The 54,854-nt window shown below is 62.9% G+C and carries 65 protein-coding genes (1 of these 65 cut by a window edge); 54 read left to right on the top strand and 11 right to left on the bottom strand.

Features of this window, described 5'->3' with window-relative positions; translation table 11 throughout:
* Nucleotides 1-35, bottom strand: partial view of a hypothetical protein gene (locus ASF32_RS04620; RefSeq protein ID WP_056424111.1) — the start only. Its footprint begins 232 nt before the window's first position; 35 of the gene's 267 nt are visible here — the first part of the coding sequence; the start codon lies at nt 33-35; its stop codon lies beyond the left edge, outside the window.
* A gap of 74 nt (nt 36-109) precedes the next feature.
* Here ASF32_RS04620 and ASF32_RS04615 point away from each other — a divergent pair, with 74 nt between their 5' ends.
* The 7 genes from ASF32_RS04615 (at nt 110) to ASF32_RS04585 (ending at nt 5,036) form a co-directional block, all read left to right on the top strand.
* Complete coding sequence (locus ASF32_RS04615; RefSeq protein ID WP_056424110.1) at nt 110-334, top strand: hypothetical protein; 225 nt, start codon at nt 110-112, stop codon at nt 332-334.
* Between the two features lie 157 nt (nt 335-491).
* Nucleotides 492-920 (top strand): hypothetical protein, encoded by a 429-nt coding sequence (locus ASF32_RS04610; protein WP_056424108.1) that lies wholly within the window; start codon nt 492-494, stop codon nt 918-920.
* 116 nt (nt 921-1,036) lie between these two features.
* Nucleotides 1,037-1,309, top strand: coding sequence for a hypothetical protein (locus tag ASF32_RS04605; protein WP_056424106.1), 273 nt, complete (start codon nt 1,037-1,039; stop codon nt 1,307-1,309).
* Nucleotides 1,306-1,761: a hypothetical protein gene (locus ASF32_RS04600; RefSeq protein WP_056424104.1), complete on the top strand. Its 456-nt coding sequence runs from the start codon at nt 1,306-1,308 to the stop codon at nt 1,759-1,761. Before ASF32_RS04605 ends, ASF32_RS04600 begins: the two co-directional genes overlap by 4 nt.
* A complete protein-coding gene (locus tag ASF32_RS04595; RefSeq protein WP_056424101.1) occupies nt 1,758-2,534 on the top strand; it encodes a hypothetical protein in 777 nt (258 codons plus the stop codon). The genes ASF32_RS04600 and ASF32_RS04595 overlap by 4 nt, the downstream gene beginning before the upstream one ends.
* 207 nt (nt 2,535-2,741) lie before the next feature.
* Entirely contained in the window at nt 2,742-4,283 is a 1,542-nt protein-coding gene (locus ASF32_RS04590; protein WP_056424099.1) for a DnaB-like helicase C-terminal domain-containing protein, read from the top strand.
* A 39-nt stretch (nt 4,284-4,322) separates the two neighbouring features.
* Nucleotides 4,323-5,036 carry a transcription termination/antitermination NusG family protein gene (locus tag ASF32_RS04585; RefSeq protein WP_156467693.1) on the top strand — a complete coding sequence of 238 codons (714 nt, stop codon included), beginning with the start codon at nt 4,323-4,325 and terminating at the stop codon, nt 5,034-5,036.
* Between the two features lie 244 nt (nt 5,037-5,280).
* Here the strand turns inward: ASF32_RS04585 and ASF32_RS25160 are convergent, their stop codons facing one another.
* From ASF32_RS25160 to ASF32_RS04575, 3 genes are all read right to left on the bottom strand, one after another.
* Entirely contained in the window at nt 5,281-5,427 is a 147-nt protein-coding gene (locus ASF32_RS25160) for a hypothetical protein (protein WP_156467692.1), read from the bottom strand.
* 131 nt (nt 5,428-5,558) lie between these two features.
* A complete protein-coding gene (locus tag ASF32_RS04580; RefSeq protein WP_056424094.1) occupies nt 5,559-6,149 on the bottom strand; it encodes a PIN domain-containing protein in 591 nt (196 codons plus the stop codon).
* Nucleotides 6,150-6,152: 3 nt separating this feature from the next.
* Nucleotides 6,153-6,608, bottom strand: a complete 456-nt coding sequence (locus tag ASF32_RS04575; RefSeq protein WP_056424092.1) for a helix-turn-helix domain-containing protein — start codon at nt 6,606-6,608, stop codon at nt 6,153-6,155.
* A gap of 128 nt (nt 6,609-6,736) precedes the next feature.
* Here ASF32_RS04575 and ASF32_RS25155 point away from each other — a divergent pair, with 128 nt between their 5' ends.
* The 3 genes from ASF32_RS25155 (at nt 6,737) to ASF32_RS04565 (ending at nt 7,864) form a co-directional block, all read left to right on the top strand.
* Entirely contained in the window at nt 6,737-6,988 is a 252-nt protein-coding gene (locus ASF32_RS25155) for a hypothetical protein (RefSeq protein ID WP_156467691.1), read from the top strand.
* Nucleotides 6,989-7,386: 398 nt separating this feature from the next.
* Entirely contained in the window at nt 7,387-7,509 is a 123-nt protein-coding gene (locus ASF32_RS26805) for a hypothetical protein (protein WP_280136536.1), read from the top strand.
* Between the two features lie 109 nt (nt 7,510-7,618).
* Nucleotides 7,619-7,864 carry a hypothetical protein gene (locus tag ASF32_RS04565; RefSeq protein WP_056424088.1) on the top strand — a complete coding sequence of 82 codons (246 nt, stop codon included), beginning with the start codon at nt 7,619-7,621 and terminating at the stop codon, nt 7,862-7,864.
* 110 nt (nt 7,865-7,974) lie between these two features.
* Here ASF32_RS04565 and ASF32_RS04560 read toward each other — a convergent pair whose 3' ends face one another.
* On the bottom strand, nt 7,975-8,181 hold the full coding sequence (locus tag ASF32_RS04560; RefSeq protein ID WP_056424086.1) for a hypothetical protein: 207 nt from the start codon (nt 8,179-8,181) through the stop codon (nt 7,975-7,977).
* 257 nt (nt 8,182-8,438) lie between these two features.
* Here ASF32_RS04560 and ASF32_RS24345 point away from each other — a divergent pair, with 257 nt between their 5' ends.
* The 41 genes from ASF32_RS24345 to ASF32_RS04350 all read left to right on the top strand — a co-directional run bounded on the left by ASF32_RS24345 (nt 8,439) and on the right by ASF32_RS04350 (nt 47,284).
* Nucleotides 8,439-9,035, top strand: coding sequence for a hypothetical protein (locus tag ASF32_RS24345; protein WP_082490368.1), 597 nt, complete (start codon nt 8,439-8,441; stop codon nt 9,033-9,035).
* A complete protein-coding gene (locus ASF32_RS04550) occupies nt 8,983-11,058 on the top strand; it encodes a terminase gpA endonuclease subunit (protein WP_056424083.1) in 2,076 nt (691 codons plus the stop codon). The genes ASF32_RS24345 and ASF32_RS04550 overlap by 53 nt, the downstream gene beginning before the upstream one ends.
* Before the next feature lie 5 nt (nt 11,059-11,063).
* Nucleotides 11,064-11,282, top strand: a complete 219-nt coding sequence (locus ASF32_RS04545) for a hypothetical protein (RefSeq protein WP_056424081.1) — start codon at nt 11,064-11,066, stop codon at nt 11,280-11,282.
* 2 nt (nt 11,283-11,284) lie between these two features.
* Nucleotides 11,285-12,883, top strand: a complete 1,599-nt coding sequence (locus ASF32_RS04540) for a phage portal protein (protein ID WP_156467690.1) — start codon at nt 11,285-11,287, stop codon at nt 12,881-12,883.
* 38 nt (nt 12,884-12,921) lie between these two features.
* Nucleotides 12,922-14,115, top strand: coding sequence for a head maturation protease, ClpP-related (locus ASF32_RS04535; RefSeq protein WP_056424077.1), 1,194 nt, complete (start codon nt 12,922-12,924; stop codon nt 14,113-14,115).
* A gap of 2 nt (nt 14,116-14,117) precedes the next feature.
* Entirely contained in the window at nt 14,118-14,501 is a 384-nt protein-coding gene (locus ASF32_RS04530; RefSeq protein ID WP_056424075.1) for a head decoration protein, read from the top strand.
* A gap of 3 nt (nt 14,502-14,504) precedes the next feature.
* Nucleotides 14,505-15,569 (top strand): major capsid protein, encoded by a 1,065-nt coding sequence (locus ASF32_RS04525; protein WP_056424073.1) that lies wholly within the window; start codon nt 14,505-14,507, stop codon nt 15,567-15,569.
* Between the two features lie 85 nt (nt 15,570-15,654).
* A complete protein-coding gene (locus ASF32_RS04520; protein WP_056424071.1) occupies nt 15,655-15,876 on the top strand; it encodes a hypothetical protein in 222 nt (73 codons plus the stop codon).
* 3 nt (nt 15,877-15,879) lie between these two features.
* On the top strand, nt 15,880-16,233 hold the full coding sequence (locus ASF32_RS04515; protein ID WP_056424070.1) for a hypothetical protein: 354 nt from the start codon (nt 15,880-15,882) through the stop codon (nt 16,231-16,233).
* Nucleotides 16,234-16,239: 6 nt separating this feature from the next.
* A complete protein-coding gene (locus tag ASF32_RS04510) occupies nt 16,240-16,905 on the top strand; it encodes a DUF6441 family protein (protein WP_056424068.1) in 666 nt (221 codons plus the stop codon).
* A gap of 28 nt (nt 16,906-16,933) precedes the next feature.
* Nucleotides 16,934-17,428 (top strand): hypothetical protein, encoded by a 495-nt coding sequence (locus tag ASF32_RS04505; protein ID WP_156467689.1) that lies wholly within the window; start codon nt 16,934-16,936, stop codon nt 17,426-17,428.
* A gap of 227 nt (nt 17,429-17,655) precedes the next feature.
* A complete protein-coding gene (locus ASF32_RS26320) occupies nt 17,656-17,802 on the top strand; it encodes a hypothetical protein (protein WP_244483593.1) in 147 nt (48 codons plus the stop codon).
* 15 nt (nt 17,803-17,817) lie between these two features.
* The gene (locus ASF32_RS26315; protein ID WP_056424064.1) at nt 17,818-18,003 is read left to right on the top strand and encodes a hypothetical protein; all 186 of its coding nucleotides are present in this window, start codon (nt 17,818-17,820) and stop codon (nt 18,001-18,003) included.
* 134 nt (nt 18,004-18,137) lie between these two features.
* On the top strand, nt 18,138-18,278 hold the full coding sequence (locus ASF32_RS26310) for a hypothetical protein (RefSeq protein ID WP_244483592.1): 141 nt from the start codon (nt 18,138-18,140) through the stop codon (nt 18,276-18,278).
* On the top strand, nt 18,278-18,625 hold the full coding sequence (locus ASF32_RS04495; protein ID WP_056424062.1) for a hypothetical protein: 348 nt from the start codon (nt 18,278-18,280) through the stop codon (nt 18,623-18,625). Before ASF32_RS26310 ends, ASF32_RS04495 begins: the two co-directional genes overlap by 1 nt.
* A gap of 47 nt (nt 18,626-18,672) precedes the next feature.
* Complete coding sequence (locus ASF32_RS04490) at nt 18,673-19,068, top strand: hypothetical protein (RefSeq protein WP_156467688.1); 396 nt, start codon at nt 18,673-18,675, stop codon at nt 19,066-19,068.
* Between the two features lie 90 nt (nt 19,069-19,158).
* The gene (locus tag ASF32_RS25150) at nt 19,159-20,571 is read left to right on the top strand and encodes a hypothetical protein (protein WP_156467687.1); all 1,413 of its coding nucleotides are present in this window, start codon (nt 19,159-19,161) and stop codon (nt 20,569-20,571) included.
* Nucleotides 20,571-20,846 carry a hypothetical protein gene (locus ASF32_RS04480; protein WP_056424057.1) on the top strand — a complete coding sequence of 92 codons (276 nt, stop codon included), beginning with the start codon at nt 20,571-20,573 and terminating at the stop codon, nt 20,844-20,846. The genes ASF32_RS25150 and ASF32_RS04480 overlap by 1 nt, the downstream gene beginning before the upstream one ends.
* A gap of 1,827 nt (nt 20,847-22,673) precedes the next feature.
* The coding region (locus tag ASF32_RS26305) for a hypothetical protein (protein WP_244483591.1) at nt 22,674-22,901 on the top strand (228 nt) is incomplete at its 5' end.
* A 210-nt stretch (nt 22,902-23,111) separates the two neighbouring features.
* Nucleotides 23,112-23,546, top strand: a complete 435-nt coding sequence (locus ASF32_RS04460) for a hypothetical protein (RefSeq protein ID WP_056424049.1) — start codon at nt 23,112-23,114, stop codon at nt 23,544-23,546.
* 20 nt (nt 23,547-23,566) lie between these two features.
* Nucleotides 23,567-24,514 (top strand): phage tail tube protein, encoded by a 948-nt coding sequence (locus ASF32_RS04455; protein ID WP_056424047.1) that lies wholly within the window; start codon nt 23,567-23,569, stop codon nt 24,512-24,514.
* Between the two features lie 43 nt (nt 24,515-24,557).
* On the top strand, nt 24,558-24,947 hold the full coding sequence (locus tag ASF32_RS04450) for a hypothetical protein (protein ID WP_056424045.1): 390 nt from the start codon (nt 24,558-24,560) through the stop codon (nt 24,945-24,947).
* Nucleotides 24,948-25,599: 652 nt separating this feature from the next.
* Nucleotides 25,600-29,412 (top strand): phage tail length tape measure family protein, encoded by a 3,813-nt coding sequence (locus tag ASF32_RS04440; protein WP_056424043.1) that lies wholly within the window; start codon nt 25,600-25,602, stop codon nt 29,410-29,412.
* Nucleotides 29,409-29,849 carry a hypothetical protein gene (locus ASF32_RS04435; protein WP_056424041.1) on the top strand — a complete coding sequence of 147 codons (441 nt, stop codon included), beginning with the start codon at nt 29,409-29,411 and terminating at the stop codon, nt 29,847-29,849. The genes ASF32_RS04440 and ASF32_RS04435 overlap by 4 nt, the downstream gene beginning before the upstream one ends.
* On the top strand, nt 29,837-30,343 hold the full coding sequence (locus tag ASF32_RS04430; protein ID WP_056424039.1) for a hypothetical protein: 507 nt from the start codon (nt 29,837-29,839) through the stop codon (nt 30,341-30,343). The genes ASF32_RS04435 and ASF32_RS04430 overlap by 13 nt, the downstream gene beginning before the upstream one ends.
* A 7-nt stretch (nt 30,344-30,350) precedes the next feature.
* On the top strand, nt 30,351-30,908 hold the full coding sequence (locus ASF32_RS04425) for an NlpC/P60 family protein (protein WP_056424037.1): 558 nt from the start codon (nt 30,351-30,353) through the stop codon (nt 30,906-30,908).
* Complete coding sequence (locus ASF32_RS04420) at nt 30,905-34,708, top strand: host specificity factor TipJ family phage tail protein (protein WP_056424035.1); 3,804 nt, start codon at nt 30,905-30,907, stop codon at nt 34,706-34,708. The genes ASF32_RS04425 and ASF32_RS04420 overlap by 4 nt, the downstream gene beginning before the upstream one ends.
* A gap of 180 nt (nt 34,709-34,888) precedes the next feature.
* Nucleotides 34,889-36,769 (top strand): hypothetical protein, encoded by a 1,881-nt coding sequence (locus tag ASF32_RS04415; RefSeq protein ID WP_210166856.1) that lies wholly within the window; start codon nt 34,889-34,891, stop codon nt 36,767-36,769.
* A gap of 3 nt (nt 36,770-36,772) precedes the next feature.
* Nucleotides 36,773-38,356, top strand: coding sequence for an FAD-dependent oxidoreductase (locus tag ASF32_RS04410; protein ID WP_056424032.1), 1,584 nt, complete (start codon nt 36,773-36,775; stop codon nt 38,354-38,356).
* Between the two features lie 9 nt (nt 38,357-38,365).
* Nucleotides 38,366-38,914: a hypothetical protein gene (locus tag ASF32_RS04405; protein WP_056424030.1), complete on the top strand. Its 549-nt coding sequence runs from the start codon at nt 38,366-38,368 to the stop codon at nt 38,912-38,914.
* Between the two features lie 5 nt (nt 38,915-38,919).
* The gene (locus ASF32_RS04400; protein WP_056424027.1) at nt 38,920-39,117 is read left to right on the top strand and encodes a hypothetical protein; all 198 of its coding nucleotides are present in this window, start codon (nt 38,920-38,922) and stop codon (nt 39,115-39,117) included.
* Nucleotides 39,118-39,214: 97 nt separating this feature from the next.
* Entirely contained in the window at nt 39,215-41,254 is a 2,040-nt protein-coding gene (locus ASF32_RS04395; protein ID WP_056424026.1) for a hypothetical protein, read from the top strand.
* Nucleotides 41,169-41,999: a hypothetical protein gene (locus tag ASF32_RS04390; protein ID WP_056424024.1), complete on the top strand. Its 831-nt coding sequence runs from the start codon at nt 41,169-41,171 to the stop codon at nt 41,997-41,999. Before ASF32_RS04395 ends, ASF32_RS04390 begins: the two co-directional genes overlap by 86 nt.
* Nucleotides 42,000-42,062: 63 nt before the next feature.
* Nucleotides 42,063-42,434: a PadR family transcriptional regulator gene (locus ASF32_RS04385; RefSeq protein WP_056424022.1), complete on the top strand. Its 372-nt coding sequence runs from the start codon at nt 42,063-42,065 to the stop codon at nt 42,432-42,434.
* A 1,199-nt stretch (nt 42,435-43,633) separates the two neighbouring features.
* Nucleotides 43,634-44,332, top strand: coding sequence for a TIGR02594 family protein (locus ASF32_RS04375; RefSeq protein ID WP_056424018.1), 699 nt, complete (start codon nt 43,634-43,636; stop codon nt 44,330-44,332).
* Nucleotides 44,332-44,475: a hypothetical protein gene (locus ASF32_RS25145; RefSeq protein ID WP_156467686.1), complete on the top strand. Its 144-nt coding sequence runs from the start codon at nt 44,332-44,334 to the stop codon at nt 44,473-44,475. The genes ASF32_RS04375 and ASF32_RS25145 overlap by 1 nt, the downstream gene beginning before the upstream one ends.
* 353 nt (nt 44,476-44,828) lie before the next feature.
* Nucleotides 44,829-45,335, top strand: a complete 507-nt coding sequence (locus tag ASF32_RS04370) for a hypothetical protein (protein WP_056424016.1) — start codon at nt 44,829-44,831, stop codon at nt 45,333-45,335.
* A gap of 41 nt (nt 45,336-45,376) precedes the next feature.
* The gene (locus ASF32_RS25140; protein ID WP_056424014.1) at nt 45,377-45,844 is read left to right on the top strand and encodes a hypothetical protein; all 468 of its coding nucleotides are present in this window, start codon (nt 45,377-45,379) and stop codon (nt 45,842-45,844) included.
* Nucleotides 45,844-46,302, top strand: coding sequence for a hypothetical protein (locus ASF32_RS04360; protein ID WP_056424013.1), 459 nt, complete (start codon nt 45,844-45,846; stop codon nt 46,300-46,302). Before ASF32_RS25140 ends, ASF32_RS04360 begins: the two co-directional genes overlap by 1 nt.
* A gap of 218 nt (nt 46,303-46,520) precedes the next feature.
* Entirely contained in the window at nt 46,521-46,934 is a 414-nt protein-coding gene (locus ASF32_RS04355; RefSeq protein ID WP_162239886.1) for a type II toxin-antitoxin system antitoxin SocA domain-containing protein, read from the top strand.
* Entirely contained in the window at nt 46,931-47,284 is a 354-nt protein-coding gene (locus ASF32_RS04350; RefSeq protein WP_056424009.1) for a hypothetical protein, read from the top strand. Before ASF32_RS04355 ends, ASF32_RS04350 begins: the two co-directional genes overlap by 4 nt.
* Before the next feature lie 236 nt (nt 47,285-47,520).
* On the opposite strand, the gene ASF32_RS25135 is transcribed toward ASF32_RS04350, so the two are convergent.
* A complete protein-coding gene (locus tag ASF32_RS25135) occupies nt 47,521-47,667 on the bottom strand; it encodes a hypothetical protein (RefSeq protein WP_156467685.1) in 147 nt (48 codons plus the stop codon).
* Between the two features lie 169 nt (nt 47,668-47,836).
* On the opposite strand from ASF32_RS25135, the gene ASF32_RS25130 reads away from it, so the two are divergent.
* Nucleotides 47,837-49,216, top strand: coding sequence for a calcium-binding protein (locus ASF32_RS25130; RefSeq protein WP_156467684.1), 1,380 nt, complete (start codon nt 47,837-47,839; stop codon nt 49,214-49,216).
* Nucleotides 49,217-49,619: 403 nt separating this feature from the next.
* Nucleotides 49,620-49,850 (top strand): hypothetical protein, encoded by a 231-nt coding sequence (locus ASF32_RS25125; protein ID WP_156467683.1) that lies wholly within the window; start codon nt 49,620-49,622, stop codon nt 49,848-49,850.
* A gap of 17 nt (nt 49,851-49,867) precedes the next feature.
* On the opposite strand, the gene ASF32_RS25120 is transcribed toward ASF32_RS25125, so the two are convergent.
* Nucleotides 49,868-50,416, bottom strand: coding sequence for a hypothetical protein (locus tag ASF32_RS25120; RefSeq protein WP_156467682.1), 549 nt, complete (start codon nt 50,414-50,416; stop codon nt 49,868-49,870).
* A gap of 171 nt (nt 50,417-50,587) precedes the next feature.
* Complete coding sequence (locus ASF32_RS25115) at nt 50,588-50,851, bottom strand: hypothetical protein (RefSeq protein ID WP_156467681.1); 264 nt, start codon at nt 50,849-50,851, stop codon at nt 50,588-50,590.
* 547 nt (nt 50,852-51,398) lie between these two features.
* On the opposite strand from ASF32_RS25115, the gene ASF32_RS25110 reads away from it, so the two are divergent.
* Nucleotides 51,399-53,366, top strand: a complete 1,968-nt coding sequence (locus ASF32_RS25110; protein WP_162239885.1) for a calcium-binding protein — start codon at nt 51,399-51,401, stop codon at nt 53,364-53,366.
* A 70-nt stretch (nt 53,367-53,436) separates the two neighbouring features.
* On the opposite strand, the gene ASF32_RS25105 is transcribed toward ASF32_RS25110, so the two are convergent.
* The 3 genes from ASF32_RS25105 to ASF32_RS04315 all read right to left on the bottom strand — a co-directional run bounded on the left by ASF32_RS25105 (nt 53,437) and on the right by ASF32_RS04315 (nt 54,538).
* A complete protein-coding gene (locus ASF32_RS25105; protein WP_156467679.1) occupies nt 53,437-53,589 on the bottom strand; it encodes a hypothetical protein in 153 nt (50 codons plus the stop codon).
* 25 nt (nt 53,590-53,614) lie between these two features.
* Entirely contained in the window at nt 53,615-53,836 is a 222-nt protein-coding gene (locus ASF32_RS04320) for a hypothetical protein (RefSeq protein WP_056423996.1), read from the bottom strand.
* Between the two features lie 477 nt (nt 53,837-54,313).
* Nucleotides 54,314-54,538 (bottom strand): hypothetical protein, encoded by a 225-nt coding sequence (locus tag ASF32_RS04315; RefSeq protein ID WP_156467678.1) that lies wholly within the window; start codon nt 54,536-54,538, stop codon nt 54,314-54,316.
* Between the last annotated feature and the right edge of the window lie 316 nt (nt 54,539-54,854).

Genomic DNA, 54,854 nt, shown 5'->3' with positions numbered 1-54,854 from the left:
TGGATATCGAACATCTCTTCTTCCGGCGTGCCCATTGGGGCCTTCCTTCCTCGTCACGTGGACGTCTGTTTCGATTGCCCTCTCCCCCTGCAGGGAGGCTCGCTGCCTGATGCTGCTCAAGGACTTCATGCGGTCCGAGGACCTGTCCGACTCGGAGATGGCCGAGAAGATCGGCGACATCTCCGAGTACGGCGTAAGAAAGCTGCGCTTCCGGACCCGTGGCCCCTCGGTGCGGGTTGCCGCCCGTATCGAGGAGGTCACCGGCGGCAGGGTCAGATCCGCTGATCTGCAGCCGCTGACGAACCGCCGCGCTCCCGCGGAGGCCGTGTCGTGATCGTTTCCGCTCGTCCCATCCTGTTCCTGCCGTCCGCGCTCTCCCGCCAAGGCGCCGCGTCCGTCAGTCTGTCCTTCGTTCCGACCCCCAACGTCGCTTCTCATCCTCTGGTCTCCCGTCGTGGTCGAACACCACAAGACCAGAGGAGCCACCCGAGATGTTGGGCAAGTCACCCGAGAACGCGGGTAAATCACCCAAGGCCCACGAGGCTGTCGCCATGAGCTCTCAGGCTGAAGCCCGCTATTTGGTGGAGTTGATCGCCGGCCCCATGCGGCTCGGCGAGAACGTGAAAGCTGCGCTATCCCGTGTGGCCCGCACCACGGGACTGAACGACCGCCGGGTGCGGGGCATCTGGCACAACGAAGCCCGCTCGATCCGCTCCGAAGAGATGGATCGCCTCAGAGAAGCAGCGCGAGACGCTCGTGCAACGGAGCAGGCGCGCAATGAGCACAGGTCCGTCCTTTCCCTCCTCGCCACCGCCGACGCGGCCCTGGGCCTTCCGGGCCCGGACGTGGATCGCTCGGATGATCCTGCGCTGGGCTTCGGGCCTAGCGATCATGATCGCCCCCTGGATCAGGGACACTGAGCGGTGATCCCATTGACCCACGCCCAGCCGCCGCCGGCCTGACCCGGTCGTAGCGCTTCGCCGTCCTCATCCCTCACGCCCGAACACGGCGCTCCCGAACCTCGGAGCTTTGGCCGATGCCCCTTGCTGTCTCGTCACCCCCCATCCCCGAGCGCGTGAAAGCGTATCGGAGTGCCCTTTTCGATCGTTGGGTCGACGCCAAGCGGCGTGCCCATCAGAGCGAGGACATCGCCGACCATCGCGCGGCGGTCGACGCCTACACCGCGTTCATGCGGGCGCATCTGGCGTCCGACGAACGAAAGCAGCTCGACCTCGAAGACGAGATCGCCCGGCTCAGCGCCGAGAACATCCGGCTCCGTGGACGCGTGCGTGGGGGAGGACCGGCATGAGCATCGGATCCACACCCGACGCCGGCATCACGCGGGAACGGCGGCCCACTCACGTCTATCTCATCGCGCGCCGTGTCGGCGTCGCCATGCATGCTCCCGTCCGAATCGGGGTCACCGACGATATCTCGGGCGAAATGGCGACCATCCAGGCCTGCTGTCCGTTCGAGGCCACGCTGATCCATGCCGTTCGGTTTCCCGACGGTCTCGTCGTCGCCAATCTGCTCCAGGGCAAGTTCGCGGACCATCACCTCTTAAGGGCGCTGGGCAGGGGCTGGTACGACATGGCCCCGGCCGAGGCTCTGACAGGCCTGCTGGCCCAGCTGGACGCCATCCTGGCCCTTAATGGCGTGTCCGACGAAGAACGTCTGACGGTGCTGAATTTCCTCGACGCGGGAAGCGATGCGCAGGAAGCGCTCCGATTCCTCACCAGCTACGTGGGAGCGGATCGATGAGCGCCCCCTGGATCAAATTCTATCCGTCGGACTGGCTCTCGAAGCCCGCGCTCCGGCTCTGCCCGATGGCTGCCCGCGGGCTCTGGATGGAGATGCTGTGCATCATGCACAACGCCGAACCATACGGCCATCTCGTCGTAATGGGCCGCCCTTTGACCGATTCCGACCTCGCCCGGATGGTCGGCATGAGCCTCAAAGAATGCCGGAAGTCTCTCGCAACTCTGGCGCTGCACGGCATCTACTCGGTTACGGCAGACGGAACGATCTACAGCCGCAGAATGGTTCGGGACAATGCCAAGGCATTGAAAGATAAGGAGAATGGCAAGAGAGGGGGTAACCCCGACCTTAACCAGGGGGTTAACCCCCCGGATAAGGGGGAGGATAAAGCCCAGAATCCAGAAGCCAGAATCCAGATAGAAGAGGAGGGTGGTACTACTGTTCAGCTTCTTCCTGAAAAACCTGAGCCTGACACTCGCGCCGCCGCTTCGCGATCGTCGCCGGGGGCGAACCGATATTTTTTCGAGAGTGGCGTCATCCGGCTCAACGAGCCCGATTTCCGAAAATGGGATGCCGCGTTCCCCAGCATCAACCTTCGAGCCGAGCTGACGGGCCTGACCGGATGGGCCGGCGACCAGACGAGCTGGTTCTTCGCCGTGCCAGGGGCACTGGCCAAGCGAGATCGGGAGGCGCGGCTCGCGGTCGAGCGCTTCAGGGCCGATGCCGAGGCCAAGGCGAACGCGCCCAAGCCGAGGCCCTGCGGCTACGTGCCGTGAAATCGGTCGATGAGATCCTTCGCGAATTCGGGATCGTCCTGCGGTCGACATCCCCCGGCCGGCACTACGCGATCTGCCCTCGATGCTCGGTCACCGCCAAGCACGCCGCCAACCGCCGACGCCGTTCCTTGGGCGTCACGATCGACGCCGGTGGCGTCGGGTTTCGATGCCTCAACTGCGATCTGAGCGGCGGGAAGTATTTCAGCGATGACCCTCAACCCAACGGCAATCGCCTGGCTCGAAAGCCGGGCCCTCGACAGCGAGACCGCCTCACGTTTGGGGATCTACAGCGCCAAGCGCGCTCAGGGTGGCGATCCGGTTCCTGACGCCGCCGGCAACATTCTGGTCTTCCCGTACCTCGACGGCGGTGAGGAGGTGAACGCCAAGTACCGGGGGCGGGACACTGCTGGCAAGAAACGGTTCTGGCAGCGTGCCGGTGCTCGAAAGACGTTCTTCAACGTCGCCGTACTCGACGACCCGGCCGTTCAGAACGGTCAGGCACCGGTGGTCATCACCGAGGGCGAATTGGACACGGTCGCCGCCGTTCAGTCTGGTCACCCTTTCAGCGTCTCCGTGCCCGACGGCGCCCCTCCAGCACGGGACGAGCAGGGCAACCTCGTCGAGGTGCCAGACAATGCTGACGACGTGGTGCCCGAACACGACGACAAATACCGTTACGTCTTCAACAACTGGGACCGCCTGAAGCGGGTGAAGCGGTTCGTCCTTGCCGTCGACAACGATGAGCCGGGCCGCCGCCTCGGACAGGAACTGGCCCGCCGGCTCGGCCGATCCCGTTGCTGCCTCGTCAGCTATCCAGCCGAGCCCTGCGTGGCGGATGCAGACGGCGTGCTCCGGCCAGTGAAGGATCTGAACGAGGTGCTCCAGCACTTCGGGGCCGACGCCGTCATGGCCTGCATCGAACAGGCGAAGCCCTTCCCGGTGAAAGGCCTCTACAAGCTCTCCGACTTTCCGGAGCGTCCTCCCCTCCTTGCCCTGACCACCGGATTCCGCGAACTCGACCATCACATGCGGCTCTACCGCGGAGCCTTCGTGGTGGTCAGTGGACTGCCCGGTGGCGGCAAGACTGCCCTGATGACCCAAATCGCGATGAACATGGCGACGGGGCATAACTGGCGGATCGCCATCGCCTCCTTCGAGATGCATGTCCGGCCGATCCTGGAGAACATGCTGCTTGGCTTCATGCTGCAGAAGCCGCGCAACCTCTGGACCAAGCCTGAATGTGATGGCTGCCGCCGCTTCATCGATGAGCACTTCGTCTTCATCGCCCTTGCTCCGGACGATGAGGACACCGAGGCCGACGTTCAGTGGGTAATCGATAGGGCTGCGGACGCTGTGGTCCGCGAGGGCATCTCCATGCTCCTCCTCGATCCCTGGAACGAGGTCGAGCACAAGCGCCGGCCCGGCGAGAACGTCGCCGATTACACCAACAGAGCCATCCGGCTGCTGAAGCGGTTCGCGCATAGCTACGACGTTTGCACCGTCGTGGTGGCTCACCCGACCAAGTCTGCCGGCCTCTCGGTCCGGAGCGGAGAACCGATGTCTCTCTACGACATCGCTGACGGTGCGACCTGGGCGAACAAGGCCGAGATCGGTGTGGTGATCCACCGTGCCTCGCCGCACGACCGCATCGCCAATGTCGGCATCCGCAAGGTCAAGTTTCACGAGACCGGCAAGATCGGCGACGTGTCCCTGATGTTTGACGACGAGCTCCGCCAGTTCGTGGCCTGAGCCACAAACGCACCCCATCCGATTCCAAGGGAGAACTCCATGTCTCGCACCAAGGGAAAGCGGCAGCGTGAGAGGCAGCGCCGGCAGCTTCGACAGGAACGGAGAGCTGAACGCCGTGCGTCAGCTGGAACCGGAGCAGGCCTGGGCATGGGATCTTCCGCAGCCAGCGCACGCAGCGCGGCCGATCCGATCTGCGGTGTGGCTTCGCCGACGATCGACCCCACCCTGTGCTGGTACATCGCCAAGACCACGCCACGCATGGGCGTACGCGCGTTGGAGGCGCTACAGGCGGCCGAGGTGGTGACCTACCAGCCACGCGCCTCCGAGGTCGTCGTACGCCGCGGCCGGCGTGTCGTCCGGCGCACGCCTATGCTGATCCGGACGGTGTTCATTGGGGTGAAGGATGAACCTCATCTCGCGGTCGCCAAGGACCGGCCAGGCGTCGCCGAGATCGTCTGCTATCCGGTCGAGGACAAGTCGCTGGAGGGCAACATCTCTGGGCCAGTTCTGAAGCCTGCTCGGCTCAATGCGGAAGGGCTGCAGCGGTTCGTAGACAGGATCGCCAAGGGTGAGATCGTCGAGCCCGTCGGGATTAAGATCGGACAGGGCGTGATGGTGACCGACGGGCCGTTCGCCTCGTTCCCCGCAACTGTGGAGCGGATTCTGCCGGATGACCGAATAGCAGTGTCAGTTTCTCTGTTTGGGCGGGCCTCGCTCATCGAATTGAACATTGCGCAAGTCCAGCTGTTGTAGTAATTCAAGATGCTGAACAGTCGCCGCTGTACTCTCCCGCTATGGGATCGATGTTAGGCCGCGACGGAGACGGGTGAGACCGCTTCTCCACTTTGGAGGCTGGTTCCACATCTCTGACCCCATTGGGGTACTACTCGAATTCGAACAAGGTTCGAGCGCGACAACCATCATTCCGGTACGCACTGCGCCCGCAGGGGCGCCGCTCTGGCAATCGTCAGAGTTCGATACGGGAAGGCCAGCCGCCTCAGATGTAATGGCGGAAAACGACCTCACCCACGGTCTCTTCGATAGCGTTTGTTTCTGAATCATCGGCTGCGTTTTGATTGTTCACCATCGTTGGCGACATCATCAGGGCGATTAGGGCCAGCAGCCATCGGAAGGGATGGGCCATCGTTCGCATCTCATGCATCCAATCAGGAGTGAGTTCGCGTCTTCGATAGCCGCTAAGCATTGCTTAAATATGTCGAGGCCGGTTCCACCCCTTCTCCCCAGACCCAAGGCCGAGGGAGATGGAAGAGCCGCCTATAGTGACGCTTCGTAGGCTTGCAGGACATCTGCTGTTTCAGTCAGCCCTGAGGCTTCCATATCCAGCAACAGGACGGATGGTGATTTCTCCGGCCTTTTGAGGCGCAGGCGCATTTTCTGGATTGCCGCGACAGCCTTGCCGGGGTTGAGCGTGATGGCGTCAGCAATGAACTCGTCGCTGGAACGGGCGTCTAGCCCCAACGGCTCCAGGATATCGGCAGGGAAGTCCTTTAGGTTGTCGGTCACAATCACGTCCGCGCGGGTCGCCAGGGCCGCGGCGAGCACGTGGGCATCATTCGGATCTGGGAGGCCATCGCAGGCAGGAAGAAAGGGTCGGAAGTCCCCAACGTTGGCTTCCTCAAAGGCTCTTTCCATTGCTGCCCGCGCTCTGCGGGCTGCGCTATCCGCCCCCTCTATGCCTCTGCGACCGAGTATTTCAGCGATAGCTCGTTCGGTTTCATCCATGATCGGCTCGGACCAGCGGAGGCGAAAGAATTCCGCTTCCGCAAGCGACAGGATCAAGTTTCGTTTCAACGCGCCGGCAAGCGTGCACGCATCAACAAGGGCGGTGAAGCGGTTAGCGAACAAGGCTCAGATCAACTCCGCGTCGATTTCAGCTAGTTCTTCAAGTGCGGAGCTTCTGGTTGCGGCCCTACTGTTCTTGTAAGCGAACAAATCATCGGCTTTCACCCGCCTGTGGCGGCCAACGAGCGTGTGGGGGATTTCACCCTTATCAATCAGCCCTACGAGAAAAGGGCGCGACACGTTTAGGATGTCCGCAGCTTGCTTTGTCGTAAGCATCTGATTGACCGGGAGAATGGTCACCGCATCTCCGCTGCCAATATGGCGAAGAAGCTCCATCAGGATATCTGAAAGCCCTGGTGTAAGGGTGACGCCTACGGGCTTCCCACCGTCGGTGACAACGCTGATCTCGACCTCTCCAGAAGCCTGCTTCGCAATCACCTGACGAAGTTGATTGGCTGCTGCCTTCTCCTGCGCGGACGGAAGGCGCTTGCCGATCCGGACGGCTGAAGATGGTAGGGTCATGTACGCGACTCCTTGAATGACACGGCCTGCATATTCGCAATAAACGAAACGAACGCAATACGTGAACCGACATTTCGGTTACGCGGTTCCCGGCCTTATGCCCGGCCACACCAGCGAGACCCCTTACGATGGCAAGATACTTTGTCCGCGTGATGGAAACGCGTGAACGCGTTCTGAGCTATTCCGACATCGATAGCATTGAGGAATTACGAGATCGGGTCGACGAGGAAGTCGATCCCAACGCTTATGAATGCGTATCGGCGAACTCGTGGGCTGCGGCCGAACGCAAGCGTGAATGGCAGCCGCTTGTTGACCCAGAGCTTGTCTGGATTTGTGGCCTGGGGTTGAGGAACGGCGGCGACGGAAGTCCGCTTCACTAGCCCGCATCGTCCCGCTCCTCCTCCAATTCGCCGCTGAGGCGGGAGCTCACCTTCCTCCGCTGATTGGATTGCGTCTCGGCGGGCCGGAATTGATCCCGCGTTTGTAGATCCTGTCTTCGGGCGAACCCATCCCGGCAGACACCAGCCTTGGGTGCGTATCAAGAATAGTCCTGATTTCGCGCCGATCTGGTGCGACGCCTAGATGCTGAGCTACTCCCGCGATGACCTCGCTTAGCTCTATCTCCGTGCTGCGTCGTAACAGGAAGTCCGCTTGGCGATGGACAAGTTCTCTTAGCTCGTCGTTTGTTTCCGCGCTCATGTATGCGCCCTTCGCCGGTTGCTTCTTTGCGGATGAGCCTACGTCGTCATTTGCCCGCCAGTCTACTCACGAGGCCCGCATGTTCGGCATGTTCACCCGACGCAGCGAGGACGAACAGAAGCGCAAGCGTGAAGCCGAGGATCACGCTCGACGCGCCCGCTTCGAGGAGTGCATGCGATCGGAGCCGAGAAGGCAGGTCTGACAGTGTCTCCCGTGCCCTAAGGGCTGGCGGCTATCGGAGGTGCAACGGTTCAGCCCAAGTCAGAGTTCTTAGCTTCGACCCTCAGCATCTGGGGTCGAGGGAGCAGAACATGATCGGACGTTTTGGGTTGAGCCTCATACTCGCGACCTCTGCGGCCAGTGCCGCGATGGCCGCACCAATGTCCGCTGAGGACAAGGCCGCTTTACAGATGCAATGCGCTGGCGACTTCACGACCTTCTGCGCCGGCATGCCCCCCGAGGATGGTCCGGAGACGCAGGCCTGCTTCCAAAAGAACATGTCGAAGCTGTCGCCGGGATGCCAGAACGCGATCCAGGCCTACAAGAAGAAGGGCTGATCTGGCCGGCAGGCGAACCTACGCTTCCTCTATCCGTTTTTGGAAGCAGGCATCGTTTGGTCGCCCGTTGACGTCATCCAGGAAGGGCACTGAGCTCCGTGGTTCCGCTACTAGGCACGCTTCCTACTCATGCCACCGGACATGCCCTCGCAGCAGCAGCTGCCCTTCTTGGCCTTCATCCCGCTATGGCCCATCGCCATCGAGCCTTTGCCGCACATCGGCGCCTTACCTTTGGCTCCGCCGCAGCAATCCATTGCCAGCGCTGGGGCCGAGCCCATCACGACCATGGCAGCGGCCATCAGAATGAGCTTCTTCATGGAACTCTCCTCCTCGTTAATCCCTAGCTTACCAGCCCATGCAGCGTTGGCGGAAGTGGCCCATCGCTCCGCAGGTACCGATCACGGCAGAGATCTCGTTCGGCATCAACATCGGATGTGATGCGGGCCAAGCGCACGAGAACCATCCATCCCATCAGACCATGAGCCGCCGGGGACCCTGGGGGGTCCGGATCTATACGGGTGGTCGGGGCCCCAGTTGTCTCTAGCGCCAGGGTCGAATTTCTAGGTACGCACCCATGGCAGATGGCGTCTCGCAAAGGCAGTTGGCCAAGATCCTCGGTGTCTCCGAGGGGGCAGTAAGGAAAGCTGTTTCTTCAAATCGTATCAGTCGCTTACCCAACGGGAACATCGATCCGGTTGCGGCTCGCGAGGCCTGGGGCAGCACTACCGACCCCGTGCGTACCAGAGTGCGTACCAATGAGAAGGTACGCACTGGCGGTACGCACCAGTCAGCTGAGGTGCGTACCGCCGCAGATGCTCGTGAGGCTGTCACGCTTATCGCCCGCGTACTTGCCGAAGAGGGCATGCGTGACGATGGCAAGGGGATCGACTTTGGCAAAACGCGCACCGCCGAGCTGATCCTCAAAGCTCGGCAGCGTGACCTGGATCAATCGGAGCAGTCGGGGCGCCTTGTTGATCGTGAAGCTGCTGAAAAGCTCTTCTTCGACACCGCCCGTGATTTTCGTGACGCTTGGCTTGCCTGGCCAGCGCGGGTCGCGGTGGAGATGGCGGACGAACTGAAGATCGACCCTCGCGCGCTGACGACGATCCTGAACGCGCATGTCAAACAGCATCTCCAGGAGATCGGTGAACCTCCCGCCCGCTTCGAGTGACCTCGGAAGCCTCGCGGCGGCCTGGATCAAAGGCAAAACCCCAACGCCTGATCTGAACGTGGTCGAGTGGGCGGAGCGTCATCGCCGACTGAGCAAGGAATCATCGAACGGCGGTCGCTTCATCGTCTCCCGGGTCGAGGTGGCCCGTGGTCCGATGCTCGCGGCGACCGAGCCGGGCGTCAGCGTCATCACCCTGATGGCATGTACGCAGCTCCTCAAGACGACCGTGATCGAGAACATTCTCGGACGGTTCATGCACATCGACCCGTGCCCGATCCTGGTGGTCCAGCCGAAGGACGACGCAGCCGAGACCTTTTCGAAGGATCGGCTGGCGCCCATGATCCGGGACACTGAGGTCCTGAGGGAGATATTTGGGGACGCTAAGGCCAAGGATTCCGGGGCGACGCTGACGCACAAGCAGTTCCCCGGCGGGCACATCACCCTCGTTGGCTCGAACAGCCCAACCAACCTCGCGATGCGCCCCATCCGGCTGCTGACCTGCGATGAGATCGACAAGTACCCGCTCTCGGCCGGCGGCGAGGGATCGCCCATTGACCTCGCGGAAGAACGGCAGGCGGAGTTTAAGGCGAACAGCTTGTCGGTTCGGGCTTGCTCCCCGACTGTTGCTGGTCGCAGTGCGATCGAGGCCTCGTATGAGGAGAGCGATCAGCGCAGGGCGTTCGTAAAATGCCCGCACTGCCCGACTTGGCAGAGCCTGGAATGGGAGAGGGTCCGGTTCGAGAAGGATGAGGGCGGCAAGATCAACGCCTCTTCGGCCCGCATCGAATGCGTGAACTGCGAGAAGCCTTGGACCGAGTCGCAGCGCCTTGTGGCATTGCGCAAAATCGAGTGGCGGCAGACCCGGTCGTTCACCTGCTGTGGCGAAAATCAGTCTCCTGAGCGCTGGGCGCCCGAGGCCCACGGAGTCCGAAGGGCTTTGTGCATCCATTGCGGCACCGAGGCGGTGCCGAACGACCATGCTGGGTTCCAGGCCTCCAAGCTCTACGCGCCGAAGCAGACCATTCGCGAGACGGTGGCGAAATTCGCTCGGGCGCTACGGCGGGGACCGGAGGCGTTGCGGACATTCTTCAACACGCAGCTCGCGAGGACCTGGAAAGAAGGCGCTGATGCACCGGAATGGCAAGACGTTTACGGCCGACGTGACGGCGACCTGTCCGGGACGGTCTCTATTGCTGCTCTGGTTCTCTTCGCGGGGGTCGACGTCCAGAAAGACAGGCTTGAGGTAGGCGTCTGGGGGTTTGGCCGAAATCGGGAGCGCTGGCTGGTCGAGCATCGGGTCCTTCCCGGCGACACCAACCGCGCTGAGGTCTGGAACGACCTTGCTGCCATGTTTTCGGAGACCTGGGATCACGCAAGCGGCGCGGAGATCTCGGTTCGAGACTGGGGCATCGATTCCAGCGGCTTCACATCAGAGGTTTACGCCTTCGTCCGGTCCCAGGCCGGCCGGGGGAACGTCCACGCGGTCGACGGACAAGACAGCTACGCTGGCGCGTTCCTCGGCGTTGGCGCGAAGGATTCAACGCCCGCTGGAAAGAAGCTGCGCCGCGGGTTGAAGACGGTCAGGGTCGGCGTCTCGTTCGCAAAGCAAGAGCTGATGGGGTGCCTAGCACTTCAGCGGCCGGCCAAGGATCAGCCATTTCCGGCCGGCTTCGTGCACCTCCCGCAGGACGTCACTGAGGATCAGGTCAAGCAGCTGACGTCCGAAGAGCTGATCACTCACGTCTCCCGGGGAAGAACCCGGCGCGAATGGGTGCCGATCGGCGGTCGGCGCAACGAGGTGCTCGACTGCGCGAACTATGCTCGCGGCCTCGCAGCCATGCGCGGCTGGGACCGGTGGCGCGAGAGCCATTGGCGCGATCTCGAGGGGGTCCTCGGCATCGAGCGGGACCGAGCGGTCGCCATCGGCGATGGCGCCATCCCTTCCGAAGCTGCCGCCGCCATCTTGGCTGGCCAGCATAAGCGCGGGCGGCGCAGCGTCGTCCGCAGCCGGTTCATGAGGTAGCCAGCATGGCCGGATACACACAGAAGCAGATCGACAGCCTCAAGCAGGCCATTGGCTCGGGCGCTCTCACCGTCGATTATCCAGAGCGGGGCCGCATCACCTACCGCTCCCTGAGTGAGATGCGGCAGATCCTCGTCGACATGGAGAGGGACGTCGCATCGGCGACCCGCCCGGGCCGCACGAGAACCCGTCGCATCGTCATGACGTCCTCGGGCGGGTACTGAACGTGCGCGGAACCGCTCGGGTGAAAGGTCGCGGAAAGGCGACGCGGGTTTCGGCTCCAGCCACTGCCTCTGTGGACTTGTCCGGGGCGGTCGTGGGCTCGGAGGTCGGCCGAGAGGCCGCGCCGTATGATGCGGCGGGCGGCTTCGGACGCCGTTCGCGCGCGTGGCGAGTGGGGGGCTACGGTCCGAACACGGCGCTTGCCTATACGCTGGACGAGTTGCGCCGGAAGTCCCGCGATCAGGCCAGGAAAAATCCATACGCTCGGGCCGCCATTGATCGGCTGGTCACGAACATCGTCGGCACCGGGATCAAGCCGCAGAGCACGGCGGCGATCTCGACCGTCGGGATGACCAAGACCCAGACGAAGGCGGCGAACAAGGCCAGCGAGGAATTTCGCCAGGCTGTCACGCGCCTGTGGTGGGATTGGACGGATCAGGCCGATTCCATCGGTGCCCACGATTTCTATGGCCTCCAGGCCATCGCCGTCCGCGGAATGATTGAGGGCGGCGAGAGCTTTGTCCGGATGCGGCCCCGCCGGATTTCGGACGGGCTGGCCGTGCCGCTACAACTGCAGGTTCTTGAGGGCGACCACTGCGACGTCTTCAAGAACAATCCTGCCAATAACGTCCGGCAGGGAATCCAGTACAATGCGATCGGCGCGCGGACCGGCTATTACCTGTACCGGGAACACCCGGGCGACGGCATTCTCGGAAACTCGTCCGCCCTCAACCAGACGCTCGTCCAAGCGGCCGATATCTGCCACCTCTACCGGGCCATGCGGCCGGGCCAGGACCGCGGCGAGCCCTGGCTCGCCCCCGCGCTCCAGACGCTCTACGACCTCAACGGATACCTCAACGCCGAACTCGTTCGTAAGAAGAACTCGGCGATGTTCGTCGGATTCATCAAGCGTGTTGCCGACAGTGAATCGCCCCTCGGCGCGGACGATGCGGACGCCTCCGGCTCGGCAAGCCTAGCGTTCGAGCCTGGCACGCTGCAGGTGCTCGACGACGACGAAGACGTCACCTTCAGCGACCCGAAGGATGTTGGGCCCAACTTCGAGGCATTCGTCCGGCAGTCCCTGCGCGGCATCGCGACAGCAGCGGGCACGCTCTACGAGCTGTTGAGCGGCGACTACAGCCAGCTGAATGACCGCACGCTGCGTGCGGCGCTGAACGATTTTCGTCGAGCGGTCGAGGGCTGGCAGCACCATCACGTCGTCTTCCAGGTCTGCCGCCCGGTCTGGATCCGGTGGATCGACCTCGCGCTTCTGTCAGGGGCGCTCGTGCTCCCCGCAGGCATGCGGCGCCAGGATGCCTATGCGGTGAAATGGACCCCGCAGGCCTGGCCGTACATCCACCCGGTCCAGGACGTCGAGAGCAAGCAGATGGAGATCCGCGCCGGCTTCTCGACGCGGTCTCAGAAGGTCTCCGAGGGCGGCTACGACTCCGAGGCGATCGACGCCGAGAACGCCCAAGACAATGCCCGCGCCGATGCGCTTGGGCTGACCTACGCCAGCGACGGACGCCAGAAGGCCGGATCGGCCGGCGTCGCGGCCAGCGCGGGCGATCCTCCGGCAGCCGGAACCGCTCCGTCGGACTGAGCGCGGCCGCGAGCCACAAGACAACCGAAAGACTTGCCATGGATTATTGCTACGGCCCTGGCCGCAACCTCGTAGTCAATGGGGCGCTACTGCTTCACGGCATGGTGGGCGGCTCCTTCTGGGATGAGGGCTTCACCGCCTCCGACGTGGTGCACTCGCTGGCATCGCTCGGTCCGAACGCCGACGTGACGGTGCGGATCAATTCCAGCGGAGGCGTCGCTCACGAAGGGCTCGCCATCCACGCCGTTCTCACCGCGCACAAGGGCAAGGTCACCACGGTGGTTGAGGGCCTCGCGGCCTCCGCCGCCTCCATCATCGTTCAGGCGGGCGCAGAGCGTGTCATGGCGGCCGGGTCCATGATGATGGTCCACGACGCCTCGGTCGCCACGCATGGCGATGCGGCCGAGCACGACAAGAGCAAGGCTTACCTCGAAGTCGTGTGCGCGAGCATGGCTACGATCTACACCGCCGCGACCGGACGCCCGATCGAGGATATCCGCGCTGAGATGTCGGCGGAGACCTGGCTGACCGCCGAGGATGCCGTGTCCGAAGGCTACGCCGATCGCGTCGGCGCGGCCAACACCAACGAACCCGCCCCCTTTCCGTTTCGCGCCTACGCCCATGCTCCGCAGCGCCTTGTGGCGATGGCGGACGCGAAGGGGTGGTCGAAGCGCCCCCTTCCCGCTGCAGCGGCAACCGCAGCTGCCCTTTCCCCCCGCCACCAGGAGCATTTCATGGCGACACCTCCGGCGGGCAACGGTCCCGCCATCCCCCCGAACCCGAGCGCGGCTCTGGCCGCTACCGTCGACGGCGCCAAGCCTGCCGCGAACTCCACGAGCATGTCTCGCGCCGACGCTTCCGAAATCGTGACCCTCTGCGTGGCAGGCGGGGTCCCGGCCATGGCGGCAAACCTCATCGCCGAAGGCGCGACCGTGGCACAGGCCAAGGACCGCATCGACGCTGCCGGGGAGATCAAGAACCGCGTCGCGCTCGCGCGCCGTGTCAATCCGGACATCCCTGAGGGGATTACGGCCGAACTCATTGGGGGCGGAAAGACCATCGAACAGGCGGTCGCCGCTCTCTTTGACAAGCTCGTCGCAAGGGATGAGGCGACCGCCGTCTCGTCCCATCACACTGCGGAGAAGCCCCCGGCAGTCGCCGGACCAGAAGCCGCCAAGTCCAACATGCGCGCTCAGCTTGAGCGCTCTGGCCTCGTGAAGAAGGGAGCCTGATCATGGCTACGACTCTGAACAGCCCCGTCTACGTGAGCGACTGGCTCAAGTACGAGGCGGGATCCTACTACTCGCGCGGCACCGGCATTGTCGCCGCCGGTTCGGGCATCCTCGCCTCCGGCACCGTGCTCGCCAAGGTGACCGCCACCGGCAAGTACGTTCCGGCCGCTGCCGCCGGATCGGACGGTTCGCAGACCGCAACGGCGATCCTCGTGGCGCCGGTCGATGCCACGTCCGCCGACGCGCCGTGCGTCGTCGTCGAAAGCCATGCCCTGGTCAGCCATGCAGGCCTGACCTGGGGATCCACCATCAATGATGCGACGAAGCGCGCGGCGGCCATCGGCCAGCTGCGCACCGTGGGCATCAAGGTTCGTGAAGGAGCCTGAGACATGCCCGATATCATCCTCGACATCATCAACAACGCTGCGTTCTCGGCGAGCTCGCTGACGGACAGCGTCAACGTCGTCCCGAACAGCTACGGGCGTCTGAACGAACTCGGCCTGTTCAACGATGAGCCGATCGCCACCACGTCGGTGACCATCGACATCCGCAACGGCGTGCTCAACCTTCTGCCGACGCGGCAGCGCGGCGCGCCGGCCACTCTCGGCACGCCCGAGCGCGCCCGGCTGAAGGCGTTCCTCGTTCCGCACATCCCGCACGACGACAGTGTGCTGGCGCTCGACGTGCAGAACATGCTGATGCGGGCGGGAGGCGGTGGCGTCGCTTCGGCGGCGGGCCTGGAAACGGTGCTCGGCATGGTCAACCGCAAGCTGATCACCATGCGGCGCAAGCACGCGATCACCCTGGAGAGCCTGCGCGTCAGTGCCATCGCGGGCGTGATCCGGGACTACGACGGCTCGCCGCTGATCAACCTCTTCACCGAGTTCGGCATCACCCAGAAGGCCGTTGACTTCGCTCTCGGCACGGCGGGCACCGACGTCGGCAGCAAGTGCCGCGAGGTCTCGGGGTACATTGAGGACAATCTGCTCGGCGATACCATGACCAGCGTTCATGCGCTGGCCTCGCCGTCCTGGTTCGACCGCTTCGTCACGCACGCCAGCGTGAAGGAAGCGTACAAGTACTTTGTCGCCACCCAGAACCCGCTGCGCAACGACCTGCGCAAGGGCTTCACCTTCCAGAACATCACGTTCGAGGAGTACCGGGGTCAGGCGACCAAGCTCAACGAGGACGGCTCCACGACCGTCCAGCGTTTCATCCCGGACGGCGACGTGCGGTTCTTCCCGATCGGCACCGGCGACACCTTCACGAACTACTGGGCGCCCCCGGACCACATCGACGAGACCAACATCGCTCCCAACCTCGACGATCAGGTCTTCGTTGCCCCTCTCGAGCGAGCGAAGTTCGGCAAGGGGATCGACATCCACACGGAATCGAACCCGCTCCCGCTCGTGAAGCGCCCCGCAACCCTGGTCCGCGGCTTCTCCAGCAACTGAGGCGCGGCCTCGCGACCATGAAGATACAAGCGGGCGCGCTCAATGTGCCCGCTTGGTCCTGTTTCACCATTCAGAGGAGGCGGACATGCGTCTGCGCGAGAAGGGCAAGAAGGACGGCGAGGTGATCAATCTCGGCTGGGATGAGGCGCAGGCCGCGCTTCTCGCCGGCACCCACGTCTCCGCCGAGGGGGAAGGTGGAGACGGCGATCGCGGTCCGGACGTGACTGCCGCTCAATCGCCCAAGCCCGGCTCCGAGCCGGCTGAGGAAGAGGATCCGGACGCGAAACGTTCCGGACGTCGGTCATAGCCGGTGGGCGCATTCGATCTGGTCGTCAACGGCATCTTCGACGACCCCAACTTCGCAAGTGATGTGATCTGGCGCTGGCAGGGAGAGATCCCCGGCGTGCCGGCGCGCGTCATTCGGAAGGTCCCCGAGGCCATCGTCGGCCTTGGGGACAACCGGTATGATCTGCCGGCACTCCTCATTGATGTGCGACTGTCCGAGGTCGCCGATCCGCAGCCGGGGGATCTGATCCAGTTCGTCGATGAGGATAACCGCGTCGCGGAGATCACAAACCTCGGCAAAATCGACAGCCAAGGACTCGTCCGCACCTGCGAGGCTCGGTACGACGAGGATGACCGCTTCCCGTCATCCGGGGGCTGACCCGGCATGAGATACAAGGCCACGGTCCCCGACATTCGGCAGGCACTGTCAGGTGCGGAGGTCCAGATCGCCAAGTCGGTCACGGCCGGCATGAAGCAGGTAACCGAGGGCCTGAAGCAGGATCTGCGCGACGACGTCACGTCGTCCGGCCTCGGCCAGCGCCTCGCGAATACCTGGAGGGGTCAGACCTTCCCGAAGACCGGCGAGAGCGTCGATGCCGCCGCCTATGTCAGCACGAACGCCCCGAAGCTGATCGACGCGTTCGACCGCGGCGCGACCATCGTCGCCAGCGGCCGGAAATACCTCGCCATTCCGACGCCCGAAGCCGGCGTGCGCCAGATCTCGAAGCGCCGCACCAAGGGCTCGACCGACAACACCCTGAGCCCGGCATCCTGGGAGCGGGAGACGGGCGTCAAGCTGCGCTTCATCCCGACCCGCACCGGTGGCGTGCTCGTCGCCGACGCCTTCTACCGGCGCCAGGCGAGACGCTACCAGGGCCGTAAGTCCTTTCGTGCGATTAAGGAGAGCGGCCCCGAGAAGGGGCGTCAGTTCGTCGTGATCTTCGTGCTCGTGAAGCAGGTGAAGCTTCGGAAGCGCTTCGACATCGACGCCACCGCCAAGCGCTGGGCCGACCGGATCCCGAGCGCCATCGCCAGCAACTGGCAGGCCTGAAGCCAGCCTATCCATGGAGGGGAGCGCGATGATGCGACGTGTCGCTCTGTCGATCCTTGCCCTGGCCGTCCTGTTCGGCGGCGCTTCAGCCGAGGCTCCGCCGCCGATCGCGCCCGGCGTTCCCGTGAGCGTCACGCTCCAGCCTGTCGCGATCTACGACAAGGATGGGAAGCTGGCCGGTTCGCCGGAGGCGCCGACCTCGACCATCCAGACGCCGTTCGTCCGCTCCGGCACGGGCGATCCAATCATCTTCAGCGGTATCACGACCACGGCGAAGCAGTTCGCCATCGCGAAGCCGGCCGACGCCACCTCCTATCGCTTCGTGAACCCGTGCAACGTCGATGTCCGGATCCGGAAGGTGTCGAGCCTGTCGGAGAGCGTGACGCTGACAACCGGCACACGGTTCCTGGCGCGCTCCTCGGAGACGCTGGGCACGAGCCAACCGACGTTCGTCTCCATCATCGCGACCGCCGCGCCGACCGGTGAATGCGCCCCTGAACTCCAGTATGGGCGAGGCGGCTGATGTTGACTCAAACCCAGATTACGAGCCGGCTGGCCCCCGTTTTCGTGCTCGTGATTGTGCTGGGTTATGGCGCCGCTCGCCTGGGCCACCCCAACGCCCATTGGTTCTACTGCGGCATGCTGAGGGCTTGCTGATGCGTATCCTCTGGCTTCTCGCCTGCCTCTCCACCAGCCTGATCTCACCGGCCGAGAGTAATCTGCGCTCTGCCAGCCCAATGATGGGCGACGGTGTACAGCGTACCGGTCCTGCTGGCCCTCCCGGCCTTCAGGGTGAACCCGGCGCTGTTGGGCCGCAGGGCAATCCTGGCCCGTCAGGCGTTGCAGGTCCAAAGGGCGAAACTGGCGCTACGGGAAGCGCAGGCCCCCAAGGACTGACAGGGGCGAAAGGCGATGCGGGAGCGGTTGGTCGTCCTGGTGATAGTGGTAGTGCCGGTCCTGTCGGCCCTGCAGGAGCTACTGGCGCAACGGGGAGTGTCGGCCCCGCTGGTCCTGCCGGTCCAACTGGTGCTGTTGGCCCTAGCGGCAGCGCTGGCCCTCAAGGTCCGACCGGACTTCAAGGACTACAAGGACCGGTAGGCCCCGCCGGCACCCCGAAGCGCATCGAGCGATATACCGTCCAGAGCAACACCAGCGCTGTCGCCACCTTCACGTGGCCGGCATGCGGCTCAACGCCCGACGTCGACATCATCCCCACGTGGTCAGGCGATCAGATGATCGTCGGCGGCGTGACGGCGCAAACCCTTTCGGGCGCCACGGTTGCGGCGAAGCGGTCTCGGATCACGGTTCTCGCGGGGCTGCCCTTCGAGCCTGCGCCCTCCACCGCCGTCACCGTCCGCGTGATCTGCAACTGATGGCCGACGTTTTCAACTTCGACGTCTTTCGCGGATCAAACCTCCCCGTTGTCACGTGGGAGCTCTACGACGAGGAGGACGCGCCGATGCTGCTTGCGGGTCAGCAGTTCGTTCTCAGCGTCCGGTGGCAGGATGGTGGCCTTCAGAAGCGCAGCGCCGATGCGGATGGGCTTAACGTCAATATCGAGCAATCGCAGGTCACGTGGACGCCAAGTCTCGCCGAAAGTCGCATGATCCCTCTCGGACGCAGGTCTCGCTACGAACTCGAGTGCCGCACCGGGGACCTGCAGTTCGTCGTCGTTACCGGGTCCATCGTGGGGATCGGCGGCCTCAATAGCGACGACTGACGACTTAGCGGCGGTCGCCCTCTACCCTCAAATCAAGGAGATGAACCGTGGCGGGATTTTCCGATTACGTCGAGAACGCTGCATTGAATTGGCTGAGAGGCACCGCAATGCCGACTGCCCCGGCCGGCATGTTCGTCGGGCTATTCTCGTCAGACCCGACCGATGCGAATACTGGCGGAACAGAGGTCACCACCACTATCCGCGCGGCCGGCCGCCCCAGCGCTACCTTCGGCGCTCCGAACGCCGCCGGCACGATCGCCAACACCGCCCTCATCGACTTCAGCAACGCGGCGGCGGCGGCGACCGTCAGTCACTACGCTGTGTTCGACGCGGCGAGCGGCGGCAACAAGCTTTTCTCCGGCGCGCTGACCGCCTCGAAGTCGGTCTCGACCGGCGACCCGGTCAGCTTCGCCATCGGCGCACTGACCCTGACTTCGGACTGATCTTTTCCGATGGCTGCCCTCTCCACGCATCGCGTACAGGTCCGGCTAGGCCCTGTCGTTCGACGGGTGCGAGTGCCGGCCATCCCTCGGGTGGCGATCGGGCAACTGGCCGCAGCAGCGCTGAGCCTTAGCCTCTCCGCCGGCGCGCTTTCGGTCGTGTCGCAAATTGCGGGCGCGGGCGCGGCTTACTCTCAAGGAAGCGGGGCTCTTTCCATAGGCCGGCCGCTCTCGTCAGCCGGGAACGCATCTGCATCGTCGTCTGGCGATCTTTTCGTCGTTCGAGGCCTCTCTGCCTTCACCACCGCACCGGTTCAGACCGTCGCCACTCTTCAGGTCGCCGGAGGGCTTAGCGGCGCATCGGCGGCAACCTCGCAGGCGAGCGGCGCGCTGACTATTCAGCGTAATTTTATCGCCACAGAGAACGCTACGAGCGCGTCGGCAGGTGCCATCTCGGTAACTGCCAGCATCACCGCTTCGTCGGCAGCACAATCCCTCTCAGCGGGCTTGCTTACGGTTCAGAAGCAGGTCGCGGCTTCGACCTCAGCCCCGTCTGAGGCAGGAGCAACTCTTACCGTCTCGAAGGGCTTCGACGCAGCGGGTGTATCGGCCTCGGCTACGACTGGAGCGCTCTCTGTCGGCAACGCCCTGTCGGCAACGACTTTGGCGCTTTCGGTCCCAGCCGGTGCGTTGAACGTTGTGCGCGGGCTCGCAGCGGCGTCGAGCGCCCCAAGCACCGCCACAGCGGTCCTGAGTGCCGGCGGTGGCGAGGACGCGGACGCAGCGGCCTACCTCAACGCACAGACCACGCCGCCCAGCAGCACTGAGCGGTCCCTGGTCAACACGCTCGTGAAGGGCCTTAAGACTGACGGGATCTGGATCAAGCTCGACCGTCTCTCGCTGCTTGCGGCGGAAACAGCGCAGGCGGCTCGGCTCTGCTTGCGGAACCCGACGAAATCGGTGGTGGCGACAAACCTGCCGGCATTCACAGCGAACCGCGGCTATATGGGCGACGCGACGTCGGCCTTCCTCGACCTCGGCGAGCCTTTCGCCTTCGCGGGCGCCAACTTCGTGCTCGACAGCGCCTCCATCTTTTACGTGTGCAACCTCGGATCGGCGACCGTCGGCCTACAGGGGCACATTGGCAGCACGGGCGCGCTGCGCGCCGGTATCTCAGCCAGAAACAACGCGGGCAACAACACCTTCGCCATCGGCGACAGCACGGCGTCGGCCTATGCAGGGACAGGCGCCCGAACCGGCTTCCGCTGCGCCAGTCGCGTCGAGAGCACCACGAAGCGCATCTACAACGCGGACGGTTTGGTCACGTCGCTGGCGGTCACCTCAACGTCCGTCTCAGCGACCAACGGATGCGCGCTGCGCTCCACGGCTTCGTACTCGGACGACCGCCTGGCCGTCCTCGGTTCGGGCGGCGGCCTGACGGCGGCAGAGATCGCCAACCTGAACACCCGCCTCAACACCTACCTCACCGCTAAGGGAGCTGCCTGATGGCCGATCTGATGCCGTTCTACGTGATGAATGAGTTGCAGGCTGCTCGCTTCCGCGAACTGACCGCGAGCGACGAGAACCGCCTAGACCCGCGCAGGGTCGAGGCCGGCCAGTATGCCGGGAAGTACGTGCTGCCGAAGCGTATCCGACAGGCCACTGAGTTTGAGGCGCATTGGGACGCCCTCGACATGCTGGCTGAGGTCGCGATTGACCGCGAAGTGGCATGGCCTCCGACCGAAGAAGAGATGGCCGCGCGCCGGGCGGCCAACGCGTAGATTGCTTCGCCGCGCAATATGTTATGTGTGCCGAGTTGCAGAACTCGGCGAGGCAGAATGGCGCACCAAAACCGAATGCCGGCGATTGACGGCCTGCGGGGGCTCGCTGCTCTGGCGGTGGTCCTCTATCACTATGAGGGCGTAGCGTTTGGAACACCCCGTCATGACCGAGTCTTCAAGCTAGGTGAACTGGGTGTCGAGCTGTTCTTCATCATTAGCGGGTTCGTTATTCTCCTCTCGCTGGATAAAGGGCAGTCTGTTCGGCAGTTCGCCTTTAGCCGTTTTATGCGACTGTACCCCGCATATTGGTTTTCTTTGATACCTGCTGCGGCTGCACTTCTAGCCCTAGGAAAATTCAAACTTACCGCTTTTGTCGTCAACGTGACGATGTTTCAGAGCTTCGTAGGCGTCCGTGATGCGGTCGAGCCGTATTGGACGCTTGGCTACGAATTGTGGTTCTATGTCGCGATAGGTTTCGTCGTATTGCTCGGTCGCCTTGAGTACATTTCCCGAATTGCTCTGGCTTGGTTATCTGCGTGCGTGATGTTGCGCGTCGGGCATGATTTTATTGAGTGGGGGACTATCGTTCGGTACTGGGACCCGATCGTGAAACTCTTTCGGCCGGACTATGTGCAGTTNCGTGATGTTGCGCGTCGGGCATGATTTTATTGAGTGGGGGACTATCGTTCGGTACTGGGACCCGATCGTGAAACTCTTTCGGCCGGACTATGTGCAGTTTTTCATAGCCGGGATTTCCATTTGTCAAATTGTGAGGGGCCGGGACGTCGCCGTCTCTTGGGTAACGCTGACGATTGCGACCCTCTACACGGCATTCGGACATGTCGGTGGAACCCCGCCCGCAATCTACCTTGGAATTACCGCTGTATTCGTCGCAGCGGTTCTGCTCGCAGCTACGGGTCGCGCACCCTGGCTCGAAAGCCGCTCTTTCGTGGCGCTCGGCGCGTGGTCGTATTCGATCTACCTGCTCCATCTGCCGCTCGCGCGCCTCCTCGCATTAGCGGCAGAGATAGTCGGGCTTAGACCCATCGTGGGGGTCGTCCTCGCCGTTCCGGTTTGTATCGCGATGGCGGCTGTCGCCTCACGGTGGATTGAGCGACCCGCTCTCGCATGGGGCCGAAACGTAAGGCAGCAGAGATTTGCGGCCGTTCAACCGTGATTCGTCTCGCTCGGGGTCGATGGTTCCTGATCACGGGCACGGCGATAGCCGTGGCAGGCATCACATGGGCAATTGGGCCGGAGCTGCTTGATAGAGGCCGCCCGATCATCATGCTTGGTGACTCGCTCACCGAGCAAGGCAACTGGGCACGTCGGTTCTTCCCACTCGATGTGCGCAATCGCGGCGTGGGTGGTGAAGGTGCCGGAGATTTATTGCGTCGCCTGGATCACGTCATTGAGGAGCGCCCAGCTGCCGTTTTCCTCATGGTAGGAGTGAACGACTTGAAGTCAGGGGCATCGCCAGAGGCCACGATGCAGGCCATCAGCGCGATATCTTCCCGACTGCGTGACGCAGGAATCCCAGTGGTCTTCCAAAGTACGGTTTCTGTNGGGGCATCGCCAGAGGCCACGATGCAGGCCATCAGCGCGATATCTTCCCGACTGCGTGACGCAGGAATCCCAGTGGTCTTCCAAAGTACGGTTTCTGTTAACCCGGCGCGTCGCCCCGACATCAATGCGATGATCTTCGACCTTAACTCGCGCATCCAGGTGTTAGCGCAACAGGGTCAGGCACCCTTCTATGACTTGAACCGAGAGCTTGCACCTAAAGGCCAACTCGCGGACGAGATGACGAGGGACGGCCTGCATCTNGACGACGATCTTGCCTACTCGCGCATCCAGGTGTTAGCGCAACAGGGTCAGGCACCCTTCTATGACTTGAACCGAGAGCTTGCACCTAAAGGCCAACTCGCGGACGAGATGACGAGGGACGGCCTGCATCTAACAAGCGCAGGCTATGCGATCTGGGCACACGCAATTGATTCCTGCATCAGAGAAATTTCGTCGGGTCGGTCGATCCAGTCTTGTGGGGACTTTTAAGCAAGTAGAGCAGCTTGAACGCGCCCTCGGCGAACTAGTTCTGGAAGCGATTTTCCTGGCCGAATGTGGCTTGGTTCGGCGGTGTTATCCCCTGCCACCCTTCGTTTCCCTGGTGAGCGAGACCCCGGCGCCGGACCAGTGCGGCGCCGCCGTGACGACCATCCAATCATGACCCGTCAAATGCGCATCAATGAGTTCGGGTGACCTAAAATGCCGAGCAAGCGCGAGCAGGTGATCCAAGCAGTCGCAGCGCTGCTGAAGGCCGCCATTCCTGCGGCAAATCAATATCGGAATGAGGTCAAGCAGCGTCCGATTTCATCCGGCGGCTACGTCAACGTCGATGACGGCGACCCGGGCGAGCCTGACGTTACGCTCAACCCGACCACCTGGATCTACGAGCACGAGATCCCGCTCGAGTTCGCGGCCAATGCGACCGCCACCGTCTCCGCCGAGGTCCGCCTCGACCGGATGCTGCAGGCTGTCGGCGCCGCCGTGGCTGCAGACCGGACGCTCGGCGGCCTCTGCGATTACGTGATGGTCCAGGCGGCCGTTACCGAGCCCCTTACCGCAGACGGCGCTCCCGTCTCCCGGTCCGCCCTCGTCGGCCTCGTCGCCGTCTACGGCACCACCGATCCCCTGAACTGATCCGACCCGAGGAGACGACCATGGCTAGAGCCCGCGGCGCGAACGCCATCATGACGGCTGCGTTCGAGACCACCTACGGAACCCCGCCGACCACGGGCTACCGCAAGCTGCCCTTCGTCTCGTCGAACCTCGGCGAGGAGCAGGGCCTGATCCCGGACGACCTTCTCGGCTACGGTCGCGAATCCCTGCCGCCGACGCGCGACGTCATCAACAACGACGGCGACGTCGTGGTGCCGGTCGACCTGCGCAATTTCGGCAACTGGCTCCGGCTGATGATGGGCGAGCCCGTCACCACGGCCGCCGGTGCGGTCAACACGCACGTGTTCTCATCCGGCAAGCGCGACCTGCCGTCGGCCACGATCGAGGTCGGCCTTCCCGAGGTCCCGAGCTACGGCCAGAACTTCGGCGTCCGCGGCAACACCATGCGCGTCCAGATGCAGCGCTCTGGCCTGCTCACGGCAACGCTCGGCCTCATCGCGCAGGGCGAGAAGAAGCTTGGCTCCTCCGGATCCGGCACGCCGCTCGAAGCCTCGGTCGAGCGCTTCTCACCGTTCCAGGGCAGCATCACCCGCGACGGCGTCGCGCTCGCCTCCGTCGTCTCTGCCGAGTTCACCTACTCGAACAACCTCGACAAGGTGGAGGTCATTCGGAACGACGGCCGCATCGAGGACGCCGACCCCGGCATGGTCACCATGACCGGCTCCATCGTGACCCGGTTCGCGAACACCCTCCTCCTCGACCAAGCCACTTCCGGTGAGCCGGTGGAGCTGACCTTCGGCTGGGTCACGGACGCCGCTCGCTCGCTCATCATCAAGGCGCACGCCGTTTACCTGCCGCGCGCCAAGACGCCCGTCACCGGTCCCGCTGGTGTCCAGGCCACTTTCGCCTTCCAGGCGGCCAAGGACATGACGCTCGGCAAGTCCGTCACCGCGACGCTGGTGAACAACGTCACTGCCTACACCGGCTGACGTCGCCTCGCCCGATTCCTCTCGCACCTCTGGTCAGTCCCACATGCTGAAGCTGAAACCCGCCGCCACCGACCTCGCGTGGCTCGATCTCCTCCCCGGCGTGCGTGTCCGCGTGAAGCCGATCAGCGTCGCGATGGTGCTGATCGGCCGCGACGAAGCGGGCAAGGTGTTCGCGGATAACCGAGTGGCGTCAGAAGCGGATGCCGAGGCCGGCAACCCGAATGTCGGGACGCATGCCGGTATCGCCCTCGTTCGGTCCCTGGCCCATGCCGGGATCGTCGAGTGGGAGGGTGTTGGCGACGCCGACGGCAACCTCGCCCCGGTCACACCGGAGAACGTCGATCTCCTCCTCGACGAATGGCGGGCCTACGACGCCCTCGACCGCCTTTATGTCGGCCCCGCTCTGGATCGAGGGGCGGAAAAAAACGCCTGAAGGCCCTCGCCGAGTGGCATTTTGCCGACGAGGGTCAGGAATACTGCGCCGCCTGCGGCGTCCAATGCGAGGCGTGCCCCTACACCGAGAACGCGCCCCAGACTGCTGACGGAATCAGTGCCTGGGCGGTCATTAGAGCCTGCGGCGCCCAGGTCCGGTACGGCAAAAATGCGCCGTACGGCCTCGACTATGGGTCCGTCCTCATGATGGCGGATGCCATGGGCGCGAAGTCTGCCCTACTAGCCGAGGCGCTGCCGGCCATTGAGGCAATCATGATGGGCGCATATCGAGACAGGGCAGAGCGGGAAGACTAGCGGCGCTTTACGCATTCATATGCCTCCTCCCAATTGACCATTCCCTGTATAATGTAATTCATCTCAATACATCTATTAATCGCCTCTTTATATTCGGGATCATCCGATCCGGAAGACAATACTTGCAGGCCAACCATCCCGACCACGCTGTCTTTCTTGCATTCTGAAAAATTTTCAGGAGAACCCTTTGATTGCAGGCGGCAAAACTTATCAATATTGCGGTCTGCTTCGGTAACTCCTCGCTTGTCTGCAAGAGCGACAGAACAAGTTGCAACGAAAAAAAAGTCCGATAGCCAAATGCGTGCGTTTCATTCTGATCTCTTCGAGCGGGAGGCGTGATGACCCAATCTGTCGCAATCCGCCTCGGTGTCGAGGGTGGCGCTGAAGTCAAGCGCGAGTTTGGCGACGTGGGCGCCGCTGGAAAGCAGGCGTTCGACGGCGTGGTCGTGTCGATGGACAGAGCCGGCACCGCCTCAGATCGACAGGTTCAGCGGTTCCAGCGCCTCGCGCAAGCCGCCAAGGAAGCAGAGGCTGCCGGAAGGGCGCAGAGCAGCATCAATTCGCTTCTCGGCGTTGAGGCCGGGCCCAGCACGTCGGCGCGTAGTTCGGCTGGCGTGTTCGAGCAGCAACTTCGGGCCGCTGAGGAAGCGGAGCGCCGCAACGCGGCCATCGCCGAGGCTCGCGCCGCCCAGTTCGCGACGACGACCCAGGCGAACCTCTCGTCGATCTACGGCATCGGCGCCACGCCATCGAAATCCGCTCGTGCGTCGGCCGATGTGTTCGAGGAAGCCGCGCGCGCTGCCGACGAAGAGGAGCGCCGCGCCGCCGCCCTTTGGGATGCTCGTGCCGCTCAGATGGCTGCTACCAATCAGGCGAACGTCTCGGCCGCCTATGGCGTGAACGCCGCTCCGGTGAAGTCTGCCCGCGCATCGGCCGAGGTGTTCGAGGAGGCAGCACGCGCGCAGGAAGACCTGGAGAAGCGGGCCAGCGCTCTTCGTGAGGTCATCGACCCTCTCGGTGCCGCGCAGCTTCGCATGAACGCAGCGGTCGCCAATGCGGACGAATTGCTGGCGAAGGGGTCGATCCGGGTCAACGAGCATACCGCCGCTGTGGCGAAGGCTCGGACGACCTACGACGAGCTCGCCAAAAGCGCTGATCGTCAGCGCGCCGGCGGCCTGCGGGCGGATCAGCTGCAGAACGTAACCTATCAGGTCTCGGACGTGGTCGCCTCCGCCGCCAGCGGGGCGTCACCGCTGACCATCCTTATGCAGCAGGGCCCGCAGCTGGCCCAGATCCTTGGCCCCGGTCAGGGCGTCGGTGGCATGATCGCCGGCATCGGCGAGGCGATCGGAAAGCTCGTCACGCCGCTCACTGCGACGGCCGGCGTCATTGCTACCATCGGCGGCACGCTCGCCTACGCCTACAGCACCTATTCGGCGGGACAGCGGGAGGCTCAGGTCTCGCTGAACGGTATAGGTCGTCTCAGCGGTGCCACTGTCGCGCAGATGAACGCCACGGCTGAGGCGTCGGCGCGTCAGGGCGAGGTGTCGATCGCATCTGCCCGCGAGATGGCCGGCGTCTACGCCTCCACCGGTCGCATCGCGCCGCAGTTCTTCGGCGACCTGATCAAGATCCAGCGCGATTACGCCGCCACGACGAAACAGGAAATCCCCGACGCAACCCGCGAACTGGCCGGCGCTCTTGCGAACGTCGCCACCGGTGTCGACACACTGGAGGCGAAGCTCGGTCCGCTCGGCGGCGGCGCGGGCGATATGGCGAAGAAGCTGGCCGCGGCGGGCGACCAGACCGGAGCCGTCAAGGTCGTTCTCGACGCGCTGCCGGCGACGCTGACCAAGGCTTCGACCCAGATGGGCGACCTCTCGCGCGAGTGGGAGCGGACGAAGCAGGGCTTCTCCGACAACATCAACTTCATCGGCAAGGCCTTGTTCGGCGAGGGCACCGATACGTTCGAGAAGCGGATCGCGGACGCGCAGGCCCGACTGAACGAGCTCGAAGCCTCGCGCTCGAAGTACGGCAATCGCTCAAACTCCTACCTCTACGAGGCCGAGGCGACCCGGCAGCGCAAAGTGGTTTCCGATCTGCAGACCCAGGCGGACACCGCCCGCAATGCTCCGGCGCGCGCCCAGGCCGACGAGATTGCGAACCAGACCAGCCGCGCCACGAAGCTCGTCAACCCCGAGCTTGCCAGCATCGAGGCGCTCGAAGCGGTCCGGGATCGGATCGGTAAAGGCCTGTCCACGGTTCTGCTCAGCCCAGACCCCAAGGTCAACGCTGGCGCGCAGGAGGCGCTCGAAACCTACAAGGCCCTCGATGCCCAGGTCGTCGAACTGCGCGCAAACCTGGCGAAGGGTGGCGACGCAGCTGCGTCCGCGCTGAAGCAGGCCGATTTCGCGAAGTCGACGGCCGACCTACAGGGCTATTCCCTCGCCGTCGCGCAGGTGAACCATCAGTACGATCAGCTCGTCGATCAGGCTCGGAAGGCGGGCGATGCCGGCCGGCGCACGGTGTCGATCGAGACGCTCAACGAGGCGCGCACCTCTGCGTTGGCTGCCCTCGCCGCACAGAACCGCCAGGCGGTCCTTCGCTCGACGGCCATTCCGAATGATGCCGTCGCGACCACCATCATGGCCGAGAGCAGGGGCAACAATAACGCGAAGAACCCAGACTCGTCGGCGCTCGGAGCGGGCCAGTTCATCAAGAGTACGTTCGTCAATCTCTATCGGCAGTACGATTCCGAGGCAGCCGCCGAGATCGATGCATCCAGCGCGAACCGAAAGGAGGCAGACGAGCGGATCGCACGGCTGAGGACCGACAAGGCGATCAATGAGAAGTACGTCGCAATCTACCTTCAGGAGATCACCAATTCACTGCTGAAGTCGGGCATCGAGGCTTCTCAGCGTAACGTGCAGCTCGGCTACTTCCTCGGCCCGGAAGGCGCCAAGCGCATGCTCCGCGCGGACCCCTCGGCCAATGCCGCCTCTATCGATCCCGCAGCCGCGGCGTCGAACCAGCGCGTCTTCAAGAACGGGAACGCCACGGTCCAGGACATCCTGGACTATGGCCAGTCCCGCGTGACAGGAAACAACGCTCCCGCCCGGGCATCGAACGAGCGTGTCATCGCCATGCGCGCTGAAACCGCTGCCTACGACCAGAGCGCGTCCCGCCAGGAGTACCTTCGGGCGGTCCAAGAGCAGTTGAACGCCGCTCGTGAGAATGGCGAAGAGATCGGAATAAGGTTCAAGACCGCTGAGGAATTACTGGCAGCCAAGTCTAAGGATCTGACGGCGGAACTGCTGGCTCAGCGCTCGGCATATCAATCCGTCGCGGACGCTCGTCAGACCGCGGCCTCCTCCGCCCTCTCGTCGCGGTTCGAGCGCGATACCGCGAACGCCTATAGCGCGCTCGGTCGGACCCCCGAAGAGCAGTCCGCCTACATGGGCGCGCGCAGCTACGCCGAGGAAGGCACCAAGGAGTTCGAGACCTATCGCGACCGCCTGCGGGACATCCAGCGTTTGTCGGAGACCAAGAGCGCGACGGGCGGGTTCCTGAAGGATCTCAAGAACGATCTTTCGCAGGGCGCATCCCTGACCACCGCCATGTCGAACGCCCTAGGCCGTCTGGCCTCGCGCTTGTCCGACAAGGTGCTTGATAGCGCGGTCTCGATGATGTTCGCCGGGTCGAGCAAGGACGGCGGCTCAATCGGCACCTTCCTGTCGAGCATCCTGCCCAAGTACGCCACCGGCATGACGCCGGCCGGCGTGGTCTACGGGCCCGGCGCCGGCACATCCGACAGCATCCTGGCGATGATCTCGAACGGCGAGTCGATCGTCAACGCGGATGCGACCCGGCGCTTCGGCCCGGTCATCAAGGCGATGAACGAGAACCGCCTGCCGCGGTTTGCCGCCGGCTACGTGCCGAAGTTCGATGGCCCGGCCAACTCGAACGCGCCGCAGCCTCTCGACGTGCGGATCGTCAACCAGTTCGAGGACGCCCGGGTCGAGAAGCGCCAGGTGCCCGACGGGCGTGGTGGCCAGCGGGATGAGATCGTCATCCGTGAGGCATTCGTTCGGGGCGCGAGCACCCGTCAAGGGCAGCAAGCCATGAACCAGCCGAGGGTCGCTACTCGATGATCCCCGTCTGGCCCGCATCGCTTCCTCAGCGCGTTCTCGCCGAGGGGTTCAACGAGGGACTCCGCGAAGGCCGGTTGCAGACCGCGCCCGAGCGGGGCGTCCCGAAGCTGCGCCGCGGCTCGTCGGCCGTCGGCAAGCCGATCCTGCAGTCGATCAAGATCGACGCCGAGCAGTTCACCACTCTCGAGCGCTTCTGGGACGTCGATACCGGTGGTGGTGTCCGCCCGTTCTGGTTTCCTGACCAGACCCGTGGCGGCATCCCGATCCTGACGACGGCCGGCGAGCCGATCCTGACGGCAAACGGCGCGGCCTTGCTGAACTCCAAGTGGTGGCTGGTTCAGTTCGGCGGCACCGCTCCCAGCGCCGGCACCCGCTCGCGCGGCATGTCCTTCGTCGTCCCGGTCCCTATGACGGTGCTGTACTCATGGGCCGCCTGATCTCGCTGAACGCCCGCCAGGCGATGAACGCCTCGGCGACCGACGACGGGCCGGTGATGCTGATCAAGATCACGCACGCCACCCTGCCGGCGCCGGTCTACCTGTCGAGCGATCCGACGATGATGTTCTCGATGGACCCGCTCCGCTACGGAACCCGCCACCAGGGGCAGGACTACGACTTCGTCATCATGGGCGCGATCATGCCCGACGACGAGAAGGATACGCCTCCGAAGACCACCCTGGCCTTCGAGAACGTCGCCCCGGACATGGCCGCGCCGTTGCGCGCAATCTCCTCGCCGGCACGCGTCGACCTGACGGTAGTCATGGCCCTAACGCCGGACGTCGTCGAGGCCCGCTACGCCAACCTGCGCGGCGTGAAGGCGTCCTACGATGCCGATGCCGTGTCGCTCGACATCTCGCGCGAGCCCTACACCTCCGAGCCGTGGCCGTCCGGGCGCTTCTCGCCGGCTCGGTTCCCTGGCCTCTTTCCGTAGGCTCTTCATGCATTGGTCTGCCGACTACATCGGCCTGCCCTGGCAGGTCGGCGGTCTCACGCGCGATGGTATCGCGTGCTGGGGGCTCGCGCGCCTCGTCTACGCCGAGCAACTCGGTATCGCAGTCCCGGATTATGCGGCTGCCGTGCCTTCACTTGAGGAGCGCACGGAGATCGCTGGGGTGTTTGCCGAGGCGACTTCGGCCGCTGGTCCTTGGGTCGAGGTCGCCCCCAATGGCTTGTCGCTCGATGTCATCCAGGAGTTCGACATCCTCGTGTTTCAGCGCACTGGGCTAGCGCATCACGTCGGCATCGCGGCCGGCAGCGGTCGCATGCTCCACATCGACCGGGATCAGGATAGCTGCCTCGTCGACTACTCCACCGGCAAGTGGGCGCCGCGCCTGGTGGGCGTCTACCGGCACAAGGAACGGATCGTGGCGAGTTTGAGCGCCATACCGCCGGAGCTCCTAGTGGTCATCGCTGCCACGACTAGCATTCTTGCACCTGTGCTGGCTCAGGGCATCTCAATCGCGGATATCCTGAAGCGTCAGGCCGCCCCCGTATGAACGCACCGGTCCGCGTTCTCGCACAGCCGCACCTGCTCGACCCGACCCGCGACCGGGTCGAGTTCACGGTCGCCCCCGACCAGACCATCGCTCAGATGGTCGCCGAGGCCATGCCGGCAGGGCGCAGGCTGGGCGGCGCGTACTTCCGGGTCACCCTGAACGGTCATCCGATCGCGGATGCGCTCTGGCACGCGGTGAAGCCGAAGCCGGGCACGCAGGTGCTGATCCGGGTCGTGCCGCAGGGCGACATCCTAAAGAACGTACTGACCATCGCCCTGACGGTGGCAGCTGTGGCCGCCGGTCAGTTCTACGGCCCGATGCTGGCCGGTGAGTTGCTGTTCGGTGGTCTGGGCGGTGTCGGTACCGGCGCTCTCGGAACCGTGCTGTCCGGCGCCATCACAGCGACGACGCTGCTTGCCGGCACGCTGCTCATCAACGCGCTGATCCCGATCCGCAGCGACAAGAAGGACGCGGCCACCTACGGCATCCAGGGCCTGCGCAACCAGGCGCAGCCCGACGGTATCGTGCCCGGCCTCCTCGGCTTCCACCGCTCCACGCCGCCCTATGGGATGCTGCCCTACACGGAATCGGTCGGGGACGACCGCTTCGTCACCGCGAACTTCATCCACGGCTACGGCCCGATCGCCACGCGCAACCATCGCATCGGTGAGACGCCGATCGAGAAGTACCAGGAAGTCACGGCCGAGCACCGTGAGGGGCGGGTGGGCGACGCGCCGCTGACGCTGACCCCGCGTCAGGTCGTCGAGCGCGCGCTGTCGATCGAACTGCTCAACGCTGGCCCCGGCGCAGGCCCGCAAACCCGGTTCACGAAGGCGGACATCTCCTCGTTCTCGATCGATATCGGCTTCCCCGGTGGTCTCGGCGGTCTCGACAAGGATGGCAAGAAGGTCGGTGTCGAGGCGACGTTCACCCTGCGCTACCGCAAGGTCGGCACAGAGACGTGGACCACGCGGCCGATCTCGGTCTACGCCAAGCTCTCCGGTAAGCCGTTCACGCGGACCTTCGCCTACGACGTGACCGATCGCGGCCTCTACGAGGTCGAGATCACCCGCACCAGCGGCGACTTCGACCGGCCGGACCAGGATTTCTCCAAGAAAGAGATCCAGCGCACCGGCCGTTCGCAATGGTCGGCCCTGCGCTCGTTCCGCCCCGAATACCCGATCAACTTCGACGCGCCGCTGGCGGTCTCGGCCATCCGCATCCGCGCGACGGGTCAGCTGAACGGCACACTCGACGAATACAATTGCGACGCCTTCTGCATCTGCCCGGATTGGGATGCGGCCTCTGGCACGTGGATCGAGCGCGAGACGCAGAACCCGGCCTCGCTGTTCCGGCACGTCCTGACGGGCCCGGCCGGCGCCTATCCGCTCACGGTCGACGAGGTCGACGCGCTGGGCGATTGGCACGCCTACTGTGTCGCGAACGGCCTGACCTACAACCGGATCCACGATTACGAGGCGTCTGTCCTGGACGTGCTGTCCGATATCGCCGCCGCCGGCCGCGCTAGCCCGCACGACAAGGGCGACCGCTGGGGCGTCGTCATCGACCGGGCCCTCGATACCGTGGCCGCCCACATCACGCCGCGCAACAGCTGGGGCTTCAAGGGGGAGCGGTCCTACCTGACCTTTCCCGACGCCTTCCGCGTCAGCTTCCTCGACGAGACCAACAGCTTCATCAAGGCCGACCGGATCGTGCCGTGGCCGGGCTTCGTCGGTCAGCCGAAGGTCATCGAGAAGCTCGAACTGCCCGGCATCACCAACCCGGGTCAGGTCTGGAAGGAAGCCAGGAAGCGCCAGTACGAGATCATGCTTCGGCTCGACACCTTCACGGTCACGCAGGACTTCGAGAGCCTGGTGCCGACCCGCGGCGACAGGGTTGAACTCTCACACGACGTCCTCGACCGCGATCAGGTCGCCGCCCGCATCATCCTGAAGCCGGAAAGCCTGTCGGCCCTTATGCTCGACGAAATGGTGACCATGGAGGAGGGGCAGGCTTACGCGGCCCGGGTTCGCTATAAGGACGGCACTTCGAACGTGTTCCCGGTCCGGACGGTGGCGGGCACATCGAACGTCCTGATCCTCGACGGGCCCGGCCAGCTGCCGGAGATGGACGACCTCGTCATGTTCGGGAAGGCCACCCGGATCTCGCAGGCGTGCACCGTGAAGGGCATCCAGCCGCAAAAGGACTTCACCGCGGCGCTCACCCTGATCCCGCACGCGCCCGAGATCGAGGCATTGGTCGCCGCCGATGTCCCGCCGGCCTGGAGCGGCCGCGCCGGCGCACCGGTGGATCAGCCGGTCAGCATTCCCGTCGCGCCGATCATCGTCAGCGTCGATTCCGGCACGTCCGCATCGAGCCTCGCAACGCCCGCCAACCCCTACCCGGTGGTGGTCAACCTTCGCCCCAACCCGTCGGGAACGACGCCCCTCGCCACGTTCCAGGTGCTCAGCCGCAAGGCCGGCACGACGGCGTGGCAGACAGCTTCTGCCCTGGCTGGCGCCGGCAGCGTCCTCCTCGCCGGATACGCCAAGGGCGATGCCATTGAGTATCAGGCGCGCGGCGTCTCCATGCGGGGCACGGCCGGCGACCTGACGGCGCTGGCCACGCACACGGTCGGCGCCACGGACGCGCCGTCCCCGAGCAACCTCGTCGTCACGATCGAGCGCGCCGCGGTGAACGGGGGAACGACGGTCGCCTTCCTGAAGCTCACCTGCGCGACCCCGGCTCGGGACGATCTATCCCTCGTCGGACGCTACCGCGCAGCCGGCGCGACCGCATGGACCGCGATACCGCTTAACGCCTCCACCCGAACCGTGATCGTATCCGGCACGCTGGCGGACGCCGAGACCTATACGGTGGAGGGCGCGCTCTCGACGGATTCCGGGGCGGACATCAGCAACTTCGTTCCCGCCGCCGGTTCGCCGATCCGCGCGACGGCAGATGATGTGGCCCCCTCCGCCCCAACCTACACCTCCGCAGCCCTGACCGGCACAGCGGCCCGCCATACCTTCCGGCAGTCACTTTCTCCCAACGCGCGCACGATCGAACTCCTTCGCGCGGACGGCTTTGGCAAGGTGGCAGCGGATGCCACGGTCATCCCTCTGGGGGCGTATGGCCCGAACCAATCCGACACCTATGACGACGTGTTCGAGTTTGGCTATCGGCAGACCTGGATGCGGGCGAAGAACGGTTCGGGCGTCGTCTCCCCGGTCGATGGCCCGAAGGTGATGACCAAGTTCGATCAGGCCGGCAACCTGACGATCGCACCGAACGATCTCAGCCATGCGTCATGGATCAAGTCTGGCCTCTCCGCGCCCGTCTTGGTCGCGGGCGGTCCCACGGGGCCAGATGGCGCGCTTGCTACCCTGGTCTCCGAGACAGCCGCCTCCGGCAGCAAGAGCATCCTCTGGCACGCGACCGGGCTCACCTCGGGCAAGAAGTTCAGGGCAATTTACGGCATCAAGCCTAACGGCAGGACCAGGGGTCGCCTTGACCTCTTCGACCCAGCGAATACGGGCACCTACACCCGCGTCGTCTTCAACCTCGGGACGGGTACGCTGGGCGCTCTGGCAACCGCCGGGGCGGCCTTCACCGGCGCTACGGCGACCCTGGTGAAGGTGAGCGCCGATTACTGGCTCCTCGTTCTCACCAGCACGGCGGCGCTGACGGCGATCGATACGCGCTTCTACTTCTACGATGACACTGGGGCTGCCTCCTACACGGGCGACACCAGCAAGGGCATGCTGCTCTGGGCCTGCACGTTCGCACAGGTGCCTTAAGCGCTCCGGCGCCTCCATCCAGCCTCCATCCGAACCACCTGACGCTGCTTCGCTTCCGCGAGCGATGGCGCGTGGGAGAACCAGTGCATGCCGCTTACGACGGAACTGCCAATCGGTGACCTCTTCGAGTTCATCGGTGACTTTCGGCTGAACGGCGATGGCCCTCCGACGACGGGTCGGATGGGACTGGATCGCCTGCAGGCCATCCTCCTCAGTTCGACGAGCCTCGTCGGCGCTCATATTGCAGACATCGAGAACCGTCTCACCACGGCCGAGGGGTTCACCAACCAGATCGCCAGCATTCTTACCCGCCTGCAGACCGTTGAAGCCTTGGGCGGTATTTCGCCCGGGACGGATCTCGCGGCGGACGGCTTGGCGGTCAGGACGACCCGTTATTGGGGGCGCCCTGGTGAGGCGATCCGGACGTGGACAGCGTCAATCGCCGCACCGCCGGCCGCAGCCGTCCCGCTGACGGAGGGAGGCGCCTACAGCATCGTTCCGACGGCGCTAGGCCCAGCGCTCCGGATTGCAGGCGCCGCAGCCGCTCGACCGATTGCGCAGGTCCCCCTCATCGACGATCAGATCGAGGAGTTCAGAGTTACGGTCAAGCGGAGCGCTGATGATGCGACGCCGGCCAACAACGCTCCGGTCTTCGCCTTTGGGTGCTTCAACGCCGATGGCACCGACAACGGCACCGTCCCTCTCCCAGCAGAGGCGCTGACCGTCGATCAGGGTTTCAAGACCTTGATCTTCCGCGCTTCGCGCGCCGCCGGCTTCGGCACGGTCGACCTGCCCGCCGGCACCCGACGCGTCAACCTGATCCCCGGCGGCAAGGGCAGCGGCTCTATCGACGTCGTCAGTGTCGAGCGCGGCCCGCAGCCGCTCACGTCCGCGCCCCTGATCACAACCCTCGGAGACACCGACTTCGTCGCGACAGTCAGCGCCGACCGGAAGTCGACCAGCCTGATCACCTTTGCCGCCTTCAAGGATCTCATGATGGAGAAGTTCATTCCGCACGTTGCGGACGCGACTGTCGGAACGGCGCCGGTCGTGCTGATCCCGGCAGATCCGAGCCGCAACAACGTCCAGATCATCAACACTTCTGCGACGAGCGCCCTTCTCATCGGCTTCGGATCGCCGCCGGTGGAAGGTGCGAAGCACACCATGCTTCTGCCGCCCAGCGGAGGGTACGAGCAGCGGTATTGCCGAACCGACGCCATCTACGCCATGGCGAAGACAGGCTCGGTCTCCGTCTTCGCGAACTACACCAACCGCTCCGGCATGGACGTGGTCGGCGATATGATTGCCGCGGTCTATCTCGCTAGGGGGTCCGGCAACGCCAACACGGCGGAACGTGCCGCGGTCACGAAGCTCATCAACCGCTTCCGCGAGTCCGGCGCCTACTACAAGTTCCGCGCGGCAGCGATCCTTGCCAACATCGACACGGTCACGGCCGCACAGGATCTCGTTCGGGATATTGCCTGGTCGCGCTTCAACGGCCCGACCTTCACGAAGTACAAGGGCTACAAGGGCAACGGCGTCGATCAGTACATCAGCACGAACTACGTCCCCAGCCAGGATGCCGGATACTTCGACGCGACGTCCCACTCCTTTGGAGCTTACGTGGACGACACGTTGCAGGGGGCGACGGGAACGCCGACGACCATGGGCTCCGCCACGACCGGCATCTCCGCGAACCGGTCGAACAGCCAGGCCACGACGCGATCGGCGACAGTATCAAGCGATTTGATCGAAGTCGGCGGTCGGGGCGGCTTGTTCGCCGTCAGTCGCAGCAGGGCGGCATCCTACAGGGCGATCTACAAACAGACCGCTCAAGACGTAGCGACGCCGATAGTGAGCACCGGCCTTGGCGCTGTCCCTTACGAGATGTTCGTGCTGGCGCAGAACAGCAGCTCCGGCGGCGCCAACGTCCCCGTCCAATTTTCCACCATCTCGGTAGACTTTGCGTTCTGCGGCGAGGCCATGACCGACGCTCAGCTCTTCTCGATCGATGCCGCCGTCGCTGAATACAAGGCGACGCTTGCGACCTTTGGAGCTTGAGCGATGGCAAAGTTCACAGCCGACTTCATCGTCAACGGTGCGACTTTTCCCGGCCTGATCCTGGCCCGCGAGGTGGCCGACGCTGGATACAACGTCATCGTGCTGGAATGGACCGGCCACATCGGTGGGATGACCACCGGCGGGCTGGGCGTGGGCGACTGGATCACCAACACGCGTTGGGGTTGGGTGCTCAGGTTCTTCCAGTACATTGCCTCGCACCCTCCCTACAATCGAACGGACGGCTCGGAGCAGAAGGACTTCAGCAGTGACGAGGCCATTGCGGCGGTCAATGCTCTCCTCTTGGATACGCCTCGCGTCACGGTCGTTACCAAGGCGCGGATCAGGAACGTCTACCGTAAGGCGAGCGATCGAACCGCGATCGAGTACGTCGAGCTTGAGAACGGCGACACCTACTGGTCCAATTATTGGGGCGACGGCTCCTACGAATGCGACCTGCCTGCCCTGGCCGGCATCAGTATGCGGTATGGCCGCGACAGCAGGTATCTGTTCCGCGAGAAGGTGGAGTACCCGGACGAGCGCGGCCTCCTCAGTCTGCCGGGGCATAAGCCTTACGACCTGACACCTGGGCGGCTGGTCGACGATCGCGGCGACCGCTATCCAAACGTCACGCAACCGCCCTTCGTCGGGCAGGTGATTGGCGGCGGCGGGCCGCGGGCGCAGGCCTACGGCTGGCGCTACTCGCTCAGGTACAAGACGGCTCGCTTGCCGTGGCCGAAGCCCCCCGGCTGGCGCGATGCGGACACAGACCGGATCGTCGACATGATCCTGAAGGGACAAGCCGGCGGGCTCTTCCCCCTCGACCTTTCGCCGCGCCCGGTCTCCGGCACCCCGGACACGTCTCCGAACTCGCCGGGACGCTACAGCACCAACGGCGGAGATCTCGCTGGCATCTTCACGAACGGATGGGGCAATCGCTCCTATGCCGAGCGTGACAAGATCGCCCTTCGCGCCTGCTACGCGACGATGGGGGCGAACTGGACGGCGGCCAACGATCCGCGAGTGCCTGAGTCCCGCCGCAACGACATCAACGATTGGGGCCTGCCGCTCGACGAGTTCCAGACCGACTACATCGGGTTCCCCGGTCATCCTCCAGCCTACTACGTCCGCGACGACCGGAGCATCCGGGCCCAGTACACGATGCGCACGCATGACATGTACGACGACACCGGCCTCAACATTGCTGGGTACTTCTCGGACCCGATCGCGGTCGGGGGGTACCACCCCGACTTCCACGCCTTCTACCGATACCCCCTGCCTGGTGGGCTGCAGGGCCGGTTCGACGGCGGCATCGACTACAGCAACCACCGCCGCTACTCGATCCCGCTCCGGGCCTGCCTGCCGTTCGCGAGCGAGTGCTCGAACCTGGTCGTGTGCTGGGGCGTCGGCGGGTCGACCATATTCCGCGCGTCTTACCGTATCGAGCAGACCGCCGGTCTAGTCGGCCAATCCCTCGGCATGCTGATCGCGCTCGCAATCGGGAGGAACGCCAAGATTGGCGCCGTTCCCTACGCCGATCTGCTCGTCAAGATGAAGGCGGCGAACGCCATCCTTCAGTACCCGGCATAGGAGACCGCCATGGGCCTTTTCAATCTGGGCGGTGGTAGTGCTGGGGCGTCGCTCCAGCTGCCGGAGTCGGACGGCTATCTCGTCAACATAGGCGGCAACCTAGTGACGGTCGAGCTGGACGCCGTCTGGCCGGCCCGCATCAAGAACCCCGGAGCGCGGGGAGGGCATTCGCTGTTCGAGGTCCGCCCCTGGCTCGGCGAAGCGCGTGACCTCGACCTTGCGACGACCGGCGACAAGCCGATCCGCATTGAAGCGTTCATGTCGGTCTTTCGGGAGATCATCGTCGGTCTCACGACGGATACGCCGGTCGGGTGCGTGGCATCGATCTGGACCGGACCGAACAAGACCGGCGACAAGCTGACGGATCTGAGCGCCGACAACCTCTCGACGCTCGTGAGCTGGAAAGCGATGCTGCCGGTCATCGTGCCCGACCTGCCTCGCGTCTGCGACTACATCTATCTCAACGTCGAAAAAGCCAGCGCGAACCCATGCCTCATCAGCGTGCTGGTGTACGGGCGCGTCATCATTGCGAACGAAGAAACGGGGCTTGTGCCATAAGAGACGTGAACGGGTTTCCCAAAATCTACGCCATCATCAACGAGGCATGCCAACCTGCGCGCGTCATCAAGGTCGAGACTTTGAACGAGGGCGAGCTTCTTCCCGAGCAATACCGGGGGATGCGCGCCATCCAAATCCTCGATGAAGCGCCCGTTGAGGAGGGTTGGACCGTGACCGAGATGGGCGAGATCAAGCCTCAATAAGCGGGCGCATCCCGGCGACACGCTGACGGATCAGAGCGCCAGCAACCTATCGGCGCCCGCCCTTCCTTTGAACCCAGCAAAATTTGAGGACTATCCCATGCTCGTTCAGGGAGTGACGTCGGCTGCCGATAGGGTCGCGAAGGAGGTCGACTTAGATCAGGTCGTTGCCGCTGCGGTCGGCGCAACCCAGGAGGCGATCTACTTCTTTGGGTACAAGGATCTTCAGGTGTCTGGGGCGTCTCCCGCTCAAATCTTGCGGCAGACCGACGCCGACGGAAAGACGATCCTCGGCCCGATTGACCCGCTCGATCCGATCCGAGCGAGCATCGAGGATCTTCGCGACAACGTGGACGACCGGATCTATTATTTCGGGTCGAAGGATCTGGTTACGACCGATCTCGACCCCGTCACCAATACTGCGATCCAGTTGTCGAGGATCGACGGGGATGGGGTTGCAGAGGTCGGCGTCGTTCTTGAGCGCGATTGGCGCCCCACCATCATTGCCGGCGATGCCTATGCCTTCGATAAGAACGGCGCGCGTGTTCGCCTCACGGCCTCGGCTGATGTGGTTCGCTGCGAAGTCCGCAATGCGACGGCGGAATTCGATCGGATAACGGCGGCTGGCGTATTCTCTCGCACCCGGACCAAGCTCTACGGGTCATCGAACCACCTCCTATCGACGACCAAGCTTTTCCACCGTGCCGGCCTCGGCCAGTCTCTCAGCGTGGGCAACTCTGGCACGCCACTGTTCACGACGGCGCCGGTTCGCCCAGGTCGGGTTCTGAGCTTCAACGCGGGCGTGCTGACCTACGGCTCGGATCACAACAGCCTGTATCTCAAGGACGGTGTTCCGAACGTCCCGGTGCCGCCCGCCAACATCGAGAGCCTGATCGACTGCCGCGAACGGTACAGCGAAACCTTCATGTCGAGCGAGGGCGAGTACCTGACACGTACCGGATCGCTCCCGAGCGACGTGGCGGTGCTTGAGAGCGCTCACGGCGTGGGTGGCCTCACGGTGGACAAGTTCCTCGAAGGCGGCGTGCTGTTCGAGAACGCGGTTGCTGCCGTGGCCCAATCCTGGAAGCTGGCGCAGCTTTTCGGCCTGCAGCATGAAGTGGCACTCAGCTTCGTCCAGGGCGAGAGCAACGCATCTCCGTCCAGCTCGGTCGCCTTCTACAAGGGTGCGCTGGTAGACATCCAGAGGCGGTTCGAGGCTCGCGTCCAGGCTATCAAGGGCACGACCGAGTCCGTGCCGATGTACCTGTGCCAGATGAACTCCTGGACCGGGTCGAACCTCGTGACCAGCAACGTCCCGGTCGCGCAGTTAGATAAGCAGCACTTCACCGCAGAAGGCTATGTCGACCACGGCGCGGTCTACGGCTACGCCATCGATCTGCACCGCAAGGGCGGCGTGTCGCTTCCGCTGTCGGGTATCTCCGCGATCAGGTCCGGCATCGACGTGGCACTCACATTCCGGGACCTGCCGGGGACGTTCGGCATCGACCGAAGCCGCGTCACCGACCCCGGCAACGATGGCGTGGTCTGGTCGGACGACGGGACGGGGAACAGCGTTTCCATCGTGCCGGGCTCGGCGCTACGGCTACGCCATCGATCTGCACCGCAAGGGCGGCGTGTCGCTTCCGCTGTCGGGTATCTCCGCGATCAGGTCCGGCATCGACGTGGCACTCACATTTCGGGACCTGCCGGGGACGTTCGGCATCGACCGAAGCCGCGTCACCGACCCCGGCAACGATGGCGTGGTCTGGTCGGACGACGGGACGGGGAACAGCGTTTCCATCGTGCCGGGCTCGGCACAGTTCACGCCAGGCACGCGCGTGGTCAGATACCAGCTCAGCGCGGTTCCCACCGGGGGAAGCCCGCGTCTTCGGATCGGCCTCGACGGCATCTCAGGCAACAACGGCGGCCCGACCACAGGACCGCGAACCACCTTCCGCACCGACACCGGCAAGCTCAATCGGCGCGGCAACCCGATCTATCGGGACTGTGTCGCCCACGCCCTTCCTGTCACCACCGCATAAGGACCGCCCGGTATGTCCATCAAGCCGACCCCTCTTCGTCGCCAGGATGCCGCTGGCGTCTCCGATATCGCCGGGGCAAAGACCCTGACCTGGGATGACGCTGACAAATACTTCGGTCGCCGCGCCTACGGCATCCACGAGATGAACGCCGACTACATGGCCCGTGCCGTCACCGGTGGTGTCGTGGGCAAATGCAAGGTCACGGGATCTCCGATCACGTCCTCGGCCACGGGTGTCACGCTTATCGACGCCGACCCGACCTTCAACGGGCACAAGTCGCTCTACTTCGATGGATCGGTCGGGGCTGGCGTCCAGTACGAAAAGAAGGACGTCGTTAGCAGCTTCGCCAGGATCGTTGTTCTGTCCCTGGATGCCGAGATGTACGCGCCCACCCTCACCGGATTGCGCAACACGGTCGCGGTCTACGGCAGCCAAAGCGACGCCTATAATCATCGGCTCTCCACCCGCAACGTCAGTGGACAGACTAAACAGCAGTTCGCCATCGGCTCCTCGTCCAACAACACGAACCTCGGGCAGCTCCTACCGGCCGCTGGCACGCCGCATGTGCAGGTGATTGCGTTCGATGCGGTCAGCCGCAAATCCCGCATCTGCATCAACGACCCGAAGGTCTACAGCGAGTTCACGCATACGGCCCTCACGGTGGGCACGGACGACGCCTGGGTCATTGGCGGGGGGCCGAACGACAACGCCTCTACGGTGTTCAAGGGCCGGATGACCGACGACATCATCATCGACGTGCCGCTCAACCGGACCAGCGAGCTGTGGGGCTACGTCGTCGAGCATGTAGCCTTCCTTCGCACCCGGTACGGCATCACTCTCTAGCCTGACCGGCTGACGCGCTTAGCGCTCGCCTACTGCTAAATCTCGACAATCTGGAGAACCATCATGACCGTCGCTGAAATTCAGCCGGCCGTAGCGCCACGCGTGGCGAATGCCCTGTCGCGGAAAGAGGCGGCTATTCTAAGCGTCCTTACGAGGGAGTTCACCTCCGAAGGCGCGGGCAACAGGATAGGCGAGAGGAGCGGCATCGGCACCGGCAGCCTCTACCCGGCGCTGGCACGGCTTGAGATTGCCCGGCTGATCCATAGCAAGTGGGGCGTTGCCGCCTCGCCCGGTGGCCCGCGCCCTCGCCTTTACGCGCTGACAGAAGAAGGCGCTCAGCGCCTCGCCGACGTGCCTCTGAACCAGCGAGAATATACCCCGCCGCTGTGGGTGAAGCTCGGGCGCTGGCTGTTCTTCCGCCCAGAACGGCGCTGACCACAAGCCCACCCCGCTCAGAACACGAAGCCTGGACCGTACCTGACGGCTATCGTCACGAGTAGTCCGGCCATCAACCCAATGGCGAATGCCGCCTCGGCCTTCGTTGGCCTCATCGTCAGCGCCCCCCCATGCCACTCGGAACACGCGGGTGACAGGCAAGGGACGCGCCGCGCAACCCCTGACATCGTGAGAACTGAGATGGGCGTGCCTGCCATCGTGATGGCGGCGGGCGACTGGAGCCTAAGCCGGCACGCACCTCAGTCGGGACTCGATGCCGGCGCCAGGGTCGTAGCCCACAAAAACGGGCCGGATGTCCTGGACGAACACCCGACCCGCTGTCACCTCGCTTGCTTGTTGAGGGAGCGCACGAGGCGACGTGGCGGAATAGCAGGGGCCGTGTCGCCGTCAACCGTAGCTACTACACCCCGCGAATAGGGGGTTACTGACGAGACCTTTGCGCACCTATCATCGTCCGATACAGCGTCGATAGACCGTGCCCCCAACCTCATGGCCAGCCGCAGCAACAGCGGCAGGACTCCGGAGTCGTAGAACTTTGACGTCGCGTGCTCCTTTGGCGCGTCGCAAAGCAGCAAGCATAACAGCATCGTCATATGCTTCGATGCGGTTATGAATACCCACCCCTCGCCAAGTCGCCGAAACCATGAAGCTCATTCGAAAACCCGTCCGCTGAGAATTTGCGGTCAGATCATTAAGCATTAACAAATGCGGCGACTATCACCCAAGTGGGCTATTCCCAGGGCACGACACGGCATGGTTAAGGCTGTGGCGGACTCAACAGCAAGCAGATCGCTATAAAGCGCCCCGCAGTCCGGCCATAACGCCAGCGGTAGGATAAAAGGCGGGCCGGGGACCGACCTGGAGGATAACTCCCCGACCCGCTGCCGCCTCACAAGGTGTCATGCCGGTGAAACGACGCCGCTAACTATCCCTGATGTCTTCGCGCCGTCTTTCACCTGCGTCGGGCCCCTGCGTTTCTCGTTCTCCCGAGCCGCCCGGTCGCCACGTTCAGATCCCAAAGCCGGGTCCGTACATCGCGGCCATTGCGGCCAGTAGTCCGGCCATCAGGCCTGTAATGAGCGCGGCCAACGCTTCCTCCGTCATCCGCTTCACCGCTCCCTGACCGGCCCGCCCCTCGCGGATTGTGTCCTTAATTTCTTGGTAACTGGAGAAATGCAATGACCGTTGCTGAAATTCAGCGCGCTCTCTTGGCGCGTGGGTATGACCTCGGCCCCGCAGGCGTCGATGGCGATGCCGGGCCGAAGACCATTGCAGCCGTCACAGCTTTCCAGCGTGCGGCGGGCCTCGTCGCCGACGGCATCGCCGGCCCGCTGACGCAGAAGGCCCTCGGCTCCGTCGACGTGACCGAGAAGAAGGCCGAGCCGGATCAGCCCGCTTGGCTCACCCTAGCGGGCGATGAGGTTGGCACCGTCGAAGGCATCGGCAAGTCGAACAACCCGAAGGTGATCCGCTACTTCGCGGACGCTGGCTTCTCGGGCATCAAAGACGATGCTGTTGCCTGGTGCGCTGCTCTGGTGGGGGCGATGCTCCACCGCGCCGGCCGGAAGCCCTCAGGTAGCCTTGCAGCGCGATCCTACGAGTCCTGGGGCGTCGGCCTGAAGGCCCCGATCCTCGGCTGCATCGCCACGAAGAAGCGCGGCAACTCCTCATGGCAGGGGCACGTCTTCTTCGTCGTCGGCGCCAACAAGGACACGGTGTTCGGCCTCGGTGGAAACCAGAGCGATGCGGTGACCGTCGCGGCGTTCAAGCGCTCCGAGATCACCGCCTACCGCTGGCCCGCTGATGTCCCGATCCCGTCCTCGACCACGCTCCCCACCACCATCGCAGGGGCGCGCTCCGGCGTGTCGGAAGCCTGATGAACGACGATCACCGCCCGATCTGGCCGCCCGCGCCTCGCAAGGCCAGCCAGCCGCTTCCTCCGGTTCGCTATCCAGAGAACCCGTCGCCCTGGGCGCGGCTTGGGCGAGCCATCTGGGCCTACCTCTCGCGCCGCCGCTGACGACATGCGTCCTAGTCGGACCTGAAGTCCGGCGGAACGACTGCCAAGCCTATTCCTCAAACATTCGCACAATCATCCCCGCTACATACCTTTTGATGGCGACGAAAGCTATAAATGCGCACGCAATTACAAGTAAATACAATGGCAACCCAGAAGGCAGATAGGCCGCTAAGTTAGCAATAAAATTTTCCACATCCACCCCGTCGTTTATTGGAATTATAATTTCATACCCATATCGTTAATGAATTAAAATGTGAAGCCGGGAGTTTCTTTTGCTCCCACATGCCCAAGTTGGGCATCCGCCGCGCCCGGCCGGTCCCGCCGCGCACCCCCTCCCACATCGTGAGACCATCATGACCCGTAAGCTTCTGCTCGCGGCGCTGGCGTTCGCCTGTGCCGTCTCTGTCGTTCATGCCGCTGAAGTCGTCGCGACCGTGCCGACGACCGCCGTCGAGTTCTCGGCCGCTCCGTGGATCGCTCTCCTACGCGAAATCCTTCTGACCGCCGTCGTCCCGGTCGTGGCCGGCTACGTCATCCAGGCGCTTCGGCGGACCTACCCGATGGTCGGTCTGTTCTTCACACAGCGCCGCGTCGAGCAGCTGGGCAACGCCGTCACCGAGTTCGGCATCAATGCCATCCCCGGCGCGGTGAAGGAGGGCAAGGTGTCGGTGAACGTCGGCTCGGCCGTCATCGCCAAGGCGGTGCAGTACGGCATCGACAACGCTCCAGCGAAGGCCATGGAGGCTGCCGGCGGCCCTCAGGGGCTCGCTAAGATCGTATTCCGCAAGCTCAACCTTGATGATGAGGCGAACGAGGCGAACACGCTCGCCCCGATCCTCTCGACCCTGCCGAAGAAGTAGACGGCGAGCGCCCCGGTGGTCCCCGGCAGCAGTGAGATGCAATGGCTCCCGAAGAGAGACGGTTCACGGCTGACGAATGGCGCGACATCCAGGGCCAGTATCGCGAACAGCCAAAGCGCGGAGTCCGAGCGATGTACCCGGACCCTGAAGCGGAGTGCGAGTTGGGGCCGTTCGTCCCGTCCGGCGGCTACAGGACACCACGCGCCGTCGAGGCATCATCCTTCACCCCGCATCCGCATCTCATCGTGTGGTTCGCCTCGCTCAGCGCAGACGATGTTTCGCGACTGGAAACGCTGATCGCCCTTCGTCCGGAAACGGTCGCTTGGGTGTCCGGCAAGAGCCCGAAAGAGCTGGCAAGCATGGACGGTGTCGTCGAGTTCGTCTCGTCGTCCCGCACCGCAGCCAAGGTGCTCATGTGGGTCTGCGGAACTACCGCTGCTTTTATCGGCGGCGTGATCGCGCTGACGAAGGGCGGGTTCGATCTCTTCAAAATAATCAGAGGTGGCTGATGGGCCTGCGCATCTTCGGCTATATCTGCCTCGGGATCATCTGCGCGGCCATCGTCATCCCGGCGACCTTCCTCTGCTACTGGCTCGCCGACCGGCACATCCCTGTCGAGGTCGGCCGCACGGAGGTGCTGACGCCCGTCGTGAAGCCCGGCGGCAAGCTCATCATCCGGCAGACCGTGAAGTACCTGCGAGACTGCCGAGGCCACGTCGACCGCGTCCTCTACGACGCTCACACGCACCGGAAGTGGCTGTCCGATGTCGATTACGAGCGCCCCCCGCGCGGACTGGGTGAGCACGTCATCACTTTCGTCGAGGACGTACCCAGCTACTTCGAGGCCGGTGACGCCAGCTATCGAGCGGTGCCAGTCTACGCCTGCAACCTCGTCCATCAGTACCTATGGCCGCTGACGAGGGATGAGACCGTGATCCGGTTCAAGATTGAGGGGACGCCGTTCTGATGCTGGTCGTATGTCGACGGCTCGGCGATCTCTCTCGATTTTGGGCGTCGTGCATTCCTCTTCCCCGGAGGGGTGGACGTTGCTACACCCGGGCGAAAGCTTCCGTTACGAACGGACGGATCGACCGTATCAGCATGAGCCGAGGGCCAAAACAGTCACCGCTAGCCGTCGCCAACACCTTCATTGCAAGGTTCGGCGGCCAGGGCACAATCACGCACATGAAGGTGCAGAAGCTCTGCTATTTCGCGCATGGCTGGTGGCTGGCGTTTGATCCTGAGCCGTTCCTGACAGAGCGACCGCAGGTGTGGAAATTCGGTCCAGTTTTCGGCTCACTCTATGCAGCTCTGTCTCACCACGGCTCGCGGGCGATCACGCAGCCCGAGAAGGTGCAGTTCAACGAACCGCCTCCGCAGATAGATAACCCAGCATACCTCGATCTAATCGATTGGGTGTGGAACCGTTATGGTCAGCACTCGGGCCTTACGCTCTCCGACATGACGCACGCGCCGGGCACGCCTTGGCGAAACGTCGCCGAGCGTTGCAATTTCCAGGTCCCCAAGCACTACGAATTGCCCGACGAGGACGTGAAGAAGTTTTTCGAGGCTGAAGCGAAGGCGCTGCAACCGGTATGATGCCCTGGAAGAACGGGGGCAAAACCGTCACCCTCGATAAGGACCCTACGTCGGAAGAGGAAATGCTGATTTTCTCCTCGCCTGAGGAGAGGATGCAGCAGCGCAGCTTCATTCAGGAACGAGCTCTGCGGGCGGCAGATCTTGGCTGGCTAGGACGGTTCATTGGTGGGGAGCGTCACTCGGCACTGAACCTCGCCGCTTTCTTCCTCGCAGTTTCTCTCCTTATCGGTGTCGGCTGCCTAGTCGCGGCTTGGTGCCAGAATGATCAAAGCGAGTTTTGGGGGCGATCAGCCGAACGCTCTTTTGCCGCTGCTGCAGCTGCTCTGGCCTACGTTTTCGGGCAGAGTTAAAGGCACCTAACCCCCGGCACGCCCCATGCATGGCGTTGAGGGAGCTTGTCCTCCCTCATGCTTTTCTCAACAACTGACCCGCCCGGCTCCCGCTGCGGCGGGTTTTTTTCATGTCTCTGGGCCTTCGAGGGGCAGTCGCGATAGCGACGACTTGATTGGAATATGCGCGCCCAGCTGTTCTCGACGATCCCATCCTCATCGCCCCAGCAGCCGAGAATGGCGAGCTACGCAGCCAGCTAGCCGAAGCGCAGGGCCAGCGTGTCGAGTTGGCCGTGGATGCCGGCGAGCTTCATGCCGAGGTCGAGGCACTGCGGCGGGGTCTGGCTGAGTGCCGGATGGGGTGGGATGAGTGAGACGAAAGCTCTAGTGCTAACTTCTGGCATTTTTAGCACACCAAACAGATCGCGTCTCTTCGGCTACATCCTATGCATCGCTAATAACAGTTTGAGGCTGGTTTATGCCCTAAAAAAGTTGGAATCTGCTTAGAGGAACGCAGCCCGAAGCATTCGCAGGTTAACGCTGCTCAGCTCACGGTGCAGGAAAGCTAATATTATGAGCTCATTCCGTTATACTAAAAATCAAGACTATAACCCTGCAGATTCTATTTCTTCCCAAGGATATTATAAATCTTATCCATACAATGGAAATTTAAGCACCTACAGTTCGGGAGATGCCTCTGATGTAGAGGGGAGAACTGTTGAGCCAAGCTATCGAGACGTTCTTATGGAATTTAGCTCTGAAGGCCGGCGTGTGTTATCAGACAGTGCTGGCAATGAGCTTTATTTTGAGTCGACCGGATTTAGCTTAGATTACTCTGACATTTCTACAAATATATATATTACTGGCGGACTTCTTGGCGATTACATTTATTCAGGCTCAGGAGATGATGCTTTATATGGCTATGACGGCAACGACCACCTGAACGGCTTTGATGGTAACGACATCATAGAGGGCGGAAGAGGCGCTGACGTTATTGACGGAGGCAATGGAATCAACACCGCGGTATATTGGGATACTTCTGCTGGAGTAACCGTTAATCTTGGATTGGGGAATGCTGCACAAGTCAGCGCTCAGGATGCGAACGGCGATATCCTGTACAACATCAGCAATTTGATCGGCGGCTACGGCGCCGATACTCTTACAGGAAATGCGGCAGCCAACGTCCTGACGGGCCGGGAAGGCAACGACACCCTGCGTGGCATGGGCGGCGCTGATACCCTCAATGGCGACGACGGCAACGACCAATTGATCATCACCGACGGTGGATCGAGCGTTCATGGTGGCAGAGGTAGCGACAAGCTTCTGTTGCAAGGCGCGGACTCCTTCACGTTCATCAACGCGACGTTCGATGGCATCGAGGCAGTCTACGTCGCCAAAGGCGCGACCCTCGACCTGTCGGCCGTCACCTCGGGTGTGAGCATCACTTCGCAGAGCGCGATCGGTACCTCGGTAGCCATCACGGGCACAATGGGCGCCGACACTATCAGTGCGGGCAAGGGCACCGACCTGATCCATGGTGGTGCGGGCAACGACACCATCAAGGGCGGAAGCGGATACGCGCTTCTGTTCGGCGATGACGGCATCGACACCATCAGGGCCGGCGCAGGCGGCGCGACGATGGACGGCGGCGAGGGCGGCGATCGCCTCTATGGCGGCGCAGCTTCGGACACGTTCGTGTTCGGAGCGGATATCGGCCAGGACAACGTCTACAATTTCCAGTCTGGAAGCGATCACCTGGACGTTTCCGCCATCATCGATAGCTTCCTCGATGTGAATATTCGTGTGGTGAATGGGAAGGACACCCTGGTCACGTTCGATGGGGTGGATCCGGCCATCAAGTTCGTGCTGCGTGGGGTATCGAGCGTCCAGGAAGGCGACTTCGATTTTGGGACGCAGCCGACGGCCCTGGCTCATCACGACTGGGCTATCTAGCTTACTGCCGGACGCCGAACGCAGTCTCATCGAAGCCCGCCCGGCTCACGCCGCGGCGGGTTTTTTGTTTACCCGGACGGTCGGGCAGTTGGTAAGGATTCCTTACGTACTGGCGGCTCTCCCTGCATTGGTGCCGCGAATGGCCTCGTTCAGCTTGGGCTGGGCGGGGCCGATTTCGTTCGGCCTACCCCAAATGGGGGATGCGGCGCCGTTGGCCACAACGCTACGCTTTGGCATTTGATGACGTAGGCATTTTGGCCCCGCCCGGCGAAAGCTGGAGCGGGGTTTTTTGCTGTGTCGCAAGGCATTAATATCCGCTGTGCGAAATCTCTCGTAAGCGACTTGGCTTGGTGGCAGAATGCAGGCTCTCGTCGGCATAGTATGCTCCCAACGGAGATGCCTAATGGACATTACAGATATGCCAAAGGTAACGGCAAAATTTTCCCCGAGACAGTTCGGCAACTTAAAGCCGGGTGCTATTGATTGCATCGGGAAAGAGGGTGAATTTCACGCGCTTTGGCAGATTGAGGAAGGTCCATACGCCGGGCAAATCGCCTTTTCCCTGCCAAGGGATTGGGAAATAGAAGCTATATGGGTCCCCTCTGAGGATTTGATTATTCAAAAAATACTCTGATAAGCACTTTTATTTAATCAGACCCTTACGGATTGGTATAGATTTTCAGTAGCCACTAGAACGGCTTCAATAACATCACGTAACGGCGATATTGATATAGGCTGATCGTACATAAAGAATCGCTCTCCATTTTCCGACAAGAACGAATATTTATGACCGACGCCCGGGGGGTCGTAGTGAACCCCTCCTGCATTATGTGCCGCGTATAATATTAGATCTTTGACGGACGCAGATTTATCCCTAAATGCCAATATGGCATAGGCCAAAAATTGATCTAGAACGACCATGTGGGAATTATTCTCGTTTAATAGGCCTGATGGACTCGAGTAATGCATAATTGGCTTGCCAACGCCGCCTGGAAACTCTTCATTGGCATCAAATTTCAATATTTTGAAGCGCACTTTTGTGCCGCGTGGCCGGGCGACTCTATGCATTAATGGTGTGGCATCAATAAGAAGTCGCCTCAATATTGCAGAAGCGGCCAATAAGTTTCTCACAGTAGGATTTTGTTGAATGGCCTTCAAATCATCAATGTCGTACACAAATTGCTGGTCTGGACTGAACATGACTCATCCGGTAGCCGTAATTCACATGGGAGAATGCTTCAGCCGTGATCGTTCGCGCAAGTGCCCTAGGTCATCATCCCATCGGTGAATCTCCGAGCTCGCCATAAGTGGGGATGCCCAACCTACGTTTCTACAAACCCGCCCGGCTCACGCCGCGGCGGGTTTTTCGTCTCACACCACAGTCAAATTTCGTGAGATTTGAACTTTCGCTAAGTCAGTGGGCAATATGGCGGCTTCATTGTATTTGTTGCCTCCAAGGTGACAGTAGAGAAACCCGCCACTCATGCCGGCACGATACTGCGACCCCTTTTTCAGCAATGTGCTACCGCCATTTGGGAGCATTGCAGATATATCTTCAATCAGGAGCACCATGTCATCTTTGCCGTTGTTAAGGCGGAAGACTGCAGGGTCCACACCATCTTTCCAATTTTCCATTGCATCTCCTTCCTGCTTTACTAGAGGGCGTCGTCGCGCTTGCGACGCTGGACAGGGGCTGTCGCCATCTCCGAGCCGTGGCATTAATGGTACCATTCGGTCGGCCTGGTGTGGAGGTCGTTTATCCTCATCTCATCACGCCTCGTTCAGCTTCGGCTGGGCGGGGCCGATTTCGCTTGAGTCCGGCGGATGAAACCTTCTCCCCAGACCGTCTTAGCTTGTGATCTTCAAACCGAGGGTCTCAACGCGACTCGCCCGCCCGGCTCACGCCGCGGCGGGTTTTCTTTTTGCCGGGCCAGGGACGCTAGCTACCTGATTGTGCCGGCCCACGCCTTAAACCTTGTCTATCAATACCTGTGGTCGCTGACGCGGAAGACAGTGGTTCCGCTTAGGGTCGATGGGACGCCCTTCTGACAGCTTGGTACATTTCAGTACCTTGTAGGGCAATGCCCTACAAAGCATTCAAGAATTCCTGCTAGATGTGCCCAATTCAATGCTGGCCGGACCATCGACCAGCCCTTTCCACCGGGCCAGAGTTAGGTCAGCGATGAGCACGATCCGATACACCCTAGGCAGCAGTTACGACCCGAATAATAGCGAAGGCGCCACAACCTCTTCGGGAATTGATTTTTCTGACGAGGCTTATAGGGCGGTAGGTGTCTCGAACGGATATGACGAGTATTACGTATCAGGCAGTGCGGGTGGAAGTCTTTTGCGAGTGGCGAGTGGGGCGTCACTGCTGCAGCCTTCGATCGCCGGCATCGGCGTCGATTTCTCCGATAAAACCGGCTTTGTCTTTCTCACAGGCGGCAGCCTAGGCGATAGCCTACGGGCGGGTTCAAACTACGATATCCTCGATGGCGGCGCGGGCAACGACGTGCTTGAGGGTGGCGCAGGGGGCGACGACCTGGATGGTGGTACGGGTATCGACACGGCAAGCTACGAGCATGCGGCAGCACGTGTCTTGGTCGCGTTGGTGGCGCCTCAGAACAATCAGGGTGAAGCTGCGGGCGATAGCTATATCGACATCGAGAATGTGCGGGGTGGGGATTTTGACGACGAGCTGATTGGCAATGGGGCGGCCAATGTCCTCGAAGGTGGGAGGGGGGCCGATTACATTGGAGGTGTTGGCGTAGGTGACACCGCCAGCTACGAGCATTCTGCTTCAGGCGTCATTGCCGATTTGAGCTTGGCTCTCGGCATCCAGGCCGCGACGGATGCAGGCGATGCTTCTGGCGACCGGCTGGTAGATATCTCAAATCTCCTCGGAAGTGCGTACACCGATACCCTTACTGGTGATGCTAGCGCGAACACATTATCAGGTGGCGCCGGCAATGACGTCCTTGAAGGTCGTGGTGGAGCAGATACCATCTACGGCGGCGCTGGCATTGACACGATCAGCTTCGAGCACTCGACGGTCGGGTTGCAAATTGGGCTTTTCGGTCAGGATGATGGATACGGCGTTCTCGGCGATGCTGATGGCGATCTTTGGTATGGCATCGAAAACGCCAGAGGCGGTTCTGGGGATGATAGAATTTCTGCAGATACCGATATCAGCCGCAACGTCGTCGAAGGCGGCGCAGGTGCGGACTATATCACTGCTGATGCCAGCGACATCGTAACCTACGAACATTCCGCGGAAGGCGTCACAGTTAATCTCGCAACGGGGATTAATAGCGACGGCGACGCGGCTGGCGATTTGTTGTTTGGGGTAGCGAACGTCACAGGGAGCAGCCTTGCCGACAGTCTGACGGGAGATGACTTCGCCAACATTCTGCGCGGCGGTGGCGGCGGAGATACCCTCGACGGCGGCCTTGGCGACGATTACCTGATCATTACGGGCGGTGGATCGAGCGTTCATGGCGGTGGGGGCACCGACAAGCTACTGCTGCAAAGCTCGGACACGTTCACATTCACCGGCGACACTTTCGATAGCATCGAGTCGGTCTATGTCTCCAAGGGAGCGTCGCTCGACCTGTCGGCCATCACATCGGGTGTGAGCATCTCATCACAGAGCATGATTGGCGCGTCCTCGGCGATCACAGGCACGCAGGGCGCTGACACCATCTTTTCAGGCAAGGGCACTGACACGGTCAATGGTGGCGCCGGTGATGACGTCATCAGAGGCGGAAGCGGATACGCGGTGCTGTTTGGCGATAATGGCATCGACACCATCAGGGCAAGCGCAGGTGGCGCGACGATGGACGGCGGCGAAGGCGGCGATCGCCTCTATGGCGGCGCTGGTTCGGATACGTTCGTATTCGGTGCCGATATCGGCCAGGACAACGTCTACAATTTCCAGTCTGGAAGCGATCACCTCGACGTGTCCGCCCTCGTCGATAGCTTCCTCGACGTAAATATTCGTGTGGTGAATGGGAAGGACACTCTGGTCACGTTCGATGGGGTGGATCCGGCCATCAAGTTCGTGCTGCGCGGCGTATCGAGCGTGCAGGAAGGCGACTTCGATTTCGGGACGCAGCCTACGGCGCTGGTTCATCACGACTGGGCGGTCTAGTTCAGGGCCGGACGCCGAACGCAGTCTCATCGAAGCCCGCCCGGCTCCCGCCGCGGCGGGTTTTTCGTTTTCAATCGAACCAGCGTCGGGGCGTAAATCCATAAACGGCGAGCAGTGCCAACGTCACGAGTAGCCATGGCAGGTCGCTGAGGAGCGCGAAGACCAGCAGGCCGATGTAGACTACGGCGATCGAAGCCATGATCGCACCCACGTACAGGTTCACCGCTCCTCCTCCCAGCCCACCGGGCTTAACCTTGACGCGGGTCCCACCTCTCAATCGCGTCGGCCACCATAGCGACGATACCGCTCCCTTCCGCCCCGGTCCTGGCGATGTCGTGCAACGCCATGGCTATACCGGCGGCAATCACATGAGCCTGCGTCCCACCGGCCGCGCGTCGGATGATGCTGGCATACAGATCATCTCTTACGTCGGAGGCGTCACCAGCGCCGTTTTCCTGTTTCTCGTCCATCCGTCTTCTCCTAAAGCCCGGCCGCCGTCAGGGCGGGGAAGGGCAGCTCAGCGGCCGCTAAGCTACGCTTCCCCGAAAGCATAGACGGCTGCAGCATCTCAGGTGATGCCGTTTGTGTTTGGGGCTTGGAAAATCTCGGCAATCCCAACTCAGGTGAGTGCGCCTGACGACGTATGGCGTCATAAAACTGGCTTCCGAAGGAAAGAACTCGCGCATCGGTAATCAGATCGCTGGGGCTTTACCTACGCGCCAATCTGGTAAGCTTATGTTCAACGTCCTTGATCCGGCAGAAAACCACGCTCCCGAGTCAACTCAGGATCTTATTCGCTACACGACGCAATTGAGTCGCGACATTCGTGCAGAAGTAGCGCAGAGCCGCGCGCTTCTAAGGGAGTCGAGGGAAATCCTCCGCAAAATCTCGTCTCTCAAGCCGAACTACGAGTACCCTCCGGTGGCGCCGCCCGACACGACCGCCCCCTAATCGACGGGCCGGAACAACTCAATAAACCTCAGTCCGTCCCAGAGCTCGACCGCGTGACCGTCTACCATCGCCTTTGCGCGTTCGATGGCTTCGTCATCATCCTGAACGGAGATGCGAACCATGCCAATCACAGCTCCGGTCTTTGCAAGAAGTAGCACGCGATAGGCAGAGGGCCGTCGCTCGCTAAGGGCATCCATGCGGGATCCAAGTGTGTCGGGCATCGCATCGCTCTCCTAGTGGAGGCGGGAGCGCACGACTCTCTCAGTCATCGGAGCCAAGGGTAGAGGCCGGTGATGAGCAACCTTAGCCGTTACGTATGGAATTGCCCATAGGTCATTGCCGCCCCTTGGGGCATTACGCTTCATAAGTCAGGCGATGTTATCGCTCTCCCGCTCCCGAAAGCAGCTTCTCGACCGTTGCCAAGGCATTCTCGTGAGCCTTGGCTTCCGATGGCAAGCTGCGATCTGAGCGTTGGACAAGCTTCCCATTCTTGCGAAGCGCCCACTGATAAGAACCACCCTCCGCCTTCGGCGGTAG

The sequence above is a fragment of the Methylobacterium sp. Leaf91 genome, assembly GCF_001422815.1.
GTDB lineage: Bacteria > Pseudomonadota > Alphaproteobacteria > Rhizobiales > Beijerinckiaceae > Methylobacterium.
This window is presented reverse-complemented; position numbering and strand designations above follow the sequence as displayed.

Excerpts from the sequence above, each read along its gene's own strand:
- ASF32_RS04615 (WP_056424110.1), top strand. The coding sequence starts at position 110 with ATGCTGCTCAAGGACTTCATGCGGTCCGAGGACCTGTCCGACTCGGAG.
- ASF32_RS04610 (WP_056424108.1), top strand. The coding sequence starts at position 492 with ATGTTGGGCAAGTCACCCGAGAACGCGGGTAAATCACCCAAGGCCCAC.
- ASF32_RS04605 (WP_056424106.1), top strand. The coding sequence starts at position 1,037 with ATGCCCCTTGCTGTCTCGTCACCCCCCATCCCCGAGCGCGTGAAAGCG.
- ASF32_RS04600 (WP_056424104.1), top strand. The coding sequence starts at position 1,306 with ATGAGCATCGGATCCACACCCGACGCCGGCATCACGCGGGAACGGCGG.
- ASF32_RS04595 (WP_056424101.1), top strand. The coding sequence starts at position 1,758 with ATGAGCGCCCCCTGGATCAAATTCTATCCGTCGGACTGGCTCTCGAAG.
- ASF32_RS04590 (WP_056424099.1), top strand. The coding sequence starts at position 2,742 with ATGACCCTCAACCCAACGGCAATCGCCTGGCTCGAAAGCCGGGCCCTC.
- ASF32_RS04585 (WP_156467693.1), top strand. The coding sequence starts at position 4,323 with ATGTCTCGCACCAAGGGAAAGCGGCAGCGTGAGAGGCAGCGCCGGCAG.
- ASF32_RS25160 (WP_156467692.1), bottom strand. The coding sequence starts at position 5,427 with ATGGCCCATCCCTTCCGATGGCTGCTGGCCCTAATCGCCCTGATGATG.
- ASF32_RS04575 (WP_056424092.1), bottom strand. The coding sequence starts at position 6,608 with ATGACCCTACCATCTTCAGCCGTCCGGATCGGCAAGCGCCTTCCGTCC.
- ASF32_RS25155 (WP_156467691.1), top strand. The coding sequence starts at position 6,737 with ATGGCAAGATACTTTGTCCGCGTGATGGAAACGCGTGAACGCGTTCTG.
- ASF32_RS26805 (WP_280136536.1), top strand. The coding sequence starts at position 7,387 with ATGTTCGGCATGTTCACCCGACGCAGCGAGGACGAACAGAAGCGCAAG.
- ASF32_RS04565 (WP_056424088.1), top strand. The coding sequence starts at position 7,619 with ATGATCGGACGTTTTGGGTTGAGCCTCATACTCGCGACCTCTGCGGCC.
- ASF32_RS04560 (WP_056424086.1), bottom strand. The coding sequence starts at position 8,181 with ATGAAGAAGCTCATTCTGATGGCCGCTGCCATGGTCGTGATGGGCTCG.
- ASF32_RS24345 (WP_082490368.1), top strand. The coding sequence starts at position 8,439 with ATGGCAGATGGCGTCTCGCAAAGGCAGTTGGCCAAGATCCTCGGTGTC.
- ASF32_RS04550 (WP_056424083.1), top strand. The coding sequence starts at position 8,983 with ATGTCAAACAGCATCTCCAGGAGATCGGTGAACCTCCCGCCCGCTTCG.
- ASF32_RS04545 (WP_056424081.1), top strand. The coding sequence starts at position 11,064 with ATGGCCGGATACACACAGAAGCAGATCGACAGCCTCAAGCAGGCCATT.
- ASF32_RS04535 (WP_056424077.1), top strand. The coding sequence starts at position 12,922 with ATGGATTATTGCTACGGCCCTGGCCGCAACCTCGTAGTCAATGGGGCG.
- ASF32_RS04530 (WP_056424075.1), top strand. The coding sequence starts at position 14,118 with ATGGCTACGACTCTGAACAGCCCCGTCTACGTGAGCGACTGGCTCAAG.
- ASF32_RS04525 (WP_056424073.1), top strand. The coding sequence starts at position 14,505 with ATGCCCGATATCATCCTCGACATCATCAACAACGCTGCGTTCTCGGCG.
- ASF32_RS04520 (WP_056424071.1), top strand. The coding sequence starts at position 15,655 with ATGCGTCTGCGCGAGAAGGGCAAGAAGGACGGCGAGGTGATCAATCTC.
- ASF32_RS04510 (WP_056424068.1), top strand. The coding sequence starts at position 16,240 with ATGAGATACAAGGCCACGGTCCCCGACATTCGGCAGGCACTGTCAGGT.
- ASF32_RS04505 (WP_156467689.1), top strand. The coding sequence starts at position 16,934 with ATGATGCGACGTGTCGCTCTGTCGATCCTTGCCCTGGCCGTCCTGTTC.
- ASF32_RS26315 (WP_056424064.1), top strand. The coding sequence starts at position 17,818 with ATGCGGGAGCGGTTGGTCGTCCTGGTGATAGTGGTAGTGCCGGTCCTG.
- ASF32_RS26310 (WP_244483592.1), top strand. The coding sequence starts at position 18,138 with ATGATCGTCGGCGGCGTGACGGCGCAAACCCTTTCGGGCGCCACGGTT.
- ASF32_RS04495 (WP_056424062.1), top strand. The coding sequence starts at position 18,278 with ATGGCCGACGTTTTCAACTTCGACGTCTTTCGCGGATCAAACCTCCCC.
- ASF32_RS04480 (WP_056424057.1), top strand. The coding sequence starts at position 20,571 with ATGGCCGATCTGATGCCGTTCTACGTGATGAATGAGTTGCAGGCTGCT.
- ASF32_RS04460 (WP_056424049.1), top strand. The coding sequence starts at position 23,112 with ATGCCGAGCAAGCGCGAGCAGGTGATCCAAGCAGTCGCAGCGCTGCTG.
- ASF32_RS04455 (WP_056424047.1), top strand. The coding sequence starts at position 23,567 with ATGGCTAGAGCCCGCGGCGCGAACGCCATCATGACGGCTGCGTTCGAG.
- ASF32_RS04450 (WP_056424045.1), top strand. The coding sequence starts at position 24,558 with ATGCTGAAGCTGAAACCCGCCGCCACCGACCTCGCGTGGCTCGATCTC.
- ASF32_RS04440 (WP_056424043.1), top strand. The coding sequence starts at position 25,600 with ATGACCCAATCTGTCGCAATCCGCCTCGGTGTCGAGGGTGGCGCTGAA.
- ASF32_RS04435 (WP_056424041.1), top strand. The coding sequence starts at position 29,409 with ATGATCCCCGTCTGGCCCGCATCGCTTCCTCAGCGCGTTCTCGCCGAG.
- ASF32_RS04430 (WP_056424039.1), top strand. The coding sequence starts at position 29,837 with ATGGGCCGCCTGATCTCGCTGAACGCCCGCCAGGCGATGAACGCCTCG.
- ASF32_RS04425 (WP_056424037.1), top strand. The coding sequence starts at position 30,351 with ATGCATTGGTCTGCCGACTACATCGGCCTGCCCTGGCAGGTCGGCGGT.
- ASF32_RS04420 (WP_056424035.1), top strand. The coding sequence starts at position 30,905 with ATGAACGCACCGGTCCGCGTTCTCGCACAGCCGCACCTGCTCGACCCG.
- ASF32_RS04415 (WP_210166856.1), top strand. The coding sequence starts at position 34,889 with ATGGGACTGGATCGCCTGCAGGCCATCCTCCTCAGTTCGACGAGCCTC.
- ASF32_RS04410 (WP_056424032.1), top strand. The coding sequence starts at position 36,773 with ATGGCAAAGTTCACAGCCGACTTCATCGTCAACGGTGCGACTTTTCCC.
- ASF32_RS04405 (WP_056424030.1), top strand. The coding sequence starts at position 38,366 with ATGGGCCTTTTCAATCTGGGCGGTGGTAGTGCTGGGGCGTCGCTCCAG.
- ASF32_RS04395 (WP_056424026.1), top strand. The coding sequence starts at position 39,215 with ATGCTCGTTCAGGGAGTGACGTCGGCTGCCGATAGGGTCGCGAAGGAG.
- ASF32_RS04390 (WP_056424024.1), top strand. The coding sequence starts at position 41,169 with ATGTCCATCAAGCCGACCCCTCTTCGTCGCCAGGATGCCGCTGGCGTC.
- ASF32_RS04385 (WP_056424022.1), top strand. The coding sequence starts at position 42,063 with ATGACCGTCGCTGAAATTCAGCCGGCCGTAGCGCCACGCGTGGCGAAT.
- ASF32_RS04375 (WP_056424018.1), top strand. The coding sequence starts at position 43,634 with ATGACCGTTGCTGAAATTCAGCGCGCTCTCTTGGCGCGTGGGTATGAC.
- ASF32_RS25145 (WP_156467686.1), top strand. The coding sequence starts at position 44,332 with ATGAACGACGATCACCGCCCGATCTGGCCGCCCGCGCCTCGCAAGGCC.
- ASF32_RS04370 (WP_056424016.1), top strand. The coding sequence starts at position 44,829 with ATGACCCGTAAGCTTCTGCTCGCGGCGCTGGCGTTCGCCTGTGCCGTC.
- ASF32_RS25140 (WP_056424014.1), top strand. The coding sequence starts at position 45,377 with ATGGCTCCCGAAGAGAGACGGTTCACGGCTGACGAATGGCGCGACATC.
- ASF32_RS04360 (WP_056424013.1), top strand. The coding sequence starts at position 45,844 with ATGGGCCTGCGCATCTTCGGCTATATCTGCCTCGGGATCATCTGCGCG.
- ASF32_RS04355 (WP_162239886.1), top strand. The coding sequence starts at position 46,521 with ATGAAGGTGCAGAAGCTCTGCTATTTCGCGCATGGCTGGTGGCTGGCG.
- ASF32_RS04350 (WP_056424009.1), top strand. The coding sequence starts at position 46,931 with ATGATGCCCTGGAAGAACGGGGGCAAAACCGTCACCCTCGATAAGGAC.
- ASF32_RS25135 (WP_156467685.1), bottom strand. The coding sequence starts at position 47,667 with ATGCCAGAAGTTAGCACTAGAGCTTTCGTCTCACTCATCCCACCCCAT.
- ASF32_RS25130 (WP_156467684.1), top strand. The coding sequence starts at position 47,837 with ATGAGCTCATTCCGTTATACTAAAAATCAAGACTATAACCCTGCAGAT.
- ASF32_RS25125 (WP_156467683.1), top strand. The coding sequence starts at position 49,620 with ATGGACATTACAGATATGCCAAAGGTAACGGCAAAATTTTCCCCGAGA.
- ASF32_RS25120 (WP_156467682.1), bottom strand. The coding sequence starts at position 50,416 with ATGTTCAGTCCAGACCAGCAATTTGTGTACGACATTGATGATTTGAAG.
- ASF32_RS25115 (WP_156467681.1), bottom strand. The coding sequence starts at position 50,851 with ATGGAAAATTGGAAAGATGGTGTGGACCCTGCAGTCTTCCGCCTTAAC.
- ASF32_RS25110 (WP_162239885.1), top strand. The coding sequence starts at position 51,399 with ATGAGCACGATCCGATACACCCTAGGCAGCAGTTACGACCCGAATAAT.
- ASF32_RS04320 (WP_056423996.1), bottom strand. The coding sequence starts at position 53,836 with ATGGACGAGAAACAGGAAAACGGCGCTGGTGACGCCTCCGACGTAAGA.
- ASF32_RS04315 (WP_156467678.1), bottom strand. The coding sequence starts at position 54,538 with ATGCCCGACACACTTGGATCCCGCATGGATGCCCTTAGCGAGCGACGG.